The organism is Pseudoalteromonas sp. SG44-5, from assembly GCF_014164175.1.
Lineage (GTDB): Bacteria > Pseudomonadota > Gammaproteobacteria > Enterobacterales > Alteromonadaceae > Pseudoalteromonas > Pseudoalteromonas nigrifaciens.
In genome coordinates, this window is sequence record NZ_JACJES010000003.1 from 403700 (window position 1) to 461370 (window position 57671).

Genomic DNA, 57671 nt, shown 5'->3' on the forward strand with positions numbered 1-57671 from the left:
TGGCACTCTCACCACAGGCTGTTTTTTACTCATGGCTAAACGCTTGTCCCACTTATAAATTAAAATGGTAATTGTACTCATAAATACGTACACACTTGCGGCAATAGTAGGCCAATAGCCAAACAGCCCTCCTACGGTTAATACACATAAAAAACCAATCGAAAAAAGTAATAATGCTTTTTTAATCAAGTAACTCTCACCTATACTGTATCTAGGCCATACCCAGATTCACTTATACTAGGCAGTAATTATGTCATATTTAAAAACACTGATACTAACCTTTTGCATTGTATTTACAACCATTGTAAATGCACAGCCAGCTGATTTAGCTAAAGAGCTCAGCGCATTTAAGCCATATTTAGGCACATGGCAGGCTAATTTTACAGTCCCTGAAGGTGCAAAGCCAAAGCAAGACATTAGTAAATGGCAGCGGGCTTTAAACGGTAAAGCTATTCGTACTATACATTCAATCAATGAAGGAGAGTATGGCGGCGAGTCGATGATATTTTACGATAGTAAAAAAGACTCATTAGTATTTTATTATTTCACTACGGCGGGGTTTTACACTAAAGGCACAATGAAGATACTTAGCCCTACTCAGTTTGTAGCCTATGAAGAAGTAACGGGAAATAAAGAAGGCATAACTAAAGTTAAGTCTACCAGCGAAATTAAAGGTGATGAATTTATTGTATCAACCTCGTACTTAAAAAAAGGCGAGTGGACTAAACCTGCAACCCGAACCTATACACGCAGTAACCAGCAGGTTAAGTTTCAATAAAGCGTTTATAACAACATTTAATTGAAAAAGGCAGCCAAGGCTGCCTTTTTCATAACTACTTAGAATTTATAAACTACTTTATGAATTTTTTAAATGGTTCATCAACTGGCGTATCTGCAAGGTGGTTAGTGTAGTTACTCATTACTTTTTGCGATAAGCCTACAATAATTTCAAGCAGTTGTTGCTTGCCATAACCCGCTGCAAAAAACTTTTCAATCTGCTCATCACTTATCACACCGCGTTCACGTGCCATTGCAAGTGTGGTTTCACGAAGTGCTTCAAGCTTAGGATCTGCAAGTGGTGTTTTATTTACTAGCGAATCAACAATACCTTGATCAACTTTCATTGACGCTGCAATTGCACTGTGGGCTGGCACACAATAATGACAGTTATGTTCAACGTTAATTGATTGCCATACAACCGTTAATTCTTCAGCATTAAATGACGTGTTTTGAAACAGCTCATGCAGTACTTGATAACCTTTAAGTAAAGTAGGTGCTTCTGCCATTACTGCATGTAGGTTCGGTACCATACCAAACGCAGCTACTGAATCGGCCATAAGAGATTTTGATTCTTCAGGTGCATTTTCTGCTGTATATAAAGTAAATTCTGTCATGTTTAGCTCCAATAAATAATTAGTTAGTTAACTTCGAGACACATACTATTTGATTTTGAGCGGTTGTTCAAGTTAAAATTGAGCATGTGTTCAAATAATTGAGAAATGAGATGGCGAATAAGATTAAGTTTGAGCGTGAGACAGTTGTCCGCCTTGCAAGTCAGCTATTTTGGGAAAAGGGTTTTCATGCAACATCGACGCGTGATTTACAAGAAGCTATTAATATGCGACCTGGCAGTATCTACTCTGCTTTTGGCTCTAAGGAAGGGCTTTATATTGAATCTTTACGAGACTACACAGTACAAATGGAGAGCCAGATTAAAGAATGCCTATCCACATCAGATACTATTTTGGGTGGGCTGCGCGCTTTTGTTGAAAATGTAATAACAAAAAAAGAAAGTGCGCCTAGTGCTATTTGTATGCTGGTAAAGGCCAACTGTGAATTTGCAGATAAAGACAGCAATTTATATCAACTAAGCTTAGATTTAATTGATAAATTTGAAAACTACCTTTCGGTTCTTTTTGAACAAGCAATAGCAAAAAATGAGTTAAGTAATAATATATCTGCGCAAGAGTATGCACGCTTTTTTGAAGTGCAGTTTACTGGTTTACGTGGTTATTTTAATCGCCCGGGTGTTGAGTCACTGGCTCAGCCAATGATAGAGCAAATGTTTAAGATCATAAAAAGCTTATAAACGTCTCATTTTAGTTATTTGAACAAAAACGGCAGTAATTTAAATTACTGCCGTTTTTATTTTGTCTCAGTGCTAAATAACTATTACGTTTTTAACTTATTAAGTTCTGAGTCTTGTTGCGCAACTAATTTATTAAGTACTTCACTGCTGTCGCCTGCTTGTGAAGATAAATCAGATAGCTGCGAAGCCGCGTCTGATATCAGCGTTAAATTACGGTTTATTTCTTCGCTCACTAAGCTTTGCTCTTCAGCTGCGGTAGCAATATGCGTAATTTGATTGGTAATTTCGTCCACTTTAATTACCACGCTGTGCAGTGCATCAAACGCTACTGAAGTTTCATCAACTGCACTTTGTGCCCGTACTACGCCTTTTTCGATAACCGTTGAGGCATTACCTACTTCAAGCAACAAGCTATCAATTAATCGACTAATATCATCGGTTGATGAGCGCGTTTTTGACGCCAGTGCACGCACTTCGTCTGCAACAACCGCAAAGCCTCGACCATGATCACCCGCTCGTGCAGCTTCAATTGCAGCATTTAGCGCAAGTAAGTTAGTTTGCTCTGAAATAGTACGAATAACATCTAAAATTTGCGTTATGTCGTTACTGCGCGATGCCACTTTTTGCACCGCTTGGTTAGCTTCTTTAATTTCCTCAGACATGGTTTTAACTTGGCTCATGGCTGATGACAAACTCGTTTCACTGCTTACCACTAAGCTATTAATTTCACCCGCTTGTTGCGCCGATTGTTCTGATGCGCGAGCAACTTCAAGCGCAGTTGCGCTCATTTCATTCATTGCGGTAACTACGCTTTCAATTTCGTGAAACTGCGCCTGTACATTATGTTTAGTATCAATAGCAATATGCTGGGCAATTTCACCTTGCTGCTTAGTTTGATCAGACACATCTTTTAGCTGTGCAATTAACACTCTAAGCTTAGTTAAAAATCGATTAAAGCCATCGGCTAATGCAATTAGCTCTGCATGCGACTCTACATGCAGCGTATGGGTTAAGTCGCCCTCCGAGCTGGCAAGGTTATCAACGCGTTGCTGAATTTGCTGCAATGGAGCAACAATACTGCCAATAACTAGCTTCATAATAATAAAAGCAACAACTGCAATTGCTAAACCGGTTATTAAAATAATAACCCCTAGTGACTGCGCAGTTTGCTGCATGTTTTGCGAAAGTGCTTGCGGCCCAGCCAGTGCAAGCTCTGCTGGCACTTCTATAATTAACGACCACTGCCTATTAGCAAGCTTGATATTAATTGGGTAATTAACTAAATACTGATCGTTAGCTTTAAAAATACCACTGTGATCTTTTAGCTTTTCTAAGTTATTAATCGTTACTGCGTTAACAGCTTCTTTAAAAGGACGCCCTAATTTAGATTTATAATGGCTGCTACCAACCACTAATCCCAAATCACTCAGCAAGGTTACTTTTGCTTTGCCATTATAAAGTTGCTTAGAAAGCTGCTCTGTCATGGTTTGAAATGTAGGTAGTGTTAAGTCAGCGCCAGTAATACCAATAAACTGCCCTGATTTTAAAATAGGCACTGTTAAAGACGTTAGCATAACCGAATCGCCAGAGGGAATTTCGTATAGGTAGGGTTCCATAATACACGGCTTAAGTGTGTCTTTAGCACATAAATACCAATGTGCCTCTCGAATACCAAACTCGTTAAGTGTTGTAATGTATTTATCTGCGGCGTTAGCTACTTTTTGCTGTTCAATAACACCGTTTTCGTCGCGGGTAATATATACTTCAAGTGTGCCAGCACCATCAACAGAATGTTTATAACCTTGCTGAAAGTAGGCGTCTTGGCCGTCAAAAGCGTTGGCTTCAAACTGTGAGTAAACCGATGATAAAAGAGTGTTTTTTTCAATAATAGCGTGGTTAATACTTACCACTGTATCTCGGTTTAAGCTATTTTGCTGGGCTGCGTCGCTAAGTAATGCTGCCAATGTATAGGGAATTCGGTAGGCTTCGTTAATAAACCCAGCTATTCTTTCACCGTAAACAGCCGCGTTTGCATTAAGTTTTTCTTCTACTTCAGCAACTATATATTCTTCAGACTTGGCCGCTAAATCTTTATTACTTAATGATAACTGCCACCATAAAATACTCGAAAGTACTAATACAGTTATAAATATACTGCCCACTGAGAGCCACAATAACTTTTTTGCTAACGCTATTTCCCGCATTCATCACACCCTTTAATTAATTAACGTATATAGTTTAGTTGATCTATAAAATGAAGCTATTAATTTAGTGTAAAAACAGCAATCTCATACAAAAGTTTAGCCTTCATGTTTAGCCAAAAAAGCGGTGGCTATTGCAGCCATAATGAGTAAAAAAACACTAACCCATAAACACGCCACTAACCCATAAAGCTGAAATACCCAACCAGAAAGCACAGTACCCAGTAAGCGCCCCATGGCATTGGCCATGTAATAAAAGCCTACATCGAGCGACACACCATCACTGCTGGCAAAGCTCACTATTAAATAACTATGTAGCGATGAGTTAACAGCAAACACCCCACCAAAAATAAATAAGCCCACTATAAGCGTATAATTTACCGCACTATTAAATTGCATTAGCAGCGCTAAAACGCCAGTTACAACGCACAATAGCGTAACCCATTTATATGCTTTATTAACTGTATTAATACCAGAGGTAATAACTTGCCCAGTAATTCGCGGTGCTTGCGATTGCACTAACCCATACGCTATTACCCACAGTGCCATAAAGCCACTCACCCAAGTATGGTTCCAGTTAAATTGCGTGGCTAAATACACAGGCAGAGCCACTACAAACCACACGTCTCGCGAGGCAAATAAACACAATCGTGCGGTGCTAAGTAAATTAATAGCGCGAGATTTAGAGAATAACGTTTTAAATTTAGGTTTGTTTTTGGCCTTACCTATATCGCCTTTTAAAAAGACTAAACTTATAACCCAGGCAACACTCAATAAAACGATTAAAGTAAACAACGCACCAACAAAACCAAATAAAGTAAGCAGTACCCCACCTAAAAAGAAGCCCACTCCTTTTAACGCATTTTTAGAGCCAGTAAGTATGGCAACCCATTTATATAATTGACTTTGCCCGCTGCTGTTTTGCGGCACCAAATATTTAATCGCGCTTTTGGCGCTCATTTTATTAAGATCTTTGGCAATCCCACTTAACGCTTGTGCTGCCATTACATAAGCAACCGTTAACCAATCTGTTGGCACGCAAAGCATAGCAAGCGCAAGTATTTGCAGCCCTAAGCCTATATTCATGGTTTTATTTAAGCCAAGTTGCGCTCCTAACCATCCCCCCACTAAGTTAGTGATCACGCCAAATATTTCGTAAAACAAAAACAACATAGCAATCGCTAATGCGCCATAACCTAACTGATGAAAATACAGCACCACTAACATTCGCAGTGCGCCATCGGTTAAAGTAAAAGCCCAATAATTGCCGGTAATGATAAAGTACTGTTTTAGTGAGCTTGGTAAGTTAGCTAGTTGCGCAAACATTAAATTAGCCTATTAACTTGATTGATCACTTAAACCAACTTTTAGCATTAGCTCTGCAGTACGATTTGCATAGCCCCACTCGTTATCGTACCAAGCGTATAATTTAAGCTGAGTGTTGTTAATTACCATAGTTGAAAGCGCATCTATTATGCTGCTGCGCGGATCGGTTGCGTAATCAATCGATACCAGTGGTTTTTCCTCGTAACCTAAAATACCTTTAAGCTCGTTATTAGCCGCACTTTTAAACCAGCCATTTACTTCATCTTCACTAACGCTGCGCTGCAGTTCAAACACACAATCGGTAATTGAGGCATTAGTAAGTGGTACACGTACAGCATGGCCGTTTAATTTACCTTTAAGCTCAGGAAAAATATGCGTAATGGCTGTTGCGCTGCCTGTTGTTGTTGGTATTAAACTTGTGCCACAAGAACGTGCTCGGCGTAGGTCTTTATGTGGTGCGTCAATAATGGTTTGCGTGTTGGTAATACTATGAATAGTGGTTATGGAGCCGTGTTTAATTCCCACTTCTTGTTGCAGTACCTTCACAATAGGCGCTAAGCAGTTGGTGGTACAGGAGGCCGCAGTAACTATTTTGTGCTCACTTGGCTTATAAAGATGATCGTTCACCCCTACTACTATATTTAAAATGCCCTCTTCTTTTACCGGTGCGGTCACCACCACGCGTTTAACACCTTGGGCTAAATACGCATTTAGTAACTGGGTCGTTTTCATTTTACCGCTAGCTTCTATTACTACATCGCAACCAGACCAATCGTTGTCGTTAATGGTTTTATGGTTGCTTACAGTTATATTGTGTTTGCCAACCTCAATAATATTATTAGTAGCAGTAACAGGGTGATGTAGACGCCCATGCACTGAGTCAAACTCCAATAAATGGGCATGGGTTTTAGCATCGCCCGCTATATCATTTACTTTTATAAACTCTATATTTGGCCAGTCAACCGCTGCGCGCAGCGTTAAACGCCCCATACGGCCAAAACCGTTAATGCCTACTTTAATGGTCATAATAAAATACCTTTTGTTATATTAATTACTTAATCTGAACTCTGGTTAAGAGATTTACTAACGTATTGAGTCATAGTTATATTTAATTTTATTTTCTCTAGCCAGAGGTTTTCAGTGAAAACAGCTGCTTGAGATAAGTTTATTACCCGGAGATCAGGTTACTTAGCAACAGCGCTCAGGGCGATTACCCATAGCATTTAAGCGTTCTAAATCACTTTTATAAAATGATGCTGTTGCAACACGTGTTTGCGTAATTACTATTTGTGCCCAATCTGGTAGCGCCTTATTAATACTGTAGTACACCCATTGGTTTTGTTTTCGATCTGTGAGCAATCCGCATTGGCGAAGCTGTGCTAAATGACGTGACACTTTAGGTTGGCTTAAATTAAGTGCGGCAACTAATTCGCAAACACATAACTCTTGCTGATCAGCAATAAGCAGTATGGCCTTTAAACGTGTATCGTCCGCTAGGCATTTATAAAATTGCAGGGGGTTGAATTGTTCCATAGCGTCCTCGTATCGTTAATATGTACACAATAAAACAAAAACTGAATATATGAAATATTGAATATACGATTTTCCGTATATTTATTTTTATGACCTCAAAAACAAAAAAGCACACAAGGTTATTGTGTGCTTTTTAAATATTAGCGAGTTTTGTTATTAAATAACCGACAGTTCAACTTCAATATTACCGCGTGTTGCGTTTGAATATGGGCATACTAAGTGCGCTTTATCTACAAGCTCCTGTGCTTGCGCTTTATCCATATCACCCAGCGACACTGCTAGCTTAACTGCAATACCAAAACCACCATCAATAGCACCAATCGACACTTCAGAGTTAATGTGTGTGTCACTTGGCAGAGTAATTTTCTCGCTGCCTGCTACAAATTTAAGCGCGCCAATAAAGCATGCCGCGTAACCTGCTGCAAATAATTGTTCAGGGTTAGTCCCTTTACCATCATCGCCGCCTAAGCCTTTAGGAGTTGATAAATCTACATTTAAACGACCATCATCAGATTTAGCTGTGCCTTCACGGCCACCGGTTGCAGTTGCTTTTGCTGTATAGGCAACGTTTTGTAATACATTCATAATGAACTCCACAATTTAAAAAATTAATTTATTTAGTTTGTGTGCAAAATAATAGAACAACTAAATATAGATTGCAAATATTTTGCATGCAAATTAAAATACGCTTTATTCAGCAAAGAGGTTAAAGCATGTCGTTTGAGCAATTAAAATTAAAAAATCAGTTATGTCATCGTTTATATATGGCATCTAATAGTATTGCTCGCGCTTATCGGGAGCCGTTAGCTGAGCTTAATTTAACTTACCCGCAGTATGTAGTAATGATGGCATTGTGGGAGCAGGACCAAATAACCATTGCCGAGCTTATAAATAACACCGCGATTGATGGCGGTGCAATGACCCAAATACTAAAAAAAATGACCGACAAGTCATTACTTGCCGTAGTAAAAGACGAGCACGACAAGCGCAAGCGTTTAGTGCAACTCACTCAACAGGGGCAATCACTAAAGCTAAAAGCGGCTGATATACCTAGCAAAGTGCTGTGTAAGTTTAATAACGTAAATACAGAGCAAGCAAAACAACTAATGCAGTTACTCGACTTAGTCGTTAACGATTTATCTAATTAATTACATAAACCGTTTAAAATAGCGCGTGTATCAAATAAGTGCATACAGCCCAAAAAACCCACCATATAAGTGCAAAAAGCTAGCAACTTTTTTATATAAAAACACTAATTCATTGATTCGTATTCATAAAATATTCAATTAAACGTTGGCATACTTCTTCCTATCACTTTATGTGTTTAAAAAATTTCAAAGGAAAAGCTATGTTTAATTTATATCACACACTTTATTTATTATGGCGTTTAGATGTTAGTTTTTGGCAAGTAAACGAGCCAAATAATCCGCGTACTACCGCTGATAAAGAGCGTATTCTCAGCCGTTAAGCTTTTCTTGTTGGTGTCGCTTTGCAAGTAAACCCAATGCATTGTATTGTTAGTTCTATTAAACAATTTATTTGGAATGTGTATGCCTGCCTTAGAAGTTAATTTTGATGGTTTAGTTGGCCCTACCCACAATTATGCGGGGTTATCGTATGGTAACGTTGCTTCGTTAAATAACGCCGCTAGCTTTTCAAATCCCCAAGAGGCGGTGCTTCAAGGCCTTGAAAAAATGAAAGCCATGCACGACAAAGGCTTAACTCAAGGTGTATTTGCCCCCCATGCACGTCCCGACTTAAATATACTGCGCCGCCTGGGATTTAGCGGTAACGACGCGCAAGTTATTAATAAAGCTTTTAACGCCGATCCTATTTTATTACGCGCATGTTATTCAGCCTCAGCAATGTGGACAGCAAACGCCGCAACTGTGTCGCCATCGCCCGATACAACCGATGGCAAAGTGCACTTTACCGCTGCAAATTTAAATAATAAGTTTCATCGCTCGTTAGAGCCTGCCACCACAACGCGGTTGTTAAAAGCAATGTTTAATAACCAAAACCACTTTGCGCATCATACCCATTTACCCGATCAAGGCTTTTTTGGTGATGAAGGTGCAGCAAACCACACCCGTTTTTGCGACAGCCATGGCGAGCAAGGCCTAGAAATGTTTGTATTTGGGGCCAGTGCATTTAACAGCCATTTACCAAAACCGGTTAAGTTTCCTGCAAGGCAAACACTCGAAGCCTCTGAAGCTATTTGCCGCTTACATAATTTAAAAGATACCAGCCAAATTTTACTGCAGCAAAACCCTGATGTGATTGACCAAGGGGTTTTTCATAACGACGTTATTGCAGTAGGTAATGCCAACGTACTGCTGTGCCATCAGCAAGCATTTTTAAATCAGCAGCAAGCATTGCAAGATATTCGCGAAGCCTATGTTGGTAATAAACAATTTTATATTATTGAAGTACCTACAAGTAAAGTAAGTATTCAAGATGCAGTTAGTAGCTATTTATTTAATAGCCAACTAGTAAGCCTAAGTGATGGCTCTATGTTATTAGTAGCGCCAAAAGAGTGCCAACGTAATAGCGCGGTTAACGACTACATTGAAGAAATGATCATGGCCGATAACCCTATAAACCAAGTACGCTTTTTTGATTTACGCCAAAGTATGCAAAATGGCGGCGGCCCAGCTTGCTTGCGTTTACGGGTTGCTTTGAACGAGCAAGAACTCGCTGCAGTAAACCCAGACGTTATTTTAACCGACACTAAATACACACAATTGTGTAACTGGGCACAACGTAACTACCGCGACCAATTAGGTGCTAAAGACTTTGCCGACCCAGCACTGCTGAGCGAAAGTTACCAAGCACTTGATGAGCTAACCCAACTACTTAATTTAGGCTCAGTGTACGACTTTCAATTAGAAGGTTAATTACTTACTTAAGCTAAATAACCTGAGCTCCGGATAATAAACTTATCTCAAGCAGCTATTTTCAGCACTAACTGCGTTGAATTTACTTGCAATAGGCCAGCTATTGACGCGTAAATTCGCCTTGTTTTCACTGAAAACCTCTGGCTAGAGAAAATAAAATTAAATATAAATACGATTCAATACGTTAGTAAATCTCTTAACCAGAGTTCAGGTTAAATAATTACAAACGATACAACAAAAAATAGCGAGCCTTAGCTCGCTATTTTTATGTGTGCTGATAATGCTAATATTAATCTACTTTTGCAGTGTCTTTATTAATTGTAACGCTTGTTGCTAGCGACTCAGGTAAGTGCAAAGTGCGCTGCGGGAATGGAATTGTTAGCCCTGCTTGCTCAATAGACTCTTTAACGCGCTTATTAAGATCCCACACTGTTTGCCAGTAATCACCATTTACAGTCCATGCGCGTAATTGTAGGTTTACCGAACTTTCGGCTATAGATACCACCATTACTTTTGGCGCTGGCTCTGCTAGTAAACGCTCTTCTGAGCTGGCTATTTGTTTAAGTACATTTAAGCCATCATCTATTGAGTCGGCATACGAAATACCCACTACAATATCCATGCGTCTTTTACCGTTACGGGTAAAGTTTTTAATATTACCACCCCACACTTTGCCGTTAGGAGAGGCTATATAAAGGCCGTCGGTGGTTTTAAAAATAGTAGTGAATAAGTTAATTTCGCTCACCGTACCCGATGTACCACTGGCATCAATAAAGTCACCTACTTTAAAAGGTCTCAGTATTAATAACATAATACCTGCAGCTATATTACTTAACGTACTTTTTAACGCCAAACCAATTGCTAAACCTGCAGCGGCCATTAGTGCCACTAAACTGGCGGTATTGACCCCAAAAATATCTAAAATAAATAACGAGCCAATTATATAAACCAAGTAACTCGAAAGGCGAGAGATAATAGGCAGCAAAGTTTTATCTAATTTATTAAGCGGCGATTTAGAGCCATTAACTGCTCTTTTAACAGCGCGGGCAATTACGCCACTGGCAATTAAAATCACCAAAGCTAAAATCACTTTGTATCCTAAAGTGATGATTGTTTCTGAATGGCTTTGCCAAAATGCTAAAAGTTTATCTTTCATGTTTGTTCCGATAAATGTGGCTGAAACTCAGCAAAATTATGGTTAAATTTAATAAAAACGACTTCAAAAGAAGTGGCGCGAGTATATAGTAAAAAACAATTAAATCGATAAAATTAAAAACCATTTAAAACAGCATGTTAAAAGTTCTAACTCTTCATATTTTTAATTCAATTTAGGTTAAGGGTTAAATACATACACTTAACAAATCAAATAAAAGGAAACAAGCATGAACTTTAAATCAACAATATTAAGTAGCGCTATTATTTTTGCCTTAGCAGGCTGTGGCTCATCAAATGACGAGGCTGAAACAACCCCACCGCAAGCAAGTGATAAAACCACTTTTAGTTTAGGCATTTCCGACGCACCAGTCACTGGTTTAAAACAAGTTAACGTGGTGTTTGATTCAATAACAATTAAAGCCCAAGCAGGTGAAGAAGTTAGCTTTGCAACTCGCTCTAAAAACGATTCCACCTTAGCGCAAATGGTCAATTTACTAGACTATACGGGCGACGATATTTTTCAATTACTTGACGATCAAGAAGTCCCCGCTGGGGATTATTCGTGGATCCGCGCACAAGTGATAAACGGCGACACGAACAACCTTAGCTTAACATCTCACGTAGTTTATGAAGACGGCAGCATTGCACCGCTTATCGTAAAAAGAAAAGGTAACGATGGCGTGGGTGAAATTCAGCTAGATGGCTTTACACTCAATCAAACCGACAACGAGTTTGTATTAGAGTTTGATTTAAAAAAATCGTTAGTTGATCCACAAAATAATGACGAAATATTTTTAAAACCTCGCGGCGTGCGTTTACAAAACCTTTCTGAATCACAAGATATTGAAGGCACTGTAAGCCAAACACTTATAAACAATTGCGAGACTGATAACATTGCTCTTGCCGCTGATGATTCATCATTTGGTCATGCTGTTTACCTTTATTCTGCGCAAGCACAAACCCCTACAGATATGCATGAAATAGATGACCAAACGCCTGATAACGCACCGTTGGCGACTGCCAATGTTGTATTTGATGCGGACGATAATGAATACGAATTTGAACTCGCATTCATAACACCAGGCGACTACCAACTTGGTTATACGTGTAGCGCGCACATAGACGATGCAGAGCAAGTAGATGCTGATTTTAATGTTTATCAACTGAAACAAATTAGTCTAACGCAAACTGAAGATTTATCAGTCAGTTTTGACATAGCACAATAGCTGCATGGCGCACATTGAGCTGCGCCTTTATTCATTTTTTAACAAGGAAAAAACCATGGCAAAAGAGAAAATAGTACTCATAACCGGCGCTTCTAGTGGCATTGGTGAAGCAACGGCAAAAACCTTAGTAAACAACGGTCATAAAGTTATATTAACCGCCCGTAGAGAAGAGCAACTTAACCAACTTGTTGCCGAGCTAGGATCAGATAACGCACTGAGCGTAGCCGCAGATGCCACCGACTTTACCGCACTTGAAAACGTAGTTACTAAAGGCATTGAAAAGTTTGGCCGATTAGATGTAGCCTTTGCTAACGCAGGTATGGGCGTTTCAACTGCTGGCACCGAAAAAGGCGACCCGGATGAATGGTCAACCATGATCGATATAAACATTAAAGCCCTATTGTGGAGCGCAAAATTAACACTGCCGCATTTACGCAAAACCACCGGACACTTCATTTTAACCAGCTCCGCTGCTGGCCGTAAGCCAATTGGCGGCTCTATTTACGGTGCAACTAAATGGTTTGCTTATGGCTTTGGACAAAACTTAGCACAAGAAATGAGCGAGTGGAATGGCCGCTGTACCACCATAGCCCCTGGCATGGTAAACACCCCGTTTTTTGATGAAGCTAAACCCGACAAACTCGACCCGCAAGATGTAGCCGACGCGGTATTGTTTGCTATTGAAGCAAACCAGCGCAACAGCGTACGCGAGATTTATTTAATGCCGACTAATTAAACGTTGATTGGTTGAGTTCGGGCTGTCAGGTTTAATGCTAATAGTGTTAAACCTAATGGTTGTTAATTCTAAATACCGCCTGGATAGAATGATGGAGAAGTTGTCTCAAGTTACTCAAAACTTTTAGAAACGATCGGGATAAGCATCTCGGTCAATACACTTGCGTTCATCGAGTAATTCTATTTAGGTATAACTTTCAAATTTAGGCTCCATGCTAAAACTAACTCTGGATGCAATATAAAGCCCTTAAAAAAGGCAATAACACGTGGACTATAATACGGAACGGAGTGATATGATCCTACATGTTATTGTTCCACTTACTTGATTTGTTAGGCACCTTCCCATGCCTTTTCAGATACTAAGTACCCTGTAGCAATAAGGCGAAGATTCGCTGTTTTATATTTACGAGAATAATACTTAGACAAAACATTTGTTTTAGATAACTCGTGATGTTTGTTGACGTACAATCTAAGCTGATTTAGGTGGCCAGCTGCAACACCAAAAGTTTCAAACAAGCGAATTTCATCACTGAAGTAGGAATACTCTGTCTTTAAATCTATGGAATTTTTATTTGGAATTACTTTATCCCACTCTGGAAAAGCCAGCGACATTAAAACATCGTAACTATTACATGCGTAATCATTAACACTAATTTTTGTTTTAACAAGACAAGCTTCAAAATCACTCTCTATATTCCTGATTGCTGTTTCTAAACTACTTAGTTGTTGCTGTTGCTTTCCCTGATAAATTGTCAAACCCAATCCGAATAATGCTAGTGTTGCGATTATTGGAGAAAGTGCTCCACCGACATATGTTCCGAAATTCGCCCAATCTTGGCTATTATCAGAAATGTGAGTGCTAAATGTACAGGCATAGGGGAGCAGCACTGATAAAAAAGCGAACACAGTTAATATAATGAAAGTAAGTAAAGTACGGTTCATAGCTTCCTAGTGCCTAACGCTTCGAATATACGCCGCGCGCTCTTTGCGCGTCGGCCATTATTTGTTTGTTAGCCTTACTTTTTATCGTTTGCTGGAGTTTCATTTTCCTGGGGTTTATTTGCTGGTTCTTTAGGCTTTAATCTACCTATCCCACCGAGACTTTTGTCTTCCTTTTCTACAGTATTGATTTGTATGTTATTTTGATTGTTCACTTTTAAACTCTCCGTTTTCAAGAAACTTAAATTTGCAGAGGAAACACCGAAACTGCAAAGAAAAAATACGCCAAATAAGAAAAATATAGATGGAACCTTGTCATATTTCTCTAACTTAATATCTTTGTTCTCACTTCCCAACTCATTTTCTAAGTGAATTGAATTTAACTGATATATGTGGAGTGAGGTACCAACACATAAACCAAAACACAAAAATGCAACAACACAAAAAAATAATGTATAAATTTGATTGATACCAATAGTAGTCAGTATTGTAACAAGTAGAGCTATTGCTGCTGATGATAAGGTTATAAGGGTCTTATCTCGTTCCATCCTCGTTTGAATCCAAGCAGATAAGAGAGTTGAATAAAAAGCTACGTTTTTACCTTCAAGCTCTCTCAAGTTTCTTTTTTCGCGTTCCTCTTCAGATTCAGCCATGATTTACCTTCTTAAGGCTAATAATTTTGTCTACGATATTTTTTCGTTTTACAAACCGACAAATGCACCTGTATTACAATTATTTTATCCTAGCTATAAAATAAACAACTGTAAACAGTTAGTTAGCTTCGCCTTGCCTTTTCTAAATACAGCAAAAAAACAAAATGGTGGAGTTCAGTAATATCAGACGTATAGCTGATTAGTTATACCCGTTGATTATTAATTAAGTGGTTATATTTAAATACCTGTGTTTAAACCAATAACGCGTTCACCCTATAACTCTTAAACTTGTAACTCGTTATTGCTTATAAAATTAGTTAAAAATCACAATCTACTCCTATTGAATCCTAATTAATTTTACTTCATATTAAATACTCTTATTTCTCACTTATTATGCTGTTATGTCATTTTTAAAATTTAGCCATGCACTAATACTCACACTTGCTAGTACCTTACCGCTTATAAGTCATGCTGCGCTTGATAAAAACGAGCGTGAAATAGTAAAACAGGTCGATAAAAACATTCCCCAAGCACTTAAAGAAATAGAGCAAGCTGTAAATATTAATAGCGGTTCGCTTAATATTGCAGGTGTAAAAAAAGTAGGCGCGCTGACAAGCGAGCAGCTTAAAGCTATTGGTTTTAAAGTAGAATGGCTGGATGGCAGTGCGTTTAACCGCGCAGGGCATGTATTGGCTACCTTTGAGAGTAAAAACCCCGATGCAATAAAAATACTGATGATCGGCCATCTAGATACAGTCTTTGCCAAACACGATGATTTTACAACCTACAAACAGCTTGATGCCGATACAGCCAGTGGCCCAGGCGTTGCCGATATGAAAGGCGGTAACACGATAATAATTACCGCACTTAAAAGCTTGCAAGCGCTTAACTTACTTGAAAATGTAAGCATAAAAGTAATACTCACTGGCGATGAAGAAAGCAGCGGTCGTCCGCTTAGCTTATCTAAACAAGCCATTGTTGATGCGGCAATGTGGGCAGACGTTGCTTTAGGCTTTGAAAATGGCGATAACAATATTAAAACCGCCATGGCGGCGCGCCGTGGTTATACCGGCTGGACGCTAAACATAAGTGCTGCAGCGGCGCATTCGTCGCAAATATTTAGTGATAATGTAGGCTATGGCGCTATTTACGAAGCATCGCGTATTTTAAATAGCTTTAGAGAACAACTTGCCACACAACCTAATTTAACTTTTAACCCAGGGCTTATTGTGGGTGGCACAAATGCCGACTACGACAGCGCTAATTCGTCAGCAACTGCGTTTGGTAAAAGTAATGTAATAGCACAAACCGTACATATAGCAGGCGATTTACGCGCACTTTCACCAAAACAATTAGAAAACGCAAAAAGGTCAATGCAACTCATAGCTAGTAATAGTTTAAATGGCAGTAAAGCAGAGCTTATTTTTGAAGACGGCTACCCGCCAATGGCATTAACCGATGGCAATAAAAAGCTATTAGCATTATACAGCGATGCGAGCCACGATTTAGGTTACAACAAAGTAGTGGCAGCCAATCCACGCAATGCAGGCGCTGCAGATATTTCGTTTGCCGCAAGCCATGTTAATATGGCGCTTGATGGCTTGGGCTTAATGGGCAGTGGCGCGCACACTAAAAACGAAACTGCCGATTTAACTAGCCTTGATAAAAACATAAAAAAAACCGCATTGCTTATTTACAGGTTAGGGCAGCTGTAAGATTATTATTTAATGTTTTCTACCAGTGAGCCAACTAATTATGTTTAATGCCATTAACCCAAGAGCAGGTTAATTAACTCTGCCACCCACTCTTTAGCCTAGCTTTAATTCTGGTAATAAGTATGCAAAAGGCCAATAAAATTGGCCTTTTGCATAAGTAATGTTGCATGTATAAGGTGATCTGGGTAATTAACTCACCATTGAACCATTACAATAACCAACGCTGGTACTATTAATTTTATGTTTCACGGTGCTTTTTCTCATGGCTGTCGTAATCAGCATCGCGCACTCTTCTATCACTGTCTCTTTTGCCTTTTTTGCGTTTTCTTTTAACTGCTTCGGCCATATCATTAACTTTAAGCCCTTCTTCAGGGTTGTCCGACTCACAGAGTATTTCATCTATAGCTAAGTCCATTTCAGCTCTGATCTCTGCAATTGCAATTCTTTTTTCTTTGAGAATTTCATCTATAGCCATTTTTTTTGCTGCAACAATTGCCTCTATTTGCTCACCAGCAGCGTCTTTACTATTGAGATTATTGATATCGGGATCAGACATAATGTGTCCTTAGCTAAAGTAGTCAGGAGTTACTAACCTTTATACTTTAGTATATAAATAGCAAAAATAAAATTGTCTCTTTATTGCTTTATACCCTAAATATTAGGGGTAAAGTAATAAACCTGAGCTCCGGATAATAACTTAAAATACTGCTATTTCTTCGAGTACTTGCTTAAACTTGTTAAGACATTATTTTAAATAGTAAATCTCTCACTGTTGCTGGTTCAAACGGTTTGTCGCATATGGCATCCACTCCGGCTTGAGAGATGTTTGCTAGGTGGGTTTCATTGGCTTCTGAGCTCACCATTAAAATAGGAATATGAGAATAGCTATTTGAGCCTCTAACCGCTGCTGTTAGCTCTCGGCCATCCATTTCCGGCATATTGTAATCGGTTACTATTAAGTCAAACGCTTGCTCGTTTAGCTGCTCAATTGCTTGTTTGCCATTCTCAGCCTCTACCGGCGCAGGTATTCCCATACCAGCAAGCACCCGAATAATATGTTTACGAGCAAAGCGGCTATCGTCAACCACTAATACGCGCAGCAAAGTAACATCAAAGTGTTCAAGCTCTACTTCTTGTTCGCTAATTATATCTAAGGTAGCTTTAAGCGCTCGGGTAATGGCTTCGCTGGTAAAGGGTTTAGGTAAAATAGCTAACACGCCCGATTGCCTTAATTGCTCAAGATACTTTTTATTACGCTCGCTCGATACCAACATAAATGCTTGGTGCTCTGTGCGCGGGTTCGATCTAATGTTTTGTAGCAGTGAATCGGCGGTGCCGTCAGCTAAGTACATACTGCTAATAACTAAATCTGGTTGGTAATTTGCAAGCAGGGTTAAAGCTTGGGTTTGTGTAGTGGCGGTTTCTATTTGTTTTACACCACTTTGTATTAATGATTTTATGATCAGTTTTTGCTGCACTTCTGAAGGCTCGACCAATAATATTGATAGATTAGCTATTTCAGTTAAGTCACTCATTTATATCTCTTTATTATTATAATCTTGCTGTTTTTATAAGGAGCTAACACTCGGTTTAAAACTTTAATTACTCTGAATATATTCAAGCGCGGTCATTTTTTTATAACTTACATTTGGATGTAAAATATGTGCTGGGTGTGGATCTACAACTTCTAACGCAATATTGTATTCGCGGGCTATTTCCAGCGCCATTTGGGTAATGTTAACGCTAAACGATGTACCCATAAATACAATTTTATCGGCATTGACCATGCGTTGTTGTGCTTCGCTAATTTTATATAACTCGGTGTAGTATTCATCAAATAATAATACAAACGGTTTAAAAGAGTGATTAAGCACTGGCGCTTGGTTTTGAATATTAAACACCTCAAATAATGAGTTGTGTAAATGAGCCTCATCTACCTTATCCCAAGGGGTAATCACCGTTTCTACGTTTTCGCCTTGCTGATGAAACAGGGTCATTTGATCTAACCTGCCATGAACTGCAATATAGTTTTTATTTCCTGCTTTACCATCAAGCCCATCTATATTTTGCGTTATTAGGTTTTTATCTTTTAGCCAATAATGTACGTCGTTAGGGCCGTGGTTTCTATACGTTGCAAACCTGTGATAATACCAAGCTAAAAACTCTTTAGGAGCGTTTTGATACATAGCGCGTGTGGCCATTTGCATTGGTGTATAATTTTTACTACCAATAGTCCAATAACCATCTTCACCTCTAAAGGTAGGAATACCGCTGGCTGCGCTAACGCCCGCGCCTGTAATATATAACGTATTAATTGCTAACCTCTGCACTTACTATTTGAATCCAAGTTATGTAACATAAAATACTTAACTTACCTAACTGGCCTGCTTTTTTTATTATTTGAGCGTTTAATTTTAAGTTGGGTAATCTATGCTATTGGCACTCATTCTTTTGATTTTATACATGGCTTGATCTGCGTGTTTTATTAATTGATGGTCTGTTTCTCCATGGGTGGGGTAATTTGCAATTCCAATACTCGGAGATACATTTAATGATAGCTCATCTAGTTTAAATGGCTGTTGGAACTGCCCAATTATTTTTCTTTTAACGGCCGTGGTATCGCCAGCGCTACTTAAGCCCTCTAGCACAATCAAAAACTCATCTCCGCCTAAGCGCCCTACTGTATCGTATTCTCTTACTACGCTTAAAAGCCGCTGTGCTATGTGTTGCAGTAACTTATCACCCATAAGGTGGCCATACGTATCATTAATAGCTTTAAAGCCATTAATATCAATAAATAATATCGAAAATAGTGTATTTTCTCTTTCTGCTTTTATTATTGCAGCCTGTAACCTGTCCATTAGTAATGAGCGATTTGGTAAACCTGTAAGCCCATCGTGGCCAGCCATATAATAAAGCTGCTCTTCCATTTTTTTTCGCTCAGTAATATCGTGAGCAACTGCAATTCTTACTTGGTGATCTGATGACCAGCACACTGACCACAAAATATGTATTATTTGACCGTCTTTACGAACCCAGCGGTTTTCGAACCGTGAATGAGTTGTTTCGCCCGACAAAAGTGAAGCAACGGCATTATAAGTTTTATTATGATCGCCTTTATAAACGTAATCAATCATAGGCTTGCCTACTACTTCGGCAGCTTTATAACCAAATATTTGTTCAAACGCGGCACTTACAAATACAAACGTACCTACTTTATTTACCACGCACACAGCATCAAGCATTAAATCAAGTACTTCTTCTAGTTCTATTAACTCATTCTTTATCATACTTTGTTTGCCTCTAAAGCAAGGTGAAGCCAGTTAAGTATTCGGTATACACAAAAGTTACATTTTATTTATTGTTAAATAAAGTTAATTTTTACTCGCTCGTTTTATAAATAAGACATTAAAAATAAGACTAACCTCATAATCTAATACTAAGCTTATGATCTTAATAGTAACTACTCTTAACACACAATAATAAATGTTTTTTCTATAATTGCTCGGGCAGGCTATATGCTTAAATATAAAAAGTTGCCTACTACAAAATAACATCTATGCTTTTGAGTAGCATAAAGGATGCTTTAGCCAGTCACACATGTTAATTTTATGTGTTAATGTGTGTTTTTATAAAACCAATGACTGTTTTTAATTAGTGCGGGAGCCGCCTAGGTGATTATTTTACAACGATTTTTATTAATAACACTTTTCATTACTCCGCTTTTAGCGGCCCAAACATTTAATAACAGCGACCTAGAACTTGACACTCTAATGGGTATGGATGTTCAAACCACCTCTGCAATGAAAAGAGCACAATCGGCTTTCGATACCGCGTCATCTATTTACGTTTTAAATAAAGAACAAATTAACCAATCGGGAGCAACGTCTGTTCCTGAAGCACTTAAAATGGTACCCGGCCTTATTGTAAGGCAACTCGATAACAATCAATGGGCTATTTCATCTCGTGGTGTGGCATCTCGTTTTTCAAGCAAGTTGTTGGTAATGATTGATGGCCAAAGCTTATACTCTCCGCAGTTTGCAGCTGTATATTGGGAAGCGCTTAATGTTCCGCTATACGATATTGAGCGCATAGAAGTTATCCGTGGACAAGGCGGGCTCTTATGGGGAAGTAACGCTAATAATGGCGTTATTAACATAATCACTAAAAATAGCCTTGATACTCGTGGCGGATATACAGATGCTACAACTGGTAGCCAAATAAACAGTGACGTTAATTTTCGTTATGGCGACGATATCAGTAGAAATGGAAGTTACCGTATTTACGGCCACTTAAATAATACTCAAGCTTCTAGACGTGAAAGTATTTACCGAGATAACATACTTACTGCCAATGACACTAAAAAACAATATTCGCTTGGTTTTCGAACTGACTTTACACCCAGTAATAACTGGAACATATTATTTCAAGGCGATATAACTCATTCTAAATTATCTCAAAACTTACGTGCCCCTGTTGATGAAACAAATAGAAATATAGCTTTTACCGAAAACTTTAAAAGAACCGATTCACGTTTAATGGCTCGTATTGATAGTAGAATATCTACCAGTGCGAATCAGATGTTACAAGTATCGTGGCTTAAACAACGTGGTACCGAAATATATTTAAAAGAAGATTTTGAGTCTTTAGATATAGATTATCAAATGAACTTTATTCACAACTCTTTACAGTTAGATTGGGGGTTAAGCTACCGTTACAACGATGTTGTATCAAAAGAGGGCTTACTATTTAATTATGATAAAGGGATTGAGCATTTAAAACAGTATGGAGGCCTTTTACAACTTCAGTATGACTTAATTCCAGAAAAGCTCGCCTTAATTATTGGCACCAAACTCGATCATAACGATTTAACTGGTTGGGAAAACCAACCCTCTGCAAGGTTTACTTATAAACTGACCAAAAAACACCTCGCATGGGGCGCTGTTTCACGCAGTGTACGTATTCCTGCACTTTTGGAGTATGACTATAACTTTAAAGTAAGCGGAACCGAAACAAGCAAAATATTACAAACAACAACGGGGATTGCTGCAATCGATGAATATAGGGTAGCAACATTTTTAAACGGCAATGACAAGGTAGAATCAGAAAAGTATTTATCTTATGAGCTCGGCTATCGATTTAGTGATGCAAACTGGTCTGTCGATTTTTCAGCGTATCGTACTGATGCAAAAGATGTCGTGGTTTTTAGTACAGATCCGACTGATCAAGTAGCACAATTTTTTCCGGTGCAAGCACTGTTACAAGCAGGAAAATTCACACAAGCAGCTCAAGTACTTACAACCACCCAACTTAACTTAGATTTAGTTGCTGTTGCAGAAGCCAAAACAGATGGGCTTGATCTTGTATTTGCATGGCAAGCCCTTGATACACTTAATACAGAGCTTGGTTATAGTTATACCGATTTTACTTACGATTTACCGCCAAATACAATACCCACTATTGGCTATGACTCAATAAATAGGCAAGTTTTTGCTAAAGCCAATTACACCCCGCTAAATGGCCATAATATACTTGCTGTATTGCGATCAGAAAATTCTAGCGCATACGGTACAAATAGCTACACTGCACTGGATCTTACCTGGAATTGGCAAATAAATTCACAGTGGTTAGGCAAACTATCGGCTAAAAACTTATTTGCCGACTCTCACCTTGAATTTCACAACACAAACGAAGCGTATACAATACCAACTTATATAGACAAAAGTATTTCACTTACAATTGCCATGACGTTTTAAGTTAAAACAATGCTTAAATTAAGATATTTACCCCAAAGCCTTTTAATAACACTAATGCTGTTACCGAGCACAAGTAGTTATGCTATGGAAAAAGAGTATCAATTGAAAGCTGCTTTTTTATATAATTTTGCACGATTCAGCCAATGGCATAATTCGCTCTCCCAGCGTGAGTATTTCACTTTATGCAGCCCCGACAAACACTTTGTAGATACAGCAAGCACGACTTTAAAAGGTCGTTCAATAAACGAACAACCCATTCAAAATAAACATGTAGCATTGGATCAAATATCAATTAATGGCTGTCATATGTTGTTTATTACTTCAAGTACAGCAGCAAATTGGCAAAGTGCACAACAGCTATCTTATAAGAATATTATGCTCGTAGGCGAAGCCGAAACTTTTATTAAAAACGGTGGGCAAATTAGGTTTTTTTTAGCTGGTGGTAAAGTTCGTTTTGAAATTGCCCCTCAAAAACTCGAAGAAGCAGATATTGCTATGAGCTCAAAAGTACTACGCCTTGCTCGCATTGTTAAGGGATAACAAATGAGAAAGCTATTTAAGTTAAATACAATGAATAAAAAATTGCTCTTTATTTTAATGAGCGTTGCTTTAGTTTCAACTGCTACAGTAACAATTGTATTTAGTGCATATGAAATGGCAAATGCTAAAGAAGAGCAAGCTAAAAGCCTAAATTCGCTGTTAAAGGTACTCTCCCCCAATATTACTACCGCGCTCATGTTTGACGATACCGACGCAGTACAAGAACTAATAAACCCTATCCTTATTCGTTCAGATATTGTATCGGTTGTTGTAAATAGTGCCTTTGGTAAGCAGCTTGCAATAGCGCCCGCGTTAGCACATAGCCAAGCGGTTGAGCACAGCTTTGAAGTATCGACAGCGCTTTCGTTAGATTCACAGTATTATGGTGAGCTAAAAATACGCACGAATAATAGTTACATAAATGATCGAGGCGAGTTTTATACTAAATTTATTATTATATTAATAATTTTTACCTTTGTAATTAGCCTACTTTTGTCGTTATTACTAAGACGACGTTTTTTAAACCCTATTTTATACTTAGCGCAAACCGCAAATAAAATAACTACATCGAACGACTATAGTTTACGCGCAAAACAACTCTCTGAAGATGAAGTAGGCCAACTTACCGCTTGTTTTAACGATATGCTATATACAATAGAGCAACGAGAAAACTCCTTAGAAAAACAAGTTAGCTTACGTACAAAAGAGCTAGAAAGCGCCAACATACAACTCCACAAATTTGCATATCAAGATGGCCTCACAGATCTACCCAATAGGCGCTATTTTTACGAAAAACTACAAAGTTTAATAAACACTAAAAATATGACCTTTACGCTTATTTTGATTGATTTAGATGGTTTTAAAGAAGTAAACGATAGCCTTGGCCATGACTACGGCGATTTATTGTTACATCAAGTAGCAACTCGACTAAAAAGTTGTGTGCGCAATAACGACACGGTGGCTCGCCTTGGAGGCGACGAATTTACACTTATTTTAGAAGGTGTTGACGATTTAAGTACTGCACAACAAATCGCTAAAACAATAAAAAACAGTTTAATTCAATGTATCCATATAAAAAAAGAGCCTATTTATATTACCGCCAGTATAGGTCTCGCATTTTTCCCTGATGATGGTTGTACTGTTGAAGAACTGGTAAAACGCGCTGATCAGGCTATGTACTTATCTAAAAGTAAAGGGCGCAATCGTTATGAGTTTTTCTCGTATATTATTGAAGAACAAGCCATAGAAAAACGGCTTTTAATAGAAGAAATCAGAGTTGCCCTCAAAGAAGAGCAGTTTGAGCTTTACTACCAACCTATTTTTTCAATTGATGGTGAAACAGTGCAAAAAGCAGAGGCATTAATACGTTGGAACCACCCAATACGAGGCTTAATTGGCCCAGATGATTTTATACCAATCGCTGAAAAAAATGGCTTAATTTGTGATATTGGCCGCTGGGTAAAATTACAGGCAATACGCGATACCATAGAATTTAATGACGTATGTGAAATACCAATGCAAATTAGTGTTAATACCTCACCATTAGAAATTGACCGTGCCGGCAACTGGGTTGACTTGTGGGTCGAGGCAAGTAAGCAATATGAATTAGCCGCACACACCATTTTAATTGAGGTAACCGAAAATACCTTAATGATCCCTGACTCGCCAATTCAAAGCCAATTTAAACGTTTAAATACAATAGGTATTGATATTGCTATTGATGATTTTGGCGTTGGTTATTCATCGCTTTCTTATTTACAGCGGCTTCCTATAAGCATACTTAAAATAGATCGTTCATTTATTAACGACATAGAGAGCAATAACAATAGCATTGCACTCATTAAAGCTATTATTACTATGGCCCATAACTTAAAGGTTAAAGTGGTTGCCGAGGGGGTAGAAACTCAAGAGCAATACGCACTTTTAGAACAGCTCAATTGCGATTATATTCAGGGGTATATATTTTCAAGACCCATTGCTAAAAAAACATTTATTGAACTATATGTTAAACCTAATAATTGCTAAGCCTTAGCGCTATAACCAACGTGGTACTAATTCTTTATATTTTTTATATTGGGTGTTAAATATGCTCACTAAATGCTGCTCTTCAATCAACACCTGACGATATAACGCAGTAAGCCCAACCAGTAAACACACTAAGCTAAACACACTCGGCAATGCTAAAAAAAAGCCTAACTGCGCCGCAGCAACGCCTAAATACATAGGATTACGAGAATATGCATAAAAGCCGTTTACTTTTAGCTCATCGGGCCCTTGTGGGTCTATTCCTGAACGCCAAAGTGATGCCATATTAAAATGCACCACCATAGTTAATATAAAACCAACAGTTAATAAAGCATTACCTAGCATTACGCCTGGCCATGTATTTAACGGCACAAAAATTCCGAGGTAGTTATCGGTTGTAGGTATAAATACTCTTACAACACACACCAACCAAATAGCAGCTCTAAAAAAACGAAAAACGAAGTGATTCCACCAATTAGCGCAATATTTTTTCCCTGTAAAAATTACTCCCGATGGTGTATTGCTGTTTTTATAGAGTATTCTAACGGTGTAGAACCCCGCTACAAAGGTATAAAAAACGGCTAAATAAATGCGGGTAAATTCGATTAAGGACGCAGAGTCATTAATTAAAGGCTGATAGGTTATCAATATTAGTTACTCGCGGTGATTACTCAATTTTAATTATAAATTCATCATAGTATTCATACCGTTAAGAAACAAGGTAAACACAAATAATAAGCCAACTTTATGTTTAAGCCGGCTTATTAAAAGTTGCTTTAGGGAGCAGTTTAAAAGCTGTAGTTAAACCCAGCGTAATAACGCCTGCCCGAGTAGCTTGAGTTTAGTAACCGTGCGTCACTATCGTTACCTAAACGGGTAACCGACTCTGACTTGGTTAAATTTATAATTGCTGCGGTAAAACTAAGGCCTTCGTATAAGTTAATTGAGGCATTAACATCAACTTGATCATATGGGTCTTGGTACACGTTTAAGCCACTATTTAAGCCCAGTACCGTTTCGCCGCGCTTATTGTATGAGGCACGTATGTTAAAATCATCACCCTCAAAATAAACCGAAGTATTATATTGATACTTAGCACTGCCGATCAGTGGCGATTGTCCAAATGCTTCGCCATCTACGGTTACTTCTGCTTTATTGGTTTTGTTATAGGTGTAGTTAGCGTAAAAACCAAAGCCGCTATCAAAGGCATGTTGCAAAAACACCTCGGCTCCTTTAGATACCGCGTTAGTGCCATTACCTACTGTGCTGTAAGGAGTAATATTTATATTACCCGCCTCTACAATACCGTCTTTACCAGCAAAGTTTTGTTGGGCGTTAATTACCACTGGCACTACAAAGTTATCAACTTTTTTATGAAATAGCGCTAAGCCAATTGCTGAGCCTTCAGCGTAATAATATTCGATAGATAAATCGGCTTGTACCGATATAAACGATTTTAAGTTTTTATTACCGCCACTGCCACTAAAGCCAGGTTGCTCGTTAAAATCGGCTCTGTCTTGTGCCCACTCGTCTGAAATATAACTAATGCGTTGCTGCGCGCCTAAATCAGCATAATCGGGGCGCGACATTACTTTAGCAACCGCGCCACGAATAACTAAGTCATCTGTGGCATCCCAGGCAATGTTAAAGCTAGGCAGTACTTGGGTGTCGGTGTTTTGTTGCACTACAAGTTGGTAATCCTCGACTGAGCGATCATCACCGGTAACAGGCTCCCCTGTTTCATCATTGGTATGATCTAAAAAGTAGGTATATAAATCGGTAGAAGCACCCATGGTTTTGCTGCGTACAACCCGTACCCCTAAATTACCTCTAACTTGATTAAATTCAAAGTCACCTTGCAGATAAAAAGCCGCTATTTTTTCTTCTATATCGTATACAAAGTTGTCTTCCATACGGGTGTAAGGCACGTAGTTACTGGTAATCATATCGCGGTATTTATCCCAATCAATACTGGGCATTTGGTTTATATTAAAGCCACCTGCAATATTGCCTTGGTTAATAAAAACATCTTGCGCTGCCGGCATACCGTTATTCCACTGGTAACTATCAAAGCGGGTTATGCCGCCCTCTTTGGCTTCCCCGGCGGCAATATCAAAACTAGGATCTAAAAAGAAGGTATTACCGGTTTCGCGGTGCAATGTGGCTTCACGGTATTTTACGCCGGTTTTAATGGCTGTTAAAAAACCCCAATCGGTGTAAAAATCTAGATCGCCTTGGTAGTAACTTTCTTCAAGCTCGCTGCGTACAAAGCTTGAGTTTGATGAACCCGGATCGCGCCCACCGCCTACGCCACTGAGTAAATTAGCCAGTGTATTTGGGTCTATATTGAGGGTTACATCGTTTTTACTAAGTTGCCAACCAGCATTTTGCGCTGCGTTTTCAATGGTTGTTGGGTTTTCGCTGGCATTTGAGCTTTTATAGGCGGCCTCCCAACTTTCTTCTGGGCCGCCTTTTGAGCGAGTATTGCCCGCAACAAAGCGCGCTTTAAAATCATCACCTTCGTAAGTTAAATTAAAATCGAAGGTATCTGAACTCGACTCCTCACGAACATAACTGCCACGCATCCACGGAAACTGCATGTCACCTTGTGCGCCACTCGCTGTAGCATCAAACTGCATACCATTAACAATCGTGCCCGATTCATCCAAGTTCACATCGGTTAGGTAATCGGGATTTAACGACCACTCTGGCATATCAATAACCGACTCAGTTCTGTTTTGCTCCAGCGTAAAGCCAAAATAGTTTAATCCTATTTCTACACGATTGGTTGGACGCCACTGCGTACTAAACTGTATGCCTTCACGTTCACGTTTTTCATTAAGTACCGAGCCGCGCACGACTTGTGGAAACCACACGCCATCATAATTATTACCATTGGTATCGGTAATTGTATCCCAGCTATTATTGTTATTGACCGCATTACCATTTACATCTACCGGTTGGCCATCACCTGTGTAGCGCCACACATTGGCATCGGTGCCACCAGAGAGGGTACGGTTGGTGCGCTCTTGGCGAGTATATCCTACTAAAAAACCAAGCGTTTCTGCATCGTTTTTCCAAGAATATAAACCGGTTAATTGTGGCTCACTGTTTTGCGTTACATCACTGTAAGTACCTTCAACATTGAGTACTCCAGAGTTTGCCTCCATGCTAAGCGGCTTACGGCTATGCATTAATACTGTGCCGCCTACACCACCTTCATCTAAACGCGCTTCGGGCGATTTATATACCTCAACACTGGCTATCATGGCTGAAGGAAGTAGCGTGTAATCAAACGAACGCGAAGGCTCGCCTGGTGACGAGGCAATAAAATTACCGTTAAGCTGAGTAAAAGTAAGCTCAGACGACAAACCACGAATACTTACCGATGCGCCTTCGCCGCCATCACGCTCAATCATTACCCCTGGTATACGTTGCAATGAGTCGGCTACGTTTTTATCTGGAAACTTACCAATATCTTCTGCGGTTATAGCATCAACAACTGAGCTAGACATGCGTTTAATGTCGAGGTTTTCGGCCATACTGGAGCGAATACCGCGTACTTCTATTACTTCTATATCGGCATTATTTTTAGCGGTGAGGGCTGGTTGCGCCGCATACGCGCTACCTATGGCAGATAAAACAGATAAACACAGCGCTGATTTTATAAATGTTAATGCTGGTAGTGAAAAGGGGCGATTATTGCAAGTACTCATGACAGTGTGCGGTTCCGTTTTATGCGCTTTTGATACTTAGCGGCAGCGCTATCAATAAAGGTCAATAGCGGGTCAAAAATTGCTGCTAAGTCTACAGCGCCAAACTTAATGGCCGATTAATAAAGTCGATAACTTACTGAATAGCTTATGTAAATAACAAAGTGTAACAATGTTTAACGTTATTTATAAAAAAGCCGGTAAAACTTTTACCGGCTTGACGTTGCACACTATGTACTTGGTTGGTTGTTTACTTGGTTGGCTTACTTGGCAGTGGGCCGAGGATCTCAGTCATTAATGAGGCAGGCGGTAACCCCATTTGCATTTTTACCGCACCATTAGCATCGTGATAAAAAGTAGCGGGGGTGGCTCTGGCACCAACCCCCATCATTATTTGATGGTTTTTCATTAATTGCGCATTTATGTGCTCAGGTGGATTTTTTAGCGGCTGTAATGTACGCGCTAAATTATCGTTTTCAAACTTTTTTAACACTTCTTCAGGGTTGCTTGCACTCATAATAGCCGCCGCTTTGCCTAAGCTGTCGGCTTTTAAAATACCCACTAAAATATGGCGTATTTGTACCTCACCCGCATCCACCCAAGGACGCGCATTTTGCCAAAACTGTCTGCAGTACGGGCAGTTTGGATCAGTGAAGGTATAAACTACTCGCTTTGCCGAGGCTGAACCATCAACTATCCAATGGCTACTCTCTAATGTTTGCCAATCTTTTTGTGCTTTAGGGCCTGTAGCGTAGTCGTTTGCCGCTTGCTCTCCTACATTATTACCATTGGCGTCAAGCATAGGGCCGGTAAATAAATATTGCTCGTCGGCGGTGATATATAAAGTAATAACTTGGCCTTTAAAGTCGGCAACATAGCCTTTCATGTTGGCAGGCGCTGCAAACTCGCTGACTATTTCGCCGCCTTGCTCAGTAACTAACTTAAGGGGTGCTGGCAGTGCTTTTTGTTGAGCCAATATGGGCGAGGTAAACGCAAGTAATGGCAATAAATAAATTAACTTCATGAGGCATCCTTATTGTGCAGACTGTTGATTTATAGCTTGCATGTAATAACGCAAACTCGCGTGTGAGAGCTCTCCCATGTGACTGGTTACTAATTTGCCATCACTGCTATAAAAAAGCGTGGTTGGTAGCCCAGCAGCTCCGGATTCACGACTTACATTACTGTTTTGATCAAAAAACACATTGCGCAAGTCGAGCTGCTCAGCATTAATAAATTTTTGTACCGTAAATAAATCCTCTCCTTGGTTAACAAAAACAAAAGCTATATTAGGATTGTTTTTTTGCGCAGCCTGTAATACCGGCATTTCTTTACGGCACGGTGGGCACCACGACGCCCAAAAGTTAATAACGACAGGTTTGCCTTTAAATGACTGTAAATCAACCTCTTTACCACGCAGGTTATATACCGCAGATTGTGGCAGCTCAACCCCAGCTTTATAAATAGAGGCAGCAAAGGTAGGCACCATAATGGTAAACAACGCGACAATAGCCGCTATGAAATAGGTTTTCAGCACTGCTTTTTTGCCTCGCGCATACAGCGCCAACACAAGCGCACCCGCCACCCAGCCATAGGTAGGCATAAAGCCGCCATCACTTATATTAATAAGTTGCCACCAGTTTTCTTGATACGCATCCCACATAATCAAAACAAACATTAATCGCGCAACAATAAAGCCCACTACAAACGCTTTAAATACCGTGTCTAAAATTGCTTTTTGCTGTGGTTGCTTACGAGTTTGTAAATAAGTAAGCAACCAAAATACGCCTAAGCCTAATAAAATAATAAGCTGCGAAATGGCAATAACAAACGGCCCGAGTGAAATACTTAACATGGCTATAAATCTTCTTTAAATACGGTTAGCCGCTATAGTATACAAAGCGTTAATTAAGCCAATATTAAGAGCAAAAATTAATAGTAAATAAGCACATAGCAGTTACTTCACCAATGGAAACAGGTATTCTAGCTAGGGTATTTTAAACAGGGTAGCGAGTATGTTTGTATTGTTAGTGGAAGATGATGACGTAATAGCCGACGCTATTTGTACTTACTTAACCCACCAAGGGCTAGCCGTTGAGCACGTTAGTACACTAAGCGCAGCCACTACTTATATGCAATCGAGCAATTTTGATTTATGCATTCTTGATTTAAACCTACCCGATGGTAATGGCATTAACTGGTTAAGCTGGCTGCGTGACAGTCGTTTTTCGCTACCCGTGCTTATTCTTACCGCGAGCAATACCATAGATGACAAAGTTATTGGATTAAAAAAAGGCGCCGACGACTACCTGGTAAAACCTTTTGATTTAAGAGAGTTATTAGCGCGGCTATTAAGCTTAAAGCGCCGCGCAAGCGATAGGCTCAGCAATACAATTACTCACGGCGCACTGCAATACGATTTAGAGCAACATAAAGCATTACTCAATGGCACGCTTGTTTGCTTGTCACGTAACGAGGACTTATTACTGCAAACCTTTTTAAATAGTCCGCAACAAATTTTAACCCAAAGCCAGTTAAAAAATGTACTTTATGGCGTGTGCGATGATGTAGCGAGTAACGCACTTAACGTACATATTTTTAATTTACGTAAAAAACTAGGCGCACCGGCAATAGAAACCATACGTGGCCTAGGCTTTAGATTAGGCACAATAGAGGTGAGCCACTAATGAGCTTGCGGTTACGGTTAACGGTATTGGTTGCAGCGGTATTTTTAGGCTTTTGGCTTATCGCCAGTGTGTGGATGATATCGGGGTTAAACAATAAGTTAGAGGTTAACTTTGATCAGCGCCTGCGCTCAACCGCTTTTATGTTAGGTAACATTTTAGCCCACGTACCCAAAGATGCGCTCAGTAAAAGCCTCCCTGATATTATAAATGCCAGTGGGGTAAACACTGAAAAAGGCCTAACCTGTCAAATTAGCTCCCTGCAAGGCAGTATAATTGCCAGCAGTAACAGCCTATCGTTTCCCAATCAGCCTAGCTTAAACCAAGGTTTTAGTTATTTAAGCTCTGGGCAAGCGCAGTGGCGTACATTCACCTTAATTACTGCGCAATATAAAATTACCATTGCCGATAAAGTGGCCGAGCGCGATGTGCTCTATCACGACTTGCTCATTAGCATACTCATTCCACCGGCGTTAGCTATTTTTGTTGCCCTAATATTACTTTGGTTTGCAATTGGCACAGGAATACGGCCAATAAAGTTATTAATACACGCGCTTGAAAAACGCGGCAGTCACGACTTAGAACCGATACAGTTAAACCAGCCTTTAAAAGAACTGCAACCGCTTATAACTAGCCAAAATGCCTTAATGGCTCGCTTAGCAAAAGGGATCAGCCGCGAAAAACACTTTACTAGTAATGCCGCACATGAGCTAAGAACCCCATTAGCGGGTATTTTAGCGCAAATACAATTAGCAGAGCTTACGCAAGATACCACCCAACAAAAAGCACTAGGGCAAGCTAAAAAAAGTGCGCATAGATTAAATACTATTTTAGACAATCTACTGGTGTTAGCCCATGTAGATGCCGACACGCCGCTAAACATTACAGAGCCTTGGGAACTTGAGTCGTTAATTACTACTGTGGTAACAGAATCAAACAACAATAACGCCCGCTTAACCTATAATATAACAGCAAGCCAACCAGTGTACTGTATTCCCAGTGCCATGCTCACTATAGTGTGTCGTAATTTACTTGATAACGCATTTAAGTACAGCAAAGCGAATACACCAGTCATTTTAGCCGCTAATTTAACAGCCACAGCACTAAAAATAACCATTAGTAACCACGCCTATATTAACCAAGCTGACTTAGCAAATATGGCAACTCGTTTTTGGCGTAAAGGCGCAGCAAACGGCGCTGGGCTTGGCCTATCAATTGTGGCCAGCATCGCCGAAAAGTACCAAGGTTCGCTCACTCTTAAAAATAATAATGCGTTATTTATTGCCGAATTTACCGTGCCCGTTAAGGTAAATAACTAAGTTACGAAGTAACCTGATGTAACAACCTTCCTTTTACTGCATGTTTTTTTTAAGCTAATAGCTGTTTTATTAAAATATGCTGAGCACTTGCTAATACATGCTCAGCAACCCGCACACTATCTCGCGCTAAGTACTAGCTGCGGCCAATATTATTAATAAATCAGCGTTGCCCTGCACAACATTTATTTACTTAACAACTACAACACCAACAATTAATTCACCCCATTTACCTTGTATTGCTAGATTTAGAAAATAACAACTGGTATAACAGGTATACATCCGAAACAGTGTTATCCATCTTTGTGTATTAAACTCTGCTAAAAATAATAGGAATACCCGCTATGCATCGTCTTTTTTCAATGCGCTTACGCACTCATTCATTGCGAGCTTTACATGTTATTTTTTGCCTCTTGGCAATCTTGCTTGGCTTAACTTCTCATGCATATGCTGGCGAGCGCGTTGCTCTACACTGGAGTAAGCAAGCCGCGCCAGTAGAAGCCGTTTCTCGCTATGCTCCTTTAGTTGGGGTACATAATGAATTACTGATAATTGCTGGCGGAATAAGTACTAACAACTCCCGAAATAGCACACCCAAATACCTCAGTTCAATATGGCTTGGGGAGCAAAACCCTAATCAGCCACGTGCTTTAAATTGGAAAAAAGCTGCCATAAAGCTGCCTTCACCACGTGCATATGGAGCCTCTGCCTCTTTTGAAAATGGCATAGTACTGCTTGGTGGCAGTGATGAAACTCATACCTTTAACGACACTTTGCTAGTGCGTCGTAACCAGGCATCTGACATAGAAATGCATACACTGCCTGCGCTGCCTATTCCTATGCGTGAAGGTTCTGCTGCCTTTGTTGGTAGTACCTTATATGTACTGATAACGGCAACTGACACAGGTAAAACCACTGCACTTTATGCGCTTGATTTATCCACAACAGCGCTAGCTGCTTTCACCCAAGGTAGTGAGCCAAAGCACTATACTGCAGCGGCAAATTGGCATAAATTAACGCCTCGCCCGCAATCAATTACATTAGTTAGCCAAAATGACGGCCGTGGAGGTGTATTATTTGCTTTAGAAATGCCAAATTCCGACAGCCAAAGTTCACTATGGAAATATAAGGCAGACGATTCACAACCACATTGGACGCCACAAAGCGGGTTTAACAGTGAGTTACCTAATTTACAGTTGAGCTCTGGTAATGCACTGGCAATTGGCCAGTCTCATTTTTTACTTTTTGCCAGTAGCGCCAACCAAACACAGGTGCTGAGCTATAACGCCATCACTAATGTGTGGGCAAAATATGACAGCATTGATCCACAGCTTTTGGCTATGCCTGTTCAGCAAACTACAACCTCAATGGCAGTATTACCTTGGGATGGAAAAATACTCGTTCATCAAGCCAATAAATTTAATAGTAGTCTACAAGTAGCAGCAATTGCCGAAGCGAGTGACGCCTTTGGCTGGCAAAATATGACGGTATTGGTTGTGTACTTGTTTGCTATGGTGCTAATTGGCGTGTACTTCGTGTTTAAAAACAAAAACGTGAACGACTACTTTCGCGGTGGCCAAAATATTCCTTGGTGGGCTAATGCCTGCTCAATGTACGCAACTATGCTCAGCTCGCTGACCTTTGTGGGTATTCCTGCCATTGTTTACAGAACCGACTGGTTATATTGGGGCGGTATTTGGATGATTTTAGCGGTAACGCCTATTGCAGCTTATGTTGCTATGCCGTTCTTTCGTAAAATAGATGCCACCAGTGCTTATGAGTTTTTATCACTGCGCTTTAATATGCCGGTGCGCCTGTTTGCTAGTGGCTTATTTACCCTGTTTCATATTAGTCGCATGGGTATTGTTATGGCGTTAACTGCCCTTGCGCTTGCAGCTGTAACTCCTTTTGATGCGTGGCAGTGCGTGCTGATCATTGGAGTACTGAGCTTAATATATTGCACACTCGGTGGTATTGAAGCCGTTATTTGGACCGACACCATACAAACCGTGGTTCTGCTTTTAGGTGCGCTATTATGCTTTGCTTATATTGTCAGCGGTGTTGATGGTGGCATAGCGGAAATATTTCGCAGTGGTATCGCCAATGACAAGTTTAAAACCCTAGATATAGACTTCAGTATGGATAGTTTCACTAAGCTCTCTATCTGGGTAATTGTGCTGGGCGGTATAGGGCAAAATCTATCAACTTATACAGCCGATCAATCTATTGTACAACGCTACATGACCACTAAAGATGTGGCCTCTGCCCGCAAATCAATTTGGACTAACGGTATTATGGCACCGGTAGCATCTGTATTGTTTTTTATTATTGGTACTGGTTTATATGTTTTTTACCAGTCGAATCCCGAAAAGCTCGATCCAACTAAGCAAATTGACCAAATATTTCCTGCTTTTATTTCCAGTGAGCTACCTATTGGCATTGCAGGGCTTATTATTGCTGGCATTTTTGCTGCTGCACAATCTACCGTATCAACCAGTATGAACTCAATGTCGACCACATTAGTAACCGATTTTATGCGCCCTTTTAACCTTTGCCGCAGTGAAAAAGGCTACCTAAATGCAGCGCGACTGTTAACTCTATTGGTAGGCATTTTTGGTACTTTAGTTGGCTTATTATTTATTAGCCCCGAAATCCGCTCGTTAATGGAGGAGTACTTTAAAGTGGTAGGTATGTTTATGGGTGCACTCGGTGGGCTATTTATTTTGGGTATAATTAGTACCCGAGCCAATGCCTCTGGTGCCATGGTTGGGTTATTTTTTGGCGTAATTACTATGATGTTTGCATGGATATTTGAGCTAGTAGAAGGCTATTTATTTGGCACCATTGGCATAGTTAGCTGTATTTTTGTTGGCTATGTTGCCAGCGCCTTATTTAGCAAACAACCGGCTAATAACCTTAGCGGCTTAACTATTCATACTATGAAGTGATCGGCTAGCTGCAGCCGTTTAAACCACTATTATGCAACCCTTGCAGCCGAGGAGTTTTAAATGAGTACTGTGCAACCTTCACTGACAAATACCACAGTGATCAGCAATATTTTTGAGGCCGAAACAGATGGCTTTGGTAGTTATCGTATTCCGGCATTATTGCCTATGCCAGATGGAAAACTACTCGCATTTTGCGAAGCACGTGCGATATTGTCAGACCATGCTCACAATAAAATCGTACTAAAAACCAGCCAAGATAACGGCACAAGCTGGAGCGAGCAAACTCTGGTAGCCGATGCTGGCGATAATGCCTTAAATAATCCTTTGGTTGTAATTGATGCTGGCTCAGGCGATATAGTATTAATGTACCAAGAGTACCCATACACCACACCCGAACAAGTTGAAAACCCCGCTGCGTGGGTATCTCATGCAGGACAAAACTTTCCATCTAATGTTCACGAAGGCGCGGTAGAGTCAGGCTACCAAGGGCGAATTTGCCGCACCTTTGTACAACGCAGCAGCGATGGCGGACTCAATTGGTCTGCACGGGTAGATGTTACCCGCCAAGTTAAACGCCCAACCGAGGTTACCTGCTACGCTGGTGGCCCAGGCATAGGTATTCAACTGCGCACCGGGAGCTATAAAAACCGTATTGTAATGCCATTTACCCAAGGCCCTTGGGATAATATGAAAGTATATGCTGTGTATAGTGACGATGGTGGCCATCAATGGCAATACGGTGAGGTTGCCCCTGCTGCAATAGCTGAGCACGCTAATGAAACACAAATGGCCGAGCTTGCTGATGGTCGGGTACTACTTAATGCCCGCAGTTACCATGGTAATCACCTGCGTAAAACTGCCTTTAGTGAAGATGGCGGTATTAGTTGGACACCACTGCAAGACACTCCCGATTTAACCGAGCCTGAATGTCAGGGCAGTATTATTAGCTTACAACACGACGCTAAACACAGCGGACTATTATATTGCGGCCCAGAAAACCAGTCACAACGCATTCAAGGCACTCTAAAAATAAGCCTAGATGACGCTACAAGCTGGCAACACATAGCATGTGTTTATAAAGGCTCATTTGGCTACTCTTCTATTTGCCAGTTAAGCAATAACGAGATAGGCGTGATGTTTGAACGCGATAACTATAGTGCTATTTCATTTACGCGCATTAGTTTACAAAATAACGACGCATAAAGCGCAAATAGCCCCTTATAACTCTCTTCATAATTACCTCATAACGCCTTCGGCTAGCTCATTGCTAGCCACATTTACAGTGTTAATAGCCGCATATAAAATTTTATATGAATAACCTAAATAAAATTAACAATATAGCGCCAAACATGTAAACAACCAGTTAAAAAACAGATTTTAACTTTGACATTTAAAACACTCAAGTGGTACGCTGGTATAACAGGTTAATGGCGTACTTGTAACTTCAGTGCTTTGTTGTGTTATTTTGCTGTTATCGAGCAAAGCGAGTTATGAATAAACATTTAAAAAATAATTATAAATTTTTGGGGATACCATGTTGAAATCAAAAACACTTGTTAAATCACTACTGGCGATCAGTATTGCTTCGGTAACAACTTATTCATTAGCTGCAGATGCAGATAATGTAAAAGCAGAAGCAAAAGTAGAAAAAATAATTGTAACTGGATCATATATTAGTAAAGGTGACTTCGAATCTGCTTCACCGGTAAAAATATTAGACGCCGATGATATTGAAGGTGTTGGCGCAGTAAACGTGGGTGACCTACTAGCTAGAATGCCCTCAGTAGTGGGTGATACAACCTCGGCAAGCTCTAATATCAGCGAGCAAGATTCAGGCTTAAATACTGTTGCTTTACGTAACTTAGGATCTTCGCGTACCTTAGTACTAGTTGATGGTAAGCGTTACGTTTCTGGCATGTCTGTTGGCTCTGGCTACGGTGTTGATTTAAACACAATTCCTACCACTATGATCCAAAGTATTGAAGTACTTACCGGTGGTCAGTCTGCCGCTTATGGCTCTGATGCAGTTGCAGGTGTGGTTAACATTATCCTTAAGAAAAACTTTGACGGTGTCGCGTTTAAAGCACAAGCCGGACGCAGTGGCGAAGGTGATAAAGACACAAGAGATATCGAATTTTCAATTGGTAAAAACTTTGATGACGGTAATGCTTGGTTATCCGTTGGTTACTCTGAAGACGATGGCTTAATGGCCAGCGATCGTGACTATTCACGCGTGCACAAAGATGCTGTTGATACCAATGGCGATGGCATACTAGATACGTCTCAGTTTGTGGGTTCTTCGCATGTTTTTGGTGGCCGTATTGATAAATACAATGGTGACGGTAGCTTATTTACCCGTACCGATGATCCCGCAACATCTGATGCGTTTAACTTTCACGATTATCGCTCTATGGTAGCGCCACTAACACGCCACTTTGTTGCCACTGGTTTATCACTGGATTTAAACGAAAAATCGCGGATGAACTTTACTGCTAACTACGCGCGTGTAGATTCACGAGCTCGTTATGAGCCTATCCCACTTGATACCCGCAACGACATTTTTAAGTTATCTAAAGGTGGTACTACAGGTATTGATATTGCAACGCACCCTTGGTTTGCAGGTACTGCACTTGGCAATAACTTACTTGCCGACGGCATTAATAGTCTTGATGATGCAAGCTTAACATTTAGACGCCTATATGAATTTGGTGACCGTGGCGCGGAGAACACCCGTAGCACATTTAGAGTTGCTGGTGAATATGAATATGATATTTCAAATGATATTTACTTAAAAGTAAGCGGTACTTATGGCGTTACAGACCAAAAGCAAACTAACCATGGCGATATTAACCTTGACCGCGCTCGCTTTGCTTTAAATGTTGAAGATAATGGCGCTGGCGGATTCCAGTGTGCTGATGATATTGCTCGCATTAATGGCTGTGTTGTATTTAACCCGTTCTCGCTTAATGGCATTTCGCCTGAAGCAGTAGATTACTTATCAGCTGATACAAATCTAGAAGGTAGTATTGAGCAAGTGGTAGTAACCGCCGTTGTTGCTGGTCGATTAGATTATGCCGTTAGTAACGACGTAGACACTATCGGTTTTGCTGGTGGTGTAGAATACCGTGAAGAAAAAGGCCATGAAACACCAGATCCACTACGCCAAGCGGGTATTGTACGCGGTGCAGCAATTGCTAAAACCAAAGGCTCATTTGATGTTGTTGACGTATTTGGTGAGTTACATATTCCACTGCATGAAAAGTTAAGCTTATCTGCTGCAGTACGTTTTGGCGATTACTCGTCTGTAGGTAGCACTACTAACTGGACTATTGGCTTAGATGCACCAATAACCGATAGTATTCGCCTACGTGGTGCTATGGCAACTGCAGTACGTGCTCCTAACGTAAGCGACTTGTTTGCTGGTGGTACTGCAACTGCAGCACTAATAACCGACCCTTGTAACGGAGTAACTAATGCCGATAGCGGTAATATCGCCGTTAACTGTCGTTCAATTGATGCTATTTCAGATCGTATTGATAACGATGGCGCGTTTAACTTAACGCAAGTAGAGCGCCAAAATACCGCAGGTTTATTAAGCGGCTCTACCGATGTTAAAGAAGAAAAAGCTGATACCTTCACTGCGGGTATTGTTTTTACTCCAGAGTCGATTTCTGGCTTACAAATGTCACTTGATTATTACGACATTAAGATTGATGATGCCATCGCTAAAACTGACCGTACCGTTATCTTAAATCGTTGTTACTCTGCAGATCCTAGCAATTTTGATGCACAATGTGGCGGCTTAGTACGCCGTGATGGACGTTCAGGTGCAGCACTTGAAGTAAATGCAGCATCTGGTAACGAAAATCTCATTGAAACAAGAGGCCTTGATATTGATGTGTCATACATGACCGACTTAGGTGATGGCGATTTGTATGTAGGCTTTGCAGCAAACATCTTAGACACTTATAGCATTACAGGACTCGAAACGGGTGACAAACAAGAGCTAGCTGGCGAAGTAATGTTTCCAGAGCTGCGTTTTAACGTTAATGCATCGTACACAATTAATGAGTTCAATGTGTATTGGCAAGTACGTTACTGGGATGAAACCAAAGACCGTAACGATAATACCGTATTAACAGAAGAGCTTAACTCTATCGACTCACGTCTTTATAACGATGTGCGTTTTAGCTATAACTTTACTAACCAAATCAATGCTTACTTTGGTATCACTAACTTATTTGACGAGCAGCCACCACACCTAACGGCTGGTCATAAGTATCAGCAACAAGGTACTTTAACAAATGGTAGTGCGTATGATTTAACAGGCCGCTCATATTACGCCGGTGTTAAATTAAACTTCTAATCTAAGTAAGCTTGGGTTAACCGTTTAATACTTAAAATATTAAACGCAATGGTGGACTAACCATAAAAAATTAGTCCACCGCTTTAAATGTCAGTACTAACTTAGAAGACTTGTCATGATCACCACTTTAATAGCCGATCATCTATTTGATGGCAAAACACTACACTCTAACCACCCTATTAGTATTAAAGATGGCAAAATTATTGCTTTTGATACTGTAAAAGGCGCCATTGAAACTAAAGTTAGTGGCTTATTAACTGCTGGATTTATTGATACGCAAGTTAATGGTGGCGGAGGTTGTTTACTCAATCAAAATACCAATTTACAAACCCTAACAGCAATGAGCACAGCACATGCTAAGTATGGTACTAGCAGCTTACTGCCTACGCTAATCACCAGCAATTTAAATAAAATAGAACAAACTGCCAACCTAATAAGTACCGCTATAGCACAGCACACCCCTGGTATTTTAGGAGTACATTTTGAAGGCCCACATATTAGCGAGCCTAAAAAAGGCATTCACAGTAGCCAACAAATTCGCGGTTTAAGCCAGCAAGAATTAGATATTTATTGTCGTGACGATTTAGGCATAAAAATAGTCACATTAGCCCCTGAGAATGTCAGCTGCGAAACAATTAAAATATTAGTAGATCACGGTGTACATGTTTGTTTAGGTCACTCAAACGCAAGTTTTGAGCAAGCACAAGCCGCACTAGCTGCTGGCGCAACGGGTTTTACCCATTTATTTAATGCTATGTCAGCACTTGAGTCGCGCGCGCCAAATATGGTGGGAGCTGCATTACTTGATGAGCAAAGCTGGTGTGGCATTATTTTAGATGGCCACCACGTACACCCAAGTACTGCCAAACTAGCTTATAGAGCAAAAGCCGCTCGTAAAATGATGCTAGTTACCGACTCAATGTCGACTATAGGTAGCGAGCAAACACAACTGCATTTTGACGGCCATGACATTAACTTAGTTGGCGACAAATTAACCAGCAATAGCGGCCAATTAGCGGGCTCAGCACTAAATATGATCACCGCAGTGAATAACGCAACACACATGTTAGACATTTCCTTAAGCGACGCCCTCAATATGGCTAGTTTATACCCAGCTGAGTTTTTAGGAATAGAGGGCTCTCGTGGGCAGTTAAGCATTGGCGCCAATGCCGACTTAACTTTACTTTCAACAACAAATTCGTCGCCTCGTGTGTTAAACACATGGATTGGCGGCAAAGCAATATTTTAAAATTACAGAGGCTAAAAATGAATAAACTTACTGGACTGATCGCAGCCCCTCATACTCCGTTTGATAAAAATGGTGATGTTAACTTACCAGTTATTGACCAACTTGCTGAGCTACTAATTAAGCAAGGCGTTAAAGGCGTTTATATTTGTGGTACTACAGGCGAGGGCCTTAACTGCTCGGTTGCTGAGCGCAAAGCTATTGCTGAGCGTTGGGTTACAGCAGCTCAAGGTAAACTAAGTATTACTGTGCATACCGGCGCATTATCAATAGCCGACAGCCTTGAATTAACCAAGCACGCAGAAACGCTTGATATTTTTGCTACCTCTATTATCGCACCGTGTTTCTTTAAACCCGGCTCAGTTGACGATTTAGTGCATTACTGTGCAACGGTTGCCGCTGCCGCACCATCAAAAGCATTTTACTACTACCACTCAGGTATGTCGGGTGTGATGTTTGATATGGAGCAGTTTTTAATTAAAGCTGACAAGGTTATTCCTAACCTTGCAGGTATTAAGTTTAACCATGGTGATCTTTACGAATTCCAACGTTGTAAGCGTGCTTGTGGCGGCAAATTCGATATTCCATTTGGTGTTGACGAGTTTCTTCCAGGTGGCCTAGCAGTAGGTGCTATTGGCGCAGTAGGCAGTACGTACAACTACGCAGCTCCACTTTATTTAGAAATTATCGAAGCGTTCAACAAAGGTGACCAAGAAACCGTAACTGCGTTAATGGATAAAGTTATCGCATTAATTCGTACTCTGGTTCAATATGGCGGCGTAGCAGCGGGTAAAGCAGCAATGCAACTACATGGTATTGATGTAGGTAACCCACGCTTACCAATTCGTGCGCTTAACGACGATGAGAAAAAAGACGTGGTTGCTAAAATGCAAGCCGCAGGTTTTATGGATCACCAACCAGCGTAGTAACGGCTGCGTTTACCCTGAGTACAAGCTAAGCTTAATGCTCGGGGTGATAAGATAAAATCTATAACTCTTATTAGCCGCATTTATGCGGCTTTTTTACGCTTTGATTTTACGCTCAATTAAGATGTTTGTAGATTTTGGGTAATAATTTGCTGCACTAATTGCCAACTTTGCAGATTTTTATTAAAGCTGGGGAACATTTGAAAGTGACCAATCCCCTTTAGAACATGTAATAGCACATTGCTCGAGTGGCTATTTTCAACAAAACTAGCCGCTTGGTTAATACTCACCTCTTCATCGCTATCACCATGAATAATGATATAATTCACTTTATTATTGATTAACTGCGACGGATTAGCGTTTTTTACTCGGCAGTGATCGCGAGTAAATTGACCGCCTAATAATTTTTCAATTTGTAGTGGTTGCCCCAAATCAGCAGCCGTTCTTAGTTCAAGTACCCCAGAGATAGAAATTACCGTATTTATTGCTAGGCTGGCATTGTTATAGAGCTCCGATTGTTTGTCTATCATAGCGCGTGATGCAGCCCAAGTTGCTAGGTGTCCGCCTGCAGAGTGGCCAATGATCATCACCTGCTTTAAATCTATTTTTTCTTGCTCAGCAATAGTGGTTAAAAAATCCACTCCTTGTGCTACATCGCTGAATATTGTTGGCCATGGCGCGGTAATATTAGGTCCCATGCTATTCATTCTGCGATATTCTACATTCCATACCGCCACATTTAAGCCTAATAAATACTCAACAATATGCTTAGTAGGGTATGTATCTAAGCTATGGTTATCCTTCCAATAACCGCCATGTATAACAATAACCACAGGGACGCTTGCTTCACTATTTGGCCTAAAAAACTGTCCGTATTGTTGGGAGTTACTACCGTATTTATATATTTTCACTTTTGAGCCTAAATAGTTAATTTAAAAAATTCAGATGTTGTTTTGAAGACACACTACTGGTATAACAGCTACACCAATATACATCAAAACCTTAGTGTTTTAATATGGTTATTTAAGCCACTTAAGACTAAAACGATGATCACTATGCTACTGGCGCTAAATTGCGGCTTATAAGGATTAATATGAAAATAATTGTAGGGGCTTATGCATCTGTGCCTTCAGATGCGAGCTGGGATCAAGAAGCTGAGCATTTATTTTATCAACAACTAAAAAACAATACCTTAATAGATGGTTTAGAAGTGCCCTTTACTGGCAAGCTGCATAAATATGATAATGACTGGTTTTACAATCAACTTGATAAAAACTGGTGCTATGTTATTACCTGTATACCAGGCACTATGGGGGAGTTGGCAAAAGATCCGCACTTTGGTATCGCTTCTGATAACGAGGCAGGTCGACTTAATGCATTAGCTTTTTATCAACAAGCCAATGCGGAAATAGCCAAGTTAAATAACCACTTTAATAAACAAGTGGTAAGTCATATACAAATTCATACCGCCCCTGCAATTACGCCTAATACCTCATCTTCTGTCAGTGCATTAGTAAAGTCACTTAATGAGCTGCAAAGCTGGGATTGGCATGGCGCTAAATTAATTATTGAGCATTGCGATGCATATATACAAAACCAATCCAGTGAAAAAGGGTTTATGCGCATTGAAGACGAGCTTTTAGCTATAGCGACAGTTAATAAACAGGCAAATAATAAATTAGGCATCACTATTAACTGGGGGCGCTCAGCCATTGAGGCTCAAAGCGCAACCGGGCCACTGCATCATATGCAGCTTTGCATTAACGAAAACTTGCTCTCAGGGCTGATATTTTCAGGGGCAAGCAGCACATCGGCTTTATATGGCGCTTGGAAAGATAGCCATATGCCCCCTGTTATGAATGATTTTGATCAGCTAAATAATAAAGATTCAGAGTTAAGTGAGCATCAAATTAAAAAATGTATGCAATTACAACAAAGTGCTAAATTAGATTTTGTAGGCTGTAAAATTTCTATTTTGCCACATCAGCAACCGCTAGCGAGTAGAATACAATACATACAAAACACATTAGCTATGATAAAAACGGCCATAGACTAGCTATATCGCTAGTTTTTGGAGAATATTAGTCAATTGATTGTTTTATGGTACAATAGGCAAATAGCTAACCATTTAATAGGTTTTAAATGTCATTAAAAATTACGCGCCCTGTCGAACGCAAAAAGTTGTCAGAAACGGTTGAAGAAGAGCTCGAACGCATGATCCGCCAAGGTGAAATTTCTGAAGGTGATGCACTGCCTTCTGAGCGAGATCTTATGGCTGCATTTGGCGTCGGTAGACCTTCGATCAGGGATGCTTTAGCGGCACTAGCACGTAAAGGTTTGGTAAAAATAAGTAGCGGTGAAAGAACCCGGGTTACTCGCCCTTCAGCCGACACCATTATTTCTGAGTTGTCGGGTATGTCAAAAGACTTTCTTGCCCAGCCTAATGGTTTAAAATATTTTGACCAGTTAAGACGATTTTTTGAATCTAGCTTAGTACGCTACGCCGCATCATCAGCAACGCCAAGCCAAATAAAAGAACTAGGTGAAGCGCTTGAGTTGAATAGCAAATCTATTAATAGCGACACTCAATTTAGAAAAACAGATATTTACTTCCACCGGGTGATTGCTTCTATCCCAGGTAACCCAATATTTTTAGCTGTACACCAAGCGTTAATGGACTGGTTAATTGATGCTCGCCCCGAGCGCGTTAATACTGTGGAATTAAATAAGCAAAGTTATAACGACCATGTTGCTATTTTTGAGTGTATTAAAAATGGTGATGTAGAGGGAGCTGACGCAAAACTCTCTGCCCATATAGATTATGTTTTTGATAATTATTACGACTAAAATTTTAAGTGTAATTAATTAAACTATAGATATTATAAAAAGGCTAAATTTAGCCTTTTTTTGTGTCGCAAATGTTAAATTTATAGATTTCCCATCCACTAGGTGGTATAACAGGTATACACCACAAACAGGTATACAGTTGCACTATGAGAATAATTATAATTTTTTTATTACTTTTAACATCATGCAATGCATTTGCTAAAACACAGCTTGATTGGCATGTTATTAAAAGTAACGCTAATCACCTGCCTATAAATAAAGATTCTTTATATTTTTTAACGAATGACGCTTTGTTTATTTCAAGTACCGACTTTGCCAAATTAAATAAGCTAGACCTAGCAACAAATGAAATAAGTACTGTATTAAACTTCAAACCTATTGATGGTAATAGAGCGCAAGCAATTACAGTGCAGCACAATAACAAAACAGTTGTGCTGGGCGGTTTAGTTAATGGGGTAAAATCTACACGTGTTAATGTTTTAGAATGGCATGATGAATCTCAAAGTATTGTTTCAAAACAGTTAGCTAACTTACCTCGTTCGTTTAGTAAAATAAGTGCGCAAGTATTTGGGCAAAACGTGTACATTACCGGTTTTGATAAGCAGTGGTACTTTTTTAAAATAGCCCTAAATAATGACCAGCAACAGTGGACACCACTTAATGCAGCATTATTTACAGATCTAAACATTATTAACAGTGAACTTGTGGTGCAAAATAATGGCAACGAAAACCGCATTTACGCCGTTTCACAACAAAGCGCAGAGCAAAGCAGCAACTCTAATTCTAAACTTTTATTACACGAGTTTGATGAAGCTGCAAATTCATGGTTAACCGTAACAAGTAATAACCCCACTGAGCTGGTAGATATTGATAAGCTTGTATTTGCTTCTCCTCTGGGTCAATCTCATATTATGGTAGTGACTCAAGGTGGCAAAACCTTGTCATACAATACCATCACTAAAGCATGGTCTAATTACAATAAGTCAGACTATCGTTTTCATAAAATAACTCAGGTTCAGCAACACTCTTATGCAGTAGTAACAGAGTTAAATACTAACAATACCGTTTTAATTAAAGGTGAAATTAGTAATACAGCCCGCGATTTTGGCTGGCAAAACATGCTAGTTTTAGTGATTTACTTACTTTCTGTGGTCATGGTTGGTTTGTATTTTATGTTTAAAAATAAAAACACCAACGATTACTTTAGAGGCGGACAGTCAATACCTTGGTGGGCTGCAGCCTGCTCTATTTATGCCACTATGTTAAGCTCGTTAACTTACATTGCCCTTCCGGCCATTGTTTATCAAACTAACTGGGTACTACTTATTGGTATTTGGATGATAATTGCAGTAGCCCCTATTGCCGTATATGTAGCAATTCCGTTTTTTAGACAGCTAGATGCAACCAGTGCATATGAGTTTTTATCAAAAAGATTTAATATGCCGGTACGACTTTTTGCCAGTGGCTTATTCACCTTATTTCATATTGGCCGTATGGGTATTGTTATGGCATTAACCGCGTTGGCTTTGTCGGCGGTAACCCCTCTTAGTGCCTCTGATAGCGTGCTTATTATGGGAGTGCTTTGTTTATTGTATTGCACACTGGGTGGTGTTGAGGCCGTTATTTGGACTGATACTATTCAAACCGTAGTATTACTTATTGGCGCTGTTGTGTGTTTTGCTGTAATTATTGCAGGCCTCGATGATGGCTTTAACAGCTTTATACAAATTGGTTTTGCTGACGATAAATTTACCATAGTTAATAACGACTTTAGCCTTGAGAGTATTACTAGCTTATCTATTTGGGTTATTGTGCTGGGCGGTATTGGCCAAAATTTATCGAGCTACACTGCAGATCAAGCCGTTGTGCAAAGATATATGGTAACCAAAGATCCTGCCTCAGCGGTTAAATCTATTTGGGCCAATGCCATATTAGCGGCGCCGGGCGCGTTATTGTTTTTCTGTATTGGTACAGGCTTATATGCTTTTTACCAACTTAACCCTGAAAAACTCGACCCAACCATTCAAATTGATCAAATTTTCCCTACGTTTATATCAAATGAACTACCAATGGGTTTAGCCGGGCTCATTATTGCGGGTATTTTTGCAGCAGCGCAGTCAACGGTTTCAACCAGCATGAACTCTATTGCCACTACGGTATTAACCGACTTTGTACGACCTTTTAATTTAGCCAAATCTGAGAAGTCTTATATGAGTTTAGCGCGCATCCTTACTTTTATTTCTGGCGTATTAGGCACCTTGGTTGGATTAATATTTATCGACCCTGAAATACGCTCACTAATGGAAGCTTATTTTAAAGTAATTGGTATGTTTATGGGTGCATTAGGTGGCATATTTATACTTGGCGCATTAACCAAACGTGCTAACTCTGTAGGCGCTATAGTAGGTATTATCTCAGGGGTGAGCTTAATGATCTCAGCATGGAAATATGGCTGGGCTAATGGCTATCTTTACGGAACAATAGGTATTTTAACCTGCTTAATTGTTGGCTACTTAGTTAGTTTATTATTCCCTGCACACAATAAAGATCTTTCAAAATTAACCTTATATACAATGAACCAATAACCAAATTTAAGAGCAAAATATGTCAAATAAAAATATAGAGTTAGAGAGCTTTTTAGTAAACCATTTGCAAAGTAGTTTAATTGCATCATGCCAGCCTCTTGACGATGGCCCTATGGACAAAGTTGAGCATATTGTTGCTATGGCATTAGCAACCGTAGCTGGGGGTGCAAAAGCACTACGAATTGAAGGCATTGAAAATGTACGTGCGGTCGCAAAAGTAAGTAATATTCCTATTGTAGGAATTGTTAAACGCGACCTTACTGATACCGAGGTGCGCATAACCCCCTTTATTGAAGACGTTATTGGCCTGGCCGAAGCCGGCGCAACTATTATCGCGTTTGATGGCACAGATAGACCTCGCCCAGTAGATAGGCTAACTCTGTTAAACACCATCCACGAACACGGTTGTATTGCTATGGCCGACTGTGCTGACCTTGCTGGCGGCAAGTTTTTACACGACGCTGGCTGTACCTTTATTGGCAGCACGCTATCTGGTTATTTAGATTTAAGTACAACCCCAAACGAACCCGACTATCAATTAGTAAGTGACTTAGTCAGTGCTGGTATAAAAGTGATTGCCGAAGGGCGCTACAACTCGCCTGAACGCGCTGCAAAAGCAATCGAACTCGGTGCATTGTGCGTCACTGTTGGCTCGGCAATTACCCGCCTTGAGCATATAACTGGGTGGTTTGTGCAAAGTATTAACAATGCAAAGAGTGATATTTAATGATGAATATTGCCATTGATATTGGCGGCACCAAAATAGCGTGCGCACTTATTGATAATGACCAAATCGTTAATTCAATAAAAGTTGACTCTATTATACATACTAATATTGATGACTTAGCGGCATACGTTTATACCGTAATTGAAAAGTGGGTACCTCAAGCCAGCTCAATTAATATTGCTTGCACAGGCCAAGTTAGCGCAGAATTTGTGAATTTTTTATCTGTGCGTCGTAAATTACCATTAAAAGCACAGTTAGAAAGCCTAACTAACCTACCCGTTACTATAATTAACGATGCCTCTGCAGCCGCTTGGGCTGAATACACGGTAAATGAGCAGGTAAAAAATAAAAACTTTATTTACATTACCGTATCAACAGGAGTGGGGGCAGGCATTGTATTTAACGACCAAATAATCACCTGCGCCGATGGGTTTTGTGCCCACCTAGGCCACACCACAGTACATATTCAATCAAACCATAACTACAGCTGCCACTGCGGCAGAACAAACTGTGTTGAGTCAATTGCCTCAGGCACTGCTATTGCTAAACACGCCAGCAAAGCACTGGGTAAAACACTCAATGCAAAAGACGTATTTACAAACTACGCTGAGCATCCTGAAGTAGCCGAAATTATTGATAATGCCGCATCGGCCGTGGCCGAGCTGATATTTAATATGAAAGCCACATTTGGCAACGAAACAGTTGTTATTGGAGGCAGTGTGGGTTTGTCAGCATTATTTTTTAATAAAGTAGCTGAAAAAATTCAACAAGCACCGGCAATTTATCAAGTAACCTTGTTACAGCCGGTATCGGGTGCAGATGCCGATTTAATCGGTGTGCATCACTACGCTAAAAATCAATTAATAGAGAAGTAAAATGCAAGTACTTATATTTGATGATAAAAAAGCTGTTGCTGAAAATGCAGCAGCGTTGCTACAAAAGTTAATTTTAGCAAAAAACAATGCAAATATAGGCCTAGCTACAGGTAGCACGCCTATTGATTTATATAAGCAGCTAGTATCGATGTATAAAAATAAGCATATTAGTTTTGCTCAGGTAAATACGTTTAATTTAGATGAGTATTACGATATCGATGAAAATAATAGTAATAGCTACCGTTACTTTATGAACAGCCAACTGTTCGATCACATAGATATAGATAAAAACAACACCCATTTACCAACTTGTAACGCCAAACAAGATCCTAGAAAACAAGGTGAACATTTTGAGCAGCAAATAGCGGCACTCGGAGGCTTAGATCTGCAACTTTTAGGCATTGGCGGCAATGGCCATATTGGCTTTAATGAACCCTCATCAAGCTTTGCATCTCGCACTCGGATCAAATCGCTAACTGAGCAAACCGTATCAGACAACAGCAGAATGTTTTCAGACGATGAGCAACAACCAAAAATGGCGATGACCATGGGTATTGCTACCATAATGGACGCTAAGTATGTGTTACTAATTGCCACGGGTAAAAATAAAGCACAAGCGGTAAATGACATGGTAAACGGCCCACTTTCGGCAAGTTGCCCGGCGTCAATTTTACAAATGCATAAAAACGCGATAGTGATAATCGACAACGATGCCGCCAGTTTATTAGCTAATAAAGATTACTTTACTTGGGTCAGTCAGCAAAACCATGAAATAAATCAAGCTTTTGGCCACTTCCCTGACTTATAAAAACGAATATTACTAAGCGTACTGTTAATCAGCTTTAAAACAGTACGCTTAGCAGTTAGCCACAACTACTAGTTAACCTTACGTACTTATCGGCAAGCTCATCAATAGTTTCACTATGGGTTGGGTCTGGCTTAATACAATCAATTGGGCAGACACTTACGCAAGTAGGTTTATCATAATGACCTACGCATTCAGTGCATTTACTGGGATCTATTTGATATATTTTAGCCCCCATATAAATAGCCTCATTTGGGCACTCTGGATCGCACATATCGCAGTTAATGCATTTGTTATTTATGAGTAGAGCCATTTTTTAGCCTTTTCAATTAATATCATTATAAAACAAAAAGATAAGTAAAAACAAAGGTGTGTAAAGGCTAACTTTTGTGCAGTTCTAGTTTAATAAAAAACCTTTATTTTTCTTTAAATCGTAGCACACATTCGTAACACACCATTTTATTTTTAGGTGTAAATTGCAGCCACAAATTATGCCTATTTTTCTCTGTTGCTTTGTTGATCTCAATCAATAAAAAATCGCCGCAAGGCCTTTATTTATATAGGTTTAACTAATGGGCAAAAAACTACTCAAGCTTCTGGCAGAAACCGAAAGGCAACTCGTGTTTGGTATTTATGCGTCGCTATAGGCTATTTATGGCAATAACATATTGCTCGGCACTGCTTTATTTAAAAGCTCAAGCCACTGCAGCAAATTAAACCTTAAAAGATAAACTCGCCGCAAAGTATTTATAAAAGTTAAAAATGCTTTTATAAATCACTACTTTTAACATCTAATGATATTTAACAGCGCCGCTGTTATGATTAAACATAACTTCAACAATAATTAAGTTTTGAAATGATAAGCGGTTTTAATAATGCCTAATTACTCCCTTGATGATTTACGTTATTTTTGCACTATAGTGAAAATAGGGAGCTTTAAAAAAGCATCCGAAAGTCTAAATCTATCATTATCAACCTTAAGCCGCAGAATACGTTTATTGGAGCAAACTCTACAGTTAACCTTACTTAATCGAGACGCTCATCGCGTTACATTAACTCATACAGGGGAGCTATATTACGCTCGCTACTGCAAACTGTTTGAGGAAGTAGACGCCATAGAGCAAGCGTTATCTGATGAGAAGCAGCAACCAAAAGGTAAAATTAGAATTTCTGCGCCAATTTACATGGGCAAGCATTTTTTAAGCGCTATTTTTTGTGATTTTTTACTGCTGTATCCAGAAATACAGTTAGATTTACGTTTTTCAAATGACTTAATTGATATCGAAAAAAAAGGCATTGATATTGCTTTTAGAGTAAGAAACCCTGCTATTGATAATTGGGTTATTAGAGAGTTGAAACTCACCCATAATATAATATGTGGCCGCCCTAACCAAACCACTCATTTAATTACCCACCCTGAGCAATTAGAAGAACAACCCAAAGTTATTTGCTTTGGATTAGCCCCGTGGCAATTAAAAAACAAACTGACTAATGAAGTGTATAACGTTGAGCCAAAAAAACACATTAGGCTTGAAGTTGATGAAATTCAAATGATGAAACATGCCGTAGAATCGGGTGTTGGCATTAGTTATATACCTGATTATATTGCATTGCCATTAATAGAGTCAGGAACGCTTGAGCGTATTCTTCCTGATTGGCAAAGTGCAGGGCAGCCTTTTTCTATGCTTTATCGCGACAGAAAACAAATCCCTCATCGTGTGAGGTTACTAATAGACTATACCTTGCAACACTTTAGCTAAAGCGCTGCAAGGTATTTTTTAATAACTCAGCCTCAGTACCATAACGCTATAAAAGTCGCTTAAAGTATTGCTGTAATTACTAAACGGCTTGCTTAAACGGATTACGAGTATCTTGATGCTCATCAAGATTACGCATTAAAATAGCGTACGCTAAATCTAGTGCTTGAGGCAGCGCTATTTTAACAATATGGCCGGAACCTTTAGCATCGCTAATACTTTCACCCTTTTTATTTTCCATCTGCTCAAGTACAAAGCTAATATTACCTTGTGGGGTCATTAACTCTAATGAATGGCCAACACAAAACTTATTTTTTACATCAATATCAACTAAGCCGTTAGCATCTCTACCCAGCACTTCGCCAACAAACTGTTGTTTAGTTGATACCGAATGGCCGTATTCATAATTTTGATAGTCTTGGTGCGCATGGCGCTTTAAAAAGCCTTCGGTGTAGCCTCTGTGGGCTAAATTTTCTAAGGTTTTAAATAAGTTGGTATCAAACGGGCGACCAGCTACTGCGTCATCAATTGCTTTGCGATAAACCTGCGCGGTGCGTGCTACATAATAAAAAGACTTGGTGCGCCCTTCTATTTTTAAGCTATGTATACCCATTTGGGTAAGTTGCTCTACATATTGTACTGCTCGTAAATCTTTTGAGTTCATAATATAAGTACCATGCTCATCTTCATAAGCAGGCATATATTCACCGGGGCGACCTTGCTCCTCTAACATGACTATTTCGCTACTAGGAGCGCCTTCACCAAGCGTAGGTATTATACTTTTAGGATCGAACTTATGTACCATTTCACCTGTTTCGTTTTCAACGCCCGGTTTTACATCGTAATCCCAACGACAAGCATTAGTGCATGTACCTTGATTTGGATCGCGTTTGTTTATGTAACCCGACAATAAACAGCGTCCAGAGTACGCCATACACAAGGCACCATGGACAAATATTTCCAGCTCGGTATTTGGGCAAAGCCTGCGTATTTCGGCAATTTCTTCTAGCGACAGTTCGCGCGATAAAATAACTCGCTCAATCCCCTGTTTTGCCCAAAACTGTACACTCGCGTAATTTACCGCATTCGCTTGTACCGATAGATGAATAGGCATAGTCGGCCATTTTTCACGCACTAACATAATTAAACCCGGATCAGACATGATCAGCGCATCGGGCTGCATAGCAATAACCGGCTCAATGTCGCGTAAATACGAGTTAACTTTAGCGTTATGCGGCGCAATATTCGATACCACATAAAACTTTTTATTTAGTGCATGCGCTTCATCTATGCCTATTTTTAATGTTTCAAGATCAAACTCATTATTACGTACTCGTAAGCTATAGCGTGGCTGCCCTGCATATACTGCATCGGCACCATAGGCAAAGGCATAGCGCATGTTTTTTAAGCTGCCCGCGGGCGATAATAGTTCAGGGGTAAACGCAAACGGCGGTGTATTTTTTGAAGAGTTAACAGTAGTTGATGGCATGAGCGCTCCATACATAAAACTGGTTACAAGCCAGTTGCATGAATAATTAAATAACAAAGCGCGGCAGTATATAGAGTATTAATTTAAGGATAATTGATCAGCATCATGTACTGAGTATTTAGCGTTAAAAGCACAATAATTTAGCCCTTATTTAAAACACCTCTCACTAACGAAAAACTGAGTAGCGTTTTGCGCTAATTTTTCGTAGTAGCCGCAGTTATTTATATTGCGATACTTGCGGCTACTTAGTCACAGGGGTTAATAAAAGCGGGTATAATTTAGGGCAATAAAATCTAGCCCTGGATTTGGCTTTTTGAAGCCGGCGTTAGAATAATGAAAGTAGCGTATAGCCACGCTTTGTCGATTATTTTTGCCAAACTTCATCACTAAACCTAAGCGGTCTTCAAATTGATAATGGGTGCTGACATTTTTGCCCGCAAACACAGTATCGTCGAGTAACGAAACACCAATCCCAAACTCTATAAAAATAGGTTTATCTGCCATCTGGGTTATCGGGTATTGGATCACTGGCGAAATAGCAAGCACTAGGTTACTGTCGTAGTCATTTTCAGCACCATACTCCCACAGGTTTAAGCTTGATTCAAAATACATATTTAAATTCTCTGAATACTGTTTTAACCAGTCAACGTGGTATTGCAGCGCTAGCTTAATCCCTTTGACATCTCCTTCACCTTGAATGTAATCAATCGAATAACTCTTGTTTTGAGTTGCGTCTGCCGAAAATACAAAACCAAACATTAGTGTCAAACTTAGAATAATATTTTTCATAGCAATATAAGCGTGTTAAGTTGAATTTGGCGGCTATTTTAATGACATTTATCACGGTTAAAATTTAATTAATTAGTATAAAACAATCGACTTAATAGAATTTAATTAACCGCCAATATTATTGCTGCAGCACACAACTACACGAACAATAGCCATTATGTGAGCAAGTTTTTGCACAAACAGGCAAGTTAATTTGTTAATAGCCGTTTAATACTTGAGAAAATAACGACTAAGGTGTAGATTTTAATATTGTTTTTATAATTTTTTAGCAATGTGACTATGGTTCGATTATTCTTTATTATTGCAATTTTTATTATGCTCAATGGCTGCTCTTCTGGGCGTTTTTTGCAATTAAATGACCAACAGCCACAAATTAGCAATGCGTTGGGCTATGCTGTTTTACCTAATTTAGCGCCCTTATCGCTAGGCGCGTTACACAGCCATTGTCTGAGCGTGAGTGATGATACAGATATTGGCCTAGTATTGAGCCTACAATGCGCGCAAACTCTGTTGGCCAGACCGCAATTACCCTCTAATTTAAAAACGTATGCACTGAACCTCTACAACAGCTCTCTTTATAAACTACTAAAAAGCGATCCCACACAATTAAACCTTGTTTCGGTTGCAATAAACGGTGAAAAACAATTTACCTTTGTAAGTAACCTATTACCTTTAGAGCCACGCCTTGCGGCTAAAACACTGGGTGAGTTGGGGGTTGCCTTAGTGGTAAAGAAACAGCAGCCCGACAACCCAAAAGCCAAGTTTTACCCTGAAGAAGGTATTTACCGCGCCTACAATGCTAAGTTAAAAACAATTGAAACACAGGGTTTAACCTACCTAGTTACCATAGATATTGAACAACAAAACAACACCAAAGAAATTAGCTTAGGAAATAATCGCTACGCATTAAGTTATTCACCTGCAGCAAGTTTTTTAATGCTGCTAGAAGATGCCACCATAGACCAATTTAGTTGGCTAGGCTTTGTCTCTGCCAGCGAAGCCGAAAAGCGTCGTGGCATATTTTCACTTGCCCAATTAACTGCTGACAAAGAACCATTAGTAATGATCCACGGTTTAAATTCTGATCCACTGATTTGGCGTTACTTAACCATGGCCATATTAAATGATGCAGTATTAAGCCAACGTTATCAAATTTGGCATGTGTATTATCCCTCAGGTCCGCCACCGTTTTTTAATGCCATGAGAGTGCGTCATTTACTCAGTGAACTGAGCCAAGTTGCTAGCGGGGAGCAAGGCTTTGAGCGCGCAACAATAATTGGCCACAGTATGGGCGGAGTGATCAGTAAAACACTAACAACAAATAGCAACTACGCATTGTGGGATGCCACTTTTACCGACAGACCCGAACTGCTACTCAACGAAAAACAACGCGATATTAAAGATATTTTTGTGTTTGAGCCGGTGTTTAACTACAACCGTGTATTCTTTTTAGATACACCACATCGCGGCTCCAGTATTGCCAGTTCAGCATTAGGCTACATAGGCGCGTCCTTGGTTACTTTGCCACTGGAATTTACTGGCCTTTTTAAAGCACTTATCGATAAGGTTGGCATAGCTAAACTAACTAAAGGTATGCTGCCTTTTTTAAAAGATTATGGTCCAAATAGCGTACAAGTACTCAGACCTGGGCACCCTTTAATGGATGCGTTGGGCACATTACCCGTGCAAGGAGAAGCGTATAATATTATTGGTTCTACTAATCGTCTAATCTGCGATTCAAGCGATGATTGCAGTAATATCAGCGACAGTGTAGTTGACTACCCTAGCGCTTATTACGACAAAGCTAAAGAGACTATTATAGTTAAATCAAGCCATAACTCCTTTCAAAACCCTAGTGCAATTGAGTATATTTTAACAAAGTTAAAATCGCAGTAAGCGCACAAAACAAAATATAAATAAAGCCTGCTAAATATATTCAAAGATGGTTATTAATAATAATTAGTATTTTTACGTTAAAACGCGTATAATTCGCGCCCGTTAATATTCACACTTTCACTTAAAATTATTGGAGCATTAAGATGGCTTTAGAACGTACTTTCTCAATCGTAAAACCTGATGCAGTTGCTAAAAACCACATCGGCGCTATCTACAACCGTTTCGAAACTGCTGGCCTTAAAATCGTTGCAGCTAAAATGGTTCACCTTTCACAAGAGAAAGCTGAAGGCTTCTACGCTGAACACAGCGAACGTCCTTTCTTCGGTGCTTTAGTATCTTTCATGACATCTGGTCCAGTAATGGTTACCGTTCTTGAAGGCGAAAACGCTGTTCTTAAAAATCGTGAAATCATGGGTGCTACTAACCCTGCAGACGCACTAGCAGGCACTTTACGTGCAGACTACGCTGACAGCATCGACGAAAACGCTGTTCACGGCTCTGACGCTGTTGAATCTGCTGCTCGCGAAATCGCGTACTTCTTCGCTGACGAAGAGCTTTGTTCACGTACTCGTTAATTCGAACTCGTTAACATATTGAAAAGGGCTTTCGGGCCCTTTTTTAGTCATTATGTAAGGTATTAATCAGTAAACTTATAATGTTTTACTTAATGATTAAGCTGAGTGAATTGTGTACAATTCGTCCTCGTAAATTTTTATCTCCACCGTCACCGATTGAGGTTGTTTCATGACCGAACAAAAAAAGATTAACTTATTAGATTTAAACCGAGAAGGGATGCGCGAGCTATTTGCATCGTTCGGTGAAAAGCCGTTTCGTAGTGACCAGGTGATGAAATGGATTTATCATTTTGGCGTAGATAACTTCGACGATATGAGCAACGTAAACAAAAAGCTTAAAGAAAAACTTAAAGCTGAATGCGAAATTGTTGCCCCAGAAATATCAGTGCGTCAACAAGCTAAAGATGGCACGATCAAATACGCATTAGTGCTTGAAGGCGGCCAAGAAGTAGAAGCTGTTTGGATCCCTGAAAAAGAACGCGCTACGTTATGTGTATCATCGCAAGTTGGTTGTGCGCTTGAATGTACTTTTTGCTCTACAGCGCAACAAGGCTTTAACCGTAACTTAAAAGTATCTGAAATTATTGGCCAGGTTTGGCGTGTAGCTAAAGATATTGGCCTTGATGGTCACAGCGAAAAACGCCCGGTAACAAACGTGGTAATGATGGGCATGGGTGAGCCACTCCTTAACGTTAAAAACGTAGTCCCCGCGATGGAACTGATGTTGGACGATTGGGGTTTTGGTTTATCTAAGCGCCGCGTTACATTAAGTACTTCAGGCGTGGTACCGGCTCTGGATTTACTAAAAGAAAAAATTGACGTAGCACTGGCTATTTCATTGCATGCTCCTGATAACGCACTGCGCGATATTTTAGTGCCCGTTAATAAAAAATACCCTATTGAAGAGTTTTTAGCGGCGTGTCGTCGTTATATCGATGGCTCTAAAGCAAATAAAGACGTAACCGTTGAATACGTTATGCTCAATGGTATTAACGACAGCACCGACCAAGCGCACGCATTGGTACAAACGCTTAAAGGCACTCCTTGTAAGGTAAACCTTATTCCGTTTAACCCATTTCCGGGTAACGAATATACGCGTTCGAGTAATAGTCGTATTGACCGTTTTTCTAAGGTTTTACAAGCAGCCGGCATTACTTGTATTGTACGTCGCCCTCGCGGTGATGATATTGATGCAGCCTGTGGTCAATTAGCTGGCGATGTTGTTGATAGAACAAAACGCTTGGCTAAAAAGAAAATGCGTGACGATAACGCGATTGCCGTTAATATTCACCAAGCATAGTCTCATCTCTAAATAGCAATCAGTCTTAATTAATACT

Annotated in this window: 49 protein-coding genes (1 of these 49 cut by a window edge); 27 read left to right on the plus strand and 22 right to left on the minus strand. The window is 39.8% G+C overall.

The annotated features are described in order from the left end of the window. Positions 1 to 189 carry the 5' portion of a DUF1294 domain-containing protein gene (locus H5079_RS06370; RefSeq protein WP_182683729.1) on the minus strand. It extends 174 nt beyond the left edge of the window, so 189 of the gene's 363 nt are visible here — the first part of the coding sequence; its start codon is at positions 187 to 189; its stop codon lies off the left edge, out of view. 61 nt (positions 190 to 250) lie between these two features. Between H5079_RS06370 and H5079_RS06375 the strand changes: the two genes are divergently transcribed. After that, positions 251 to 778, plus strand: coding sequence for a hypothetical protein (locus H5079_RS06375; RefSeq protein ID WP_011329823.1), 528 nt, complete (start codon positions 251 to 253; stop codon positions 776 to 778). Between the two features lie 73 nt (positions 779 to 851). On the opposite strand, the gene H5079_RS06380 is transcribed toward H5079_RS06375, so the two are convergent. Further along, positions 852 to 1394, minus strand: coding sequence for a carboxymuconolactone decarboxylase family protein (locus H5079_RS06380; RefSeq protein ID WP_182683730.1), 543 nt, complete (start codon positions 1392 to 1394; stop codon positions 852 to 854). A gap of 110 nt (positions 1395 to 1504) precedes the next feature. Between H5079_RS06380 and H5079_RS06385 the strand changes: the two genes are divergently transcribed. Beyond that, entirely contained in the window at positions 1505 to 2089 is a 585-nt protein-coding gene (locus H5079_RS06385; protein WP_182683731.1) for a TetR/AcrR family transcriptional regulator, read from the plus strand. An 83-nt stretch (positions 2090 to 2172) separates the two neighbouring features. Here H5079_RS06385 and H5079_RS06390 read toward each other — a convergent pair whose 3' ends face one another. The 5 genes from H5079_RS06390 to H5079_RS06410 all read right to left on the minus strand — a co-directional run bounded on the left by H5079_RS06390 (position 2173) and on the right by H5079_RS06410 (position 7734). After that, positions 2173 to 4293, minus strand: coding sequence for a methyl-accepting chemotaxis protein (locus tag H5079_RS06390; protein ID WP_182683732.1), 2121 nt, complete (start codon positions 4291 to 4293; stop codon positions 2173 to 2175). A 96-nt stretch (positions 4294 to 4389) separates the two neighbouring features. Beyond that, positions 4390 to 5616, minus strand: a complete 1227-nt coding sequence (arsJ, locus tag H5079_RS06395) for an organoarsenical effux MFS transporter ArsJ (RefSeq protein ID WP_182683733.1) — start codon at positions 5614 to 5616, stop codon at positions 4390 to 4392. Between the two features lie 12 nt (positions 5617 to 5628). After that, a complete protein-coding gene (locus H5079_RS06400) occupies positions 5629 to 6642 on the minus strand; it encodes an ArsJ-associated glyceraldehyde-3-phosphate dehydrogenase (RefSeq protein ID WP_182683734.1) in 1014 nt (337 codons plus the stop codon). A gap of 162 nt (positions 6643 to 6804) precedes the next feature. Next, positions 6805 to 7149, minus strand: a complete 345-nt coding sequence (locus tag H5079_RS06405; protein ID WP_179807735.1) for a metalloregulator ArsR/SmtB family transcription factor — start codon at positions 7147 to 7149, stop codon at positions 6805 to 6807. Positions 7150 to 7305: 156 nt separating this feature from the next. Next, positions 7306 to 7734, minus strand: a complete 429-nt coding sequence (locus tag H5079_RS06410; RefSeq protein WP_011329816.1) for an organic hydroperoxide resistance protein — start codon at positions 7732 to 7734, stop codon at positions 7306 to 7308. Positions 7735 to 7862: 128 nt separating this feature from the next. Here H5079_RS06410 and H5079_RS06415 point away from each other — a divergent pair, with 128 nt between their 5' ends. Beyond that, positions 7863 to 8297 carry a MarR family winged helix-turn-helix transcriptional regulator gene (locus H5079_RS06415; protein WP_011329815.1) on the plus strand — a complete coding sequence of 145 codons (435 nt, stop codon included), beginning with the start codon at positions 7863 to 7865 and terminating at the stop codon, positions 8295 to 8297. A 402-nt stretch (positions 8298 to 8699) separates the two neighbouring features. Beyond that, positions 8700 to 10046, plus strand: coding sequence for an N-succinylarginine dihydrolase (gene astB / locus H5079_RS06420; protein ID WP_086996791.1), 1347 nt, complete (start codon positions 8700 to 8702; stop codon positions 10044 to 10046). A 289-nt stretch (positions 10047 to 10335) separates the two neighbouring features. Here the strand turns inward: astB and H5079_RS06425 are convergent, their stop codons facing one another. Next, the gene (locus H5079_RS06425; RefSeq protein WP_182683735.1) at positions 10336 to 11202 is read right to left on the minus strand and encodes a mechanosensitive ion channel family protein; all 867 of its coding nucleotides are present in this window, start codon (positions 11200 to 11202) and stop codon (positions 10336 to 10338) included. 226 nt (positions 11203 to 11428) lie between these two features. On the opposite strand from H5079_RS06425, the gene H5079_RS06430 reads away from it, so the two are divergent. Further along, positions 11429 to 12427, plus strand: a complete 999-nt coding sequence (locus H5079_RS06430) for a DUF4382 domain-containing protein (RefSeq protein WP_182683736.1) — start codon at positions 11429 to 11431, stop codon at positions 12425 to 12427. Between the two features lie 55 nt (positions 12428 to 12482). After that, a complete protein-coding gene (locus tag H5079_RS06435) occupies positions 12483 to 13163 on the plus strand; it encodes an SDR family oxidoreductase (protein ID WP_182683737.1) in 681 nt (226 codons plus the stop codon). A gap of 329 nt (positions 13164 to 13492) precedes the next feature. Here the strand turns inward: H5079_RS06435 and H5079_RS06440 are convergent, their stop codons facing one another. Both H5079_RS06440 and H5079_RS06445 read right to left on the minus strand, forming a co-directional pair. Next, positions 13493 to 14104 carry a hypothetical protein gene (locus H5079_RS06440; protein WP_182683738.1) on the minus strand — a complete coding sequence of 204 codons (612 nt, stop codon included), beginning with the start codon at positions 14102 to 14104 and terminating at the stop codon, positions 13493 to 13495. 74 nt (positions 14105 to 14178) lie between these two features. Then, positions 14179 to 14754, minus strand: a complete 576-nt coding sequence (locus H5079_RS06445) for a hypothetical protein (protein ID WP_182683739.1) — start codon at positions 14752 to 14754, stop codon at positions 14179 to 14181. 401 nt (positions 14755 to 15155) lie between these two features. On the opposite strand from H5079_RS06445, the gene H5079_RS06450 reads away from it, so the two are divergent. After that, the gene (locus H5079_RS06450; protein ID WP_182683740.1) at positions 15156 to 16469 is read left to right on the plus strand and encodes a M20/M25/M40 family metallo-hydrolase; all 1314 of its coding nucleotides are present in this window, start codon (positions 15156 to 15158) and stop codon (positions 16467 to 16469) included. 238 nt (positions 16470 to 16707) lie between these two features. Here H5079_RS06450 and H5079_RS06455 read toward each other — a convergent pair whose 3' ends face one another. The 4 genes from H5079_RS06455 to H5079_RS06470 form a co-directional block, all read right to left on the minus strand. After that, complete coding sequence (locus H5079_RS06455; protein WP_182683741.1) at positions 16708 to 17025, minus strand: hypothetical protein; 318 nt, start codon at positions 17023 to 17025, stop codon at positions 16708 to 16710. 181 nt (positions 17026 to 17206) lie between these two features. Next, complete coding sequence (locus tag H5079_RS06460) at positions 17207 to 18004, minus strand: response regulator (RefSeq protein WP_182683742.1); 798 nt, start codon at positions 18002 to 18004, stop codon at positions 17207 to 17209. 63 nt (positions 18005 to 18067) lie between these two features. Next, complete coding sequence (locus H5079_RS06465; protein ID WP_182683775.1) at positions 18068 to 18784, minus strand: Sir2 family NAD-dependent protein deacetylase; 717 nt, start codon at positions 18782 to 18784, stop codon at positions 18068 to 18070. A gap of 99 nt (positions 18785 to 18883) precedes the next feature. Further along, positions 18884 to 19759 (minus strand): sensor domain-containing diguanylate cyclase, encoded by an 876-nt coding sequence (locus tag H5079_RS06470; protein ID WP_182683743.1) that lies wholly within the window; start codon positions 19757 to 19759, stop codon positions 18884 to 18886. Between the two features lie 384 nt (positions 19760 to 20143). Here H5079_RS06470 and H5079_RS06475 point away from each other — a divergent pair, with 384 nt between their 5' ends. From H5079_RS06475 to H5079_RS06485, 3 genes are all read left to right on the plus strand, one after another. Continuing rightward, complete coding sequence (locus H5079_RS06475) at positions 20144 to 22225, plus strand: TonB-dependent receptor domain-containing protein (RefSeq protein WP_310736332.1); 2082 nt, start codon at positions 20144 to 20146, stop codon at positions 22223 to 22225. Between the two features lie 84 nt (positions 22226 to 22309). Then, complete coding sequence (locus H5079_RS06480; RefSeq protein WP_259398051.1) at positions 22310 to 22765, plus strand: YfiR family protein; 456 nt, start codon at positions 22310 to 22312, stop codon at positions 22763 to 22765. Between the two features lie 3 nt (positions 22766 to 22768). Further along, positions 22769 to 24790, plus strand: a complete 2022-nt coding sequence (locus H5079_RS06485) for an EAL domain-containing protein (protein WP_182683745.1) — start codon at positions 22769 to 22771, stop codon at positions 24788 to 24790. Positions 24791 to 24799: 9 nt separating this feature from the next. On the opposite strand, the gene H5079_RS06490 is transcribed toward H5079_RS06485, so the two are convergent. From H5079_RS06490 to H5079_RS06505, 4 genes are all read right to left on the minus strand, one after another. After that, the gene (locus H5079_RS06490) at positions 24800 to 25435 is read right to left on the minus strand and encodes an isoprenylcysteine carboxylmethyltransferase family protein (RefSeq protein WP_182683777.1); all 636 of its coding nucleotides are present in this window, start codon (positions 25433 to 25435) and stop codon (positions 24800 to 24802) included. Between the two features lie 143 nt (positions 25436 to 25578). Then, positions 25579 to 28506 carry a TonB-dependent receptor gene (locus H5079_RS06495; RefSeq protein ID WP_182683746.1) on the minus strand — a complete coding sequence of 976 codons (2928 nt, stop codon included), beginning with the start codon at positions 28504 to 28506 and terminating at the stop codon, positions 25579 to 25581. Between the two features lie 247 nt (positions 28507 to 28753). Next, positions 28754 to 29527 carry a thiol:disulfide interchange protein DsbG gene (dsbG, locus tag H5079_RS06500; protein ID WP_182683747.1) on the minus strand — a complete coding sequence of 258 codons (774 nt, stop codon included), beginning with the start codon at positions 29525 to 29527 and terminating at the stop codon, positions 28754 to 28756. Between the two features lie 9 nt (positions 29528 to 29536). Beyond that, positions 29537 to 30358, minus strand: coding sequence for a TlpA disulfide reductase family protein (locus H5079_RS06505; protein ID WP_182683748.1), 822 nt, complete (start codon positions 30356 to 30358; stop codon positions 29537 to 29539). Between the two features lie 160 nt (positions 30359 to 30518). On the opposite strand from H5079_RS06505, the gene H5079_RS06510 reads away from it, so the two are divergent. From H5079_RS06510 to H5079_RS06540, 7 genes are all read left to right on the plus strand, one after another. Beyond that, positions 30519 to 31190 carry a response regulator transcription factor gene (locus H5079_RS06510; RefSeq protein ID WP_011329799.1) on the plus strand — a complete coding sequence of 224 codons (672 nt, stop codon included), beginning with the start codon at positions 30519 to 30521 and terminating at the stop codon, positions 31188 to 31190. Further along, entirely contained in the window at positions 31190 to 32506 is a 1317-nt protein-coding gene (locus H5079_RS06515) for a histidine kinase dimerization/phospho-acceptor domain-containing protein (RefSeq protein ID WP_182683749.1), read from the plus strand. Before H5079_RS06510 ends, H5079_RS06515 begins: the two co-directional genes overlap by 1 nt. A 341-nt stretch (positions 32507 to 32847) precedes the next feature. Beyond that, positions 32848 to 35451: a sodium:solute symporter family transporter gene (locus tag H5079_RS06520; RefSeq protein ID WP_182683750.1), complete on the plus strand. Its 2604-nt coding sequence runs from the start codon at positions 32848 to 32850 to the stop codon at positions 35449 to 35451. Positions 35452 to 35511: 60 nt separating this feature from the next. Continuing rightward, complete coding sequence (locus tag H5079_RS06525; protein ID WP_182683751.1) at positions 35512 to 36654, plus strand: exo-alpha-sialidase; 1143 nt, start codon at positions 35512 to 35514, stop codon at positions 36652 to 36654. Between the two features lie 331 nt (positions 36655 to 36985). Continuing rightward, on the plus strand, positions 36986 to 39817 hold the full coding sequence (locus H5079_RS06530; protein WP_182683752.1) for a TonB-dependent siderophore receptor: 2832 nt from the start codon (positions 36986 to 36988) through the stop codon (positions 39815 to 39817). A gap of 115 nt (positions 39818 to 39932) precedes the next feature. Beyond that, positions 39933 to 41066, plus strand: a complete 1134-nt coding sequence (gene nagA / locus H5079_RS06535) for an N-acetylglucosamine-6-phosphate deacetylase (protein WP_182683753.1) — start codon at positions 39933 to 39935, stop codon at positions 41064 to 41066. Positions 41067 to 41083: 17 nt separating this feature from the next. Beyond that, positions 41084 to 41989, plus strand: a complete 906-nt coding sequence (locus H5079_RS06540) for a dihydrodipicolinate synthase family protein (RefSeq protein ID WP_011329793.1) — start codon at positions 41084 to 41086, stop codon at positions 41987 to 41989. Positions 41990 to 42108: 119 nt separating this feature from the next. Here H5079_RS06540 and H5079_RS06545 read toward each other — a convergent pair whose 3' ends face one another. Next, positions 42109 to 42900, minus strand: coding sequence for an alpha/beta hydrolase (locus H5079_RS06545; RefSeq protein WP_182683754.1), 792 nt, complete (start codon positions 42898 to 42900; stop codon positions 42109 to 42111). A 182-nt stretch (positions 42901 to 43082) separates the two neighbouring features. Between H5079_RS06545 and H5079_RS06550 the strand changes: the two genes are divergently transcribed. The 6 genes from H5079_RS06550 (at position 43083) to nagB (ending at position 49831) form a co-directional block, all read left to right on the plus strand. Further along, positions 43083 to 44045: a DUF4862 family protein gene (locus H5079_RS06550; RefSeq protein ID WP_011329791.1), complete on the plus strand. Its 963-nt coding sequence runs from the start codon at positions 43083 to 43085 to the stop codon at positions 44043 to 44045. An 86-nt stretch (positions 44046 to 44131) separates the two neighbouring features. Beyond that, positions 44132 to 44836: a transcriptional regulator NanR gene (locus tag H5079_RS06555; RefSeq protein ID WP_041454891.1), complete on the plus strand. Its 705-nt coding sequence runs from the start codon at positions 44132 to 44134 to the stop codon at positions 44834 to 44836. 146 nt (positions 44837 to 44982) lie between these two features. Continuing rightward, entirely contained in the window at positions 44983 to 47421 is a 2439-nt protein-coding gene (locus H5079_RS06560) for a sodium:solute symporter (protein WP_182683755.1), read from the plus strand. A 19-nt stretch (positions 47422 to 47440) separates the two neighbouring features. Further along, positions 47441 to 48148, plus strand: coding sequence for an N-acetylmannosamine-6-phosphate 2-epimerase (locus H5079_RS06565; RefSeq protein WP_011329788.1), 708 nt, complete (start codon positions 47441 to 47443; stop codon positions 48146 to 48148). Continuing rightward, positions 48148 to 49023, plus strand: a complete 876-nt coding sequence (locus H5079_RS06570) for an ROK family protein (protein WP_182683756.1) — start codon at positions 48148 to 48150, stop codon at positions 49021 to 49023. The genes H5079_RS06565 and H5079_RS06570 overlap by 1 nt, the downstream gene beginning before the upstream one ends. Before the next feature lies 1 nt (position 49024). Then, positions 49025 to 49831: a glucosamine-6-phosphate deaminase gene (nagB, locus tag H5079_RS06575; RefSeq protein ID WP_182683757.1), complete on the plus strand. Its 807-nt coding sequence runs from the start codon at positions 49025 to 49027 to the stop codon at positions 49829 to 49831. A gap of 55 nt (positions 49832 to 49886) precedes the next feature. On the opposite strand, the gene H5079_RS06580 is transcribed toward nagB, so the two are convergent. After that, on the minus strand, positions 49887 to 50141 hold the full coding sequence (locus tag H5079_RS06580) for a YfhL family 4Fe-4S dicluster ferredoxin (RefSeq protein WP_011329785.1): 255 nt from the start codon (positions 50139 to 50141) through the stop codon (positions 49887 to 49889). A 562-nt stretch (positions 50142 to 50703) separates the two neighbouring features. On the opposite strand from H5079_RS06580, the gene H5079_RS06585 reads away from it, so the two are divergent. Next, positions 50704 to 51588, plus strand: a complete 885-nt coding sequence (locus H5079_RS06585; RefSeq protein ID WP_220488947.1) for a LysR family transcriptional regulator — start codon at positions 50704 to 50706, stop codon at positions 51586 to 51588. A gap of 79 nt (positions 51589 to 51667) precedes the next feature. Here the strand turns inward: H5079_RS06585 and yegQ are convergent, their stop codons facing one another. Both yegQ and H5079_RS06595 read right to left on the minus strand, forming a co-directional pair. Further along, entirely contained in the window at positions 51668 to 53074 is a 1407-nt protein-coding gene (yegQ, locus tag H5079_RS06590; protein ID WP_011329783.1) for a tRNA 5-hydroxyuridine modification protein YegQ, read from the minus strand. Positions 53075 to 53332: 258 nt separating this feature from the next. Beyond that, on the minus strand, positions 53333 to 53833 hold the full coding sequence (locus H5079_RS06595) for an acyloxyacyl hydrolase (RefSeq protein ID WP_225740922.1): 501 nt from the start codon (positions 53831 to 53833) through the stop codon (positions 53333 to 53335). A 309-nt stretch (positions 53834 to 54142) separates the two neighbouring features. Here H5079_RS06595 and H5079_RS06600 point away from each other — a divergent pair, with 309 nt between their 5' ends. The 3 genes from H5079_RS06600 (at position 54143) to H5079_RS06610 (ending at position 57634) form a co-directional block, all read left to right on the plus strand. Further along, the gene (locus tag H5079_RS06600; protein ID WP_259398052.1) at positions 54143 to 55759 is read left to right on the plus strand and encodes a triacylglycerol lipase; all 1617 of its coding nucleotides are present in this window, start codon (positions 54143 to 54145) and stop codon (positions 55757 to 55759) included. Positions 55760 to 55902: 143 nt separating this feature from the next. Then, the gene (gene ndk / locus H5079_RS06605) at positions 55903 to 56334 is read left to right on the plus strand and encodes a nucleoside-diphosphate kinase (RefSeq protein ID WP_011329780.1); all 432 of its coding nucleotides are present in this window, start codon (positions 55903 to 55905) and stop codon (positions 56332 to 56334) included. Between the two features lie 169 nt (positions 56335 to 56503). Further along, a complete protein-coding gene (locus tag H5079_RS06610; RefSeq protein ID WP_011329779.1) occupies positions 56504 to 57634 on the plus strand; it encodes a bifunctional tRNA (adenosine(37)-C2)-methyltransferase TrmG/ribosomal RNA large subunit methyltransferase RlmN in 1131 nt (376 codons plus the stop codon). The last annotated feature ends 37 nt before the right edge of the window (positions 57635 to 57671 follow it).

What these genes read in the sequence shown, in the direction of transcription:
- astB (WP_086996791.1), top strand. Translation starts at nt 8,700, where the DNA reads ATGCCTGCCTTAGAAGTTAATTTTGATGGTTTAGTTGGCCCTACCCAC.
- nagA (WP_182683753.1), top strand. Translation starts at nt 39,933, where the DNA reads ATGATCACCACTTTAATAGCCGATCATCTATTTGATGGCAAAACACTA.
- H5079_RS06405 (WP_179807735.1), bottom strand. Translation starts at nt 7,149, where the DNA reads ATGGAACAATTCAACCCCCTGCAATTTTATAAATGCCTAGCGGACGAT.
- yegQ (WP_011329783.1), bottom strand. Translation starts at nt 53,074, where the DNA reads ATGCCATCAACTACTGTTAACTCTTCAAAAAATACACCGCCGTTTGCG.
- H5079_RS06550 (WP_011329791.1), top strand. Translation starts at nt 43,083, where the DNA reads ATGAAAATAATTGTAGGGGCTTATGCATCTGTGCCTTCAGATGCGAGC.
- H5079_RS06570 (WP_182683756.1), top strand. Translation starts at nt 48,148, where the DNA reads ATGATGAATATTGCCATTGATATTGGCGGCACCAAAATAGCGTGCGCA.
- H5079_RS06380 (WP_182683730.1), bottom strand. Translation starts at nt 1,394, where the DNA reads ATGACAGAATTTACTTTATATACAGCAGAAAATGCACCTGAAGAATCA.
- nagB (WP_182683757.1), top strand. Translation starts at nt 49,025, where the DNA reads ATGCAAGTACTTATATTTGATGATAAAAAAGCTGTTGCTGAAAATGCA.
- H5079_RS06450 (WP_182683740.1), top strand. Translation starts at nt 15,156, where the DNA reads ATGTCATTTTTAAAATTTAGCCATGCACTAATACTCACACTTGCTAGT.
- H5079_RS06425 (WP_182683735.1), bottom strand. Translation starts at nt 11,202, where the DNA reads ATGAAAGATAAACTTTTAGCATTTTGGCAAAGCCATTCAGAAACAATC.
- H5079_RS06375 (WP_011329823.1), top strand. Translation starts at nt 251, where the DNA reads ATGTCATATTTAAAAACACTGATACTAACCTTTTGCATTGTATTTACA.
- H5079_RS06440 (WP_182683738.1), bottom strand. Translation starts at nt 14,104, where the DNA reads ATGAACCGTACTTTACTTACTTTCATTATATTAACTGTGTTCGCTTTT.
- arsJ (WP_182683733.1), bottom strand. Translation starts at nt 5,616, where the DNA reads ATGTTTGCGCAACTAGCTAACTTACCAAGCTCACTAAAACAGTACTTT.
- H5079_RS06495 (WP_182683746.1), bottom strand. Translation starts at nt 28,506, where the DNA reads ATGAGTACTTGCAATAATCGCCCCTTTTCACTACCAGCATTAACATTT.
- H5079_RS06610 (WP_011329779.1), top strand. Translation starts at nt 56,504, where the DNA reads ATGACCGAACAAAAAAAGATTAACTTATTAGATTTAAACCGAGAAGGG.
- H5079_RS06430 (WP_182683736.1), top strand. Translation starts at nt 11,429, where the DNA reads ATGAACTTTAAATCAACAATATTAAGTAGCGCTATTATTTTTGCCTTA.
- H5079_RS06410 (WP_011329816.1), bottom strand. Translation starts at nt 7,734, where the DNA reads ATGAATGTATTACAAAACGTTGCCTATACAGCAAAAGCAACTGCAACC.
- H5079_RS06560 (WP_182683755.1), top strand. Translation starts at nt 44,983, where the DNA reads ATGAGAATAATTATAATTTTTTTATTACTTTTAACATCATGCAATGCA.
- H5079_RS06460 (WP_182683742.1), bottom strand. Translation starts at nt 18,004, where the DNA reads ATGAGTGACTTAACTGAAATAGCTAATCTATCAATATTATTGGTCGAG.
- H5079_RS06595 (WP_225740922.1), bottom strand. Translation starts at nt 53,833, where the DNA reads ATGTTTGGTTTTGTATTTTCGGCAGACGCAACTCAAAACAAGAGTTAT.
- H5079_RS06400 (WP_182683734.1), bottom strand. Translation starts at nt 6,642, where the DNA reads ATGACCATTAAAGTAGGCATTAACGGTTTTGGCCGTATGGGGCGTTTA.
- H5079_RS06585 (WP_220488947.1), top strand. Translation starts at nt 50,704, where the DNA reads ATGCCTAATTACTCCCTTGATGATTTACGTTATTTTTGCACTATAGTG.
- H5079_RS06470 (WP_182683743.1), bottom strand. Translation starts at nt 19,759, where the DNA reads ATGATAAAGAATGAGTTAATAGAACTAGAAGAAGTACTTGATTTAATG.
- H5079_RS06390 (WP_182683732.1), bottom strand. Translation starts at nt 4,293, where the DNA reads ATGCGGGAAATAGCGTTAGCAAAAAAGTTATTGTGGCTCTCAGTGGGC.
- H5079_RS06480 (WP_259398051.1), top strand. Translation starts at nt 22,310, where the DNA reads ATGGAAAAAGAGTATCAATTGAAAGCTGCTTTTTTATATAATTTTGCA.
- H5079_RS06515 (WP_182683749.1), top strand. Translation starts at nt 31,190, where the DNA reads ATGAGCTTGCGGTTACGGTTAACGGTATTGGTTGCAGCGGTATTTTTA.
- dsbG (WP_182683747.1), bottom strand. Translation starts at nt 29,527, where the DNA reads ATGAAGTTAATTTATTTATTGCCATTACTTGCGTTTACCTCGCCCATA.
- H5079_RS06525 (WP_182683751.1), top strand. Translation starts at nt 35,512, where the DNA reads ATGAGTACTGTGCAACCTTCACTGACAAATACCACAGTGATCAGCAAT.
- ndk (WP_011329780.1), top strand. Translation starts at nt 55,903, where the DNA reads ATGGCTTTAGAACGTACTTTCTCAATCGTAAAACCTGATGCAGTTGCT.
- H5079_RS06385 (WP_182683731.1), top strand. Translation starts at nt 1,505, where the DNA reads ATGGCGAATAAGATTAAGTTTGAGCGTGAGACAGTTGTCCGCCTTGCA.
- H5079_RS06580 (WP_011329785.1), bottom strand. Translation starts at nt 50,141, where the DNA reads ATGGCTCTACTCATAAATAACAAATGCATTAACTGCGATATGTGCGAT.
- H5079_RS06540 (WP_011329793.1), top strand. Translation starts at nt 41,084, where the DNA reads ATGAATAAACTTACTGGACTGATCGCAGCCCCTCATACTCCGTTTGAT.
- H5079_RS06435 (WP_182683737.1), top strand. Translation starts at nt 12,483, where the DNA reads ATGGCAAAAGAGAAAATAGTACTCATAACCGGCGCTTCTAGTGGCATT.
- H5079_RS06555 (WP_041454891.1), top strand. Translation starts at nt 44,132, where the DNA reads ATGTCATTAAAAATTACGCGCCCTGTCGAACGCAAAAAGTTGTCAGAA.
- H5079_RS06600 (WP_259398052.1), top strand. Translation starts at nt 54,143, where the DNA reads ATGGTTCGATTATTCTTTATTATTGCAATTTTTATTATGCTCAATGGC.
- H5079_RS06415 (WP_011329815.1), top strand. Translation starts at nt 7,863, where the DNA reads ATGTCGTTTGAGCAATTAAAATTAAAAAATCAGTTATGTCATCGTTTA.
- H5079_RS06455 (WP_182683741.1), bottom strand. Translation starts at nt 17,025, where the DNA reads ATGTCTGATCCCGATATCAATAATCTCAATAGTAAAGACGCTGCTGGT.
- H5079_RS06510 (WP_011329799.1), top strand. Translation starts at nt 30,519, where the DNA reads ATGTTTGTATTGTTAGTGGAAGATGATGACGTAATAGCCGACGCTATT.
- H5079_RS06485 (WP_182683745.1), top strand. Translation starts at nt 22,769, where the DNA reads ATGAGAAAGCTATTTAAGTTAAATACAATGAATAAAAAATTGCTCTTT.
- H5079_RS06530 (WP_182683752.1), top strand. Translation starts at nt 36,986, where the DNA reads ATGTTGAAATCAAAAACACTTGTTAAATCACTACTGGCGATCAGTATT.
- H5079_RS06445 (WP_182683739.1), bottom strand. Translation starts at nt 14,754, where the DNA reads ATGGCTGAATCTGAAGAGGAACGCGAAAAAAGAAACTTGAGAGAGCTT.
- H5079_RS06520 (WP_182683750.1), top strand. Translation starts at nt 32,848, where the DNA reads ATGCATCGTCTTTTTTCAATGCGCTTACGCACTCATTCATTGCGAGCT.
- H5079_RS06505 (WP_182683748.1), bottom strand. Translation starts at nt 30,358, where the DNA reads ATGTTAAGTATTTCACTCGGGCCGTTTGTTATTGCCATTTCGCAGCTT.
- H5079_RS06565 (WP_011329788.1), top strand. Translation starts at nt 47,441, where the DNA reads ATGTCAAATAAAAATATAGAGTTAGAGAGCTTTTTAGTAAACCATTTG.